The following is a 56,555-nucleotide window of genomic DNA, read 5'->3' as shown; positions in this document are numbered from 1 at the left end:
CAGGACAACATCAACCCAGCGGTTATTCCCATGTGTTCACGACCATTCAAAGTGCATTGAGCCAGAATCTGGTTGAGCAATTTGGGGCCGATTATTGGCGTGTGGTGGTGATCGACGAGTGCCACCACATTGCCGCTAATAGTTTTACTCAGTTTGCCCAGGCTATTCAGCCGCGCTATTTGCTAGGGCTTACTGCTACGCCTGAGCGCTCCGATGATAGAAGCATTTTCACCCATTTTGATATGCGCCCGGACGGCTGGCCTGCCGCACAGTTACGCCTTTGGCATGCGCTCGATCAGCAATTGTTGGCGCCTTTTGAATACTATGCCTGTGCCGACAATACGGATTATCGCGAAGTTCCTTGGCGACAAGCGGGAGAGATTAGTGCGTTAGATGCGGTATTAACCGGCAACCATGTGCGTGCACAAGCCATTGTGAATGCTTGGCAAGGGTTGGTGAGCAATATTGAGGAATGCCGTGCTTTGGCGTTTTGTGTAACCATTGCCCACGCCGAGTTCATGGTGGAAATGTTTAATAACGCGGGTATCAAAGCCGCTTTAATCACCGGCGCAGCAACGGCTACTGAGCGCAAAGAGTTACCCCGGATGCTTGAGCGCCGAGAAATAAACGTGCTGGTAACGGTTGATTTATATAACGAAGGTGTGGATTTGCCTTTTGTTGATACCTTGCTGTTGTTGCGGCCAACCCAAAGCGCCACGCTTTTTCAACAGCAAATTGGCCGTGGGCTCCGTTTGCATGAAGGCAAAGAGAGCTGTTTGGTGATTGATTTTGTGGGTAATTCCACAGGCAACTTCCGCTTCGATGTACTTTACAGTGCCATTACCGGGCTTTCTCGCAAAGGTATTATGGAAGGTGTTGAGAAGGGCTTTGGTAAGCTGCCCATGGGCTGCCACATTCAATTGCAAAGCCACGCCCGTGAACAAGTTCTTGCCTCGTTGCGAGAGGCGGTGAATTTCAGTTGGAATCGATTAGCCCAAGAGCTCGCTCATTGCCGAGCCAGAGGCGGAGCGGATTCACTCAGCCAGTTCTTAAACGAACAACAGCTTGAGCTTGATGATATTTACCGTCGGGCTACCGGAACTGGTAAAACTGGCTGGATCCCACTGAAGCGGGCTGCGAAAATAGCTACCGAGGAAGTAACCGCTCACCAACTTGAAGAAGAGCGCTATTTTAGCCGCCGCTTTGCTGCGCTTTTGCATGTTGATGACGTGGAGCAACTCAATGTAATGAGAGCTTTGGGTGCCAGCCTTGGTGAGCTAGAAGTTACTGCAGAAAATAAAACTCGCTTGCTCATGTTGTGTTATCAGCTAGTTGGTGGCAGTGGTGCACTTACCATTGCAAGTGTGATGGAGCGACTCGCTGCATTACGGGAAGTATGTAATGAGTTAGTAGAGCTTGCTGATTACTTAGATGCCCGCACTAGCAGAGTATATGCGCCGCTTTCTGGTTTAAAAGATACGCCTTTGAGATTGCACAGTGCATATAATGTTCGGGAAATTCTCGCCGCCATCGGTTATTACACGGAAACAACAGCATCGCCGTTTCAAGCAGGGGTGCTGCGATTGACTGAGCAAAAAACTGAATTACTGTTCGTAACGCTCGACAAATCCGACGCACTTCATGAAGGCGTGGCGTACGACGATTATGCCATTAGCCGTTCGTTGTTCCACTGGCAATCGCAAAGCTCTACGCGCCCTAGCACACCTGCAGGTAGGCGATACATTGAGCAGGCTCAAAATGGCTGGCAATTTCAGCTCTTCGTGCGCCTCAACAAACAAAGCCCATATCGCGCCTGCGGGTCGGTTGATTTTGTTAGCTACCACGGCTCACAACCCATGAACATTACCTGGCGGCTCAGTGAACCCCTCACCGACGAGCTCTTCCAAGCATTTTCGGTTATTCGCGGCTAAACCTCAAACACGAAGGTTTGTGCCAACATACCAGTCTTAATGTAACACTATATTGCCACAAGAACGCAACGGGTCTACACTAATGGTAATAAAAGTTACTATTAGTGTGAACCAAGTGAGATGAAGCAACTCGACGCTATTCGAAAATTATCTGATTTCGACAAACAAGGTCGTTACGTTTATGCGTTGTCGGATCTCAGAAAAATTTTTTATGAAGACAGTGAAGCAAATTTGCGCGCTGGTATTAAACGGCTAATTAAAGACGGCATTTTGGTGCGGACGAGTAATGGTGTTTTTGTCTACATGCCGGCACGTTCAAAGGGTAGTAGCACGCTAGAACTGGTGGCGCGTGCTATTCGACGCGGTGAATACAACTATGTCAGCCTTGAGTCTGCGTTGTCAGAATACGGTGCTATTTCACAAATTCCAATTGATCGGTTAACGGTAATGACCACCGGCCGTTCAGGTGAATTTAAAACGCCCTTTGGTACTATCGAATTTACCCATACCAAGCGCGACGTTATCGATATTTTGGATAATTCCGTTGAAGTTGGTCGTCCGCTTCGGCTCGCCACGCAGGCTGCCGCCTATCGTGACTTAAAACAGGTCGGCCGCAATCTGCATTTAGTTGATACTGAGGTATTAAATGACCATGGATAAGCAAAACTTTTTACAGCTTGTTGAGCGCGCCATGGCCGACCAACATGTGAGCCATATGCGGGCCGTAGTTGAGAAAGAACTGCTGCATTACGATATTCTTTATGCACTTGAACAGGCAGGGCTGCTTGACTCTCTCATTTTTCAAGGTGGCACGTCGCTACGCTTATGTTATGGCGGAAACCGTTTCAGTGAAGATCTAGACTTCGCTGGTGGCTATGACTTTAGTTCGTCGCAACTAGCTGAGATGAAGGCTTGTATTGAAACCTACATTGGCAATCGCTACGGCCTTGAAGTAACAGTAAAAGAACCTAACGAACTGAAGGCCGAACCCACCTACGCTGAGTTGCGAATTGAAAAATGGCAGATTGCGGTCGTAACTGCACCCGAAAACAAAAGCTTGCCAAAGCAACGCATTAAACTTGAGGTTGCGAATGTGCCGGCATATACCAAGCAACCTTTAGCGCTGCAGGCAAACTATCAGTTTTTGCCAAGTGGCTATAGCGATTTACTTGTAATGACTGAGTCGCTAGACGAAATTATGGCAGACAAGATTGTGTCCTTAGCTGCTACCAAAAAATATACGCGAAATCGGGATATTTGGGATTTGCCATGGTTACTTCAACAAGGCGCCAAGTTAAATACTGACTTGGTGCAGCAGAAGCTAGTTGACTATAAACTAAATGACTACGAAGCGATGTTGAACGATCTTATTCAACGCCTACCGCAGCTGGTTCAGAGTGATAACTTCGTGAATGAAATGCAACGCTTTTTACCAACCGACGTTTATGACCGTACGTTGGGTAAAAGCAAATTTCAGGCGTATTTAAGCAATACACTTGTGAAACTGTTTACCGAAGTTCGCCGCGCACTGTTCAGTAACGGTGGGGGCAACGAATTTCGGATGTAGCTTAAAGTACTACGTCACTGTGTAATCTCCCAGAAAAATCGTAGCAGTCACCAATCCTTAAGCCGGCAGGGTGCGTCGGCATGCGTCGCATTCAAATGTGTTTAAGCTCCAACTCCTCTTCTAAGCCTTTTCGGTAATACGTGGCTAAACCTCAAACACAAAGGTTTGTGCAAATATGGGTTGCAGTTCCACGCTGTAAGGCGTTTCTACTTCTGGGCTATAACGCCCAGGGGAGGCTTTCGAAAAGCCCCAATACTGCAAGAAGCGCGCGATAAAACGAATCTCGATGATATGGCTGAATGTGCGTTCAACGGTGGTATATTGTGATTGTGGAATTTGAGCAAAAATATCTGGAAACGCGGTGGCGGTTTCTGTGGCTAACTGGTTCAGAGATCGGTGTTTTTGGATGCGCCAAAGCATAAACACCCAAAATAGGCGTATGCTTATGTGTTCACCGTAGCTATCGAAGTACGCCCAGTTGTAGCGACTAACTGTAACCTCCAGCATTGGCATAAAGAAGGCGCCTATCCCATGTTTTAAGAACTGCTTTTGGGCGTCTTTTTTCACATAAAAGTAGCCACCACGGCGGTAAATAATGCCTGCTAACTCTGCGATAATTCGAGTGTAGTGCAGGGCGTTGAACTTGTCTTCGTTTGCACCCGCGAATTCACTGATACTGATATGCGTGGGGTAATCGGATGTAAGCAATTCTGGCCAAAGCTCGGTGGCTTGTTTCACGATAAAAGTGGGTAAATTCCCTTTCGATGTCGCTTTAAATTTACCGTTGTTTTCCATAGCCGCGTTAATCATCAGTTCCAAGTAACGCATTACGGGGCTGGTGCTGAAGTCTGTAGGCGCATTGATTTTAATTCCCTGCAGCGCATTGAACGGCGCATAAAGCCAGTTCTGCATTAGGTTGGGTGAAATACCACAAAAGTCGTTAACAGGATTGTTATTCCGGTCGTTCATCATGCGCTCGGCCACTAAATTAAGCTCATCGATGGACAAATTCGGATTCATTGCAACCGTTTGCTCGAGCGCATCACGAATTTCATTGGTTTGGTTGCCAACGCTATTCATGCAGCATTTTTTGAATTTTTTATCACTACCGCAAGGGCATGGGTCGTTCCTACCGAGCTGAGCCATAGACGTTTTTCCATCATTAATTTCAGGCTGGCATTTTAACAAATAAAGGATAAGGTTGAGAACCGCGACACTTTTTGTCGTGATATTGCATAAAATGGAGCCTCGTTAAAAAAACACGAAGAAAATCAGTTGTGGCGTAGCGATTAAAGATTGTACTAAACGAGCAAGCAACTCAGCGCTATTTGCACAATGAGGCAGTTCCATTCATTATTTGGCTCGTCGCGTGAGCCGAATATATGATTGATCGGCTCACTCTCGAACTGCGCTGAAGGTAAGCAATGGCTTTGAATGAAATCGAATTGAAAAAGTGGCTTTGGCAGCGGCCACATCTGCATTTTGAAGCCCCGCCGGGTTTGTTACATCCAGAACATGAAGTAGCCGCTAGGCTACTCTATACGCCGCGTGGCATGCCAATTGATTGCCTGCCAGCGGCCATCTTGCCATAGCATAACGCCGCTGTTGTAGAACTCTTCTCGGCCATAGCCGGCATTGCTCTCGGTTTCTGATACGAGAACGAAATTGATAACTACCAAATCACCGAACGTTTTATAGCTAAAGTTTTCAGCGCTGTATATTTGCGAATAGCCTTCAACCGGTTCGGTGGGGCCGGCGCTAATAACACCCTCCATCAGTTCTTGCTTGCCAAATCGGTTACCGCTTGAGCTGGTGTAAGTGAGATCTGCGTGCCAGAAGGCGTCGTGTATTTCCGCATCGTTGGCGCTAGCGCCTTCTAAAAAGCGCTCGAGCGTTGGCTCAAGCTGCTCGAAATCGGCTTTAGATTGAGCCAACGCAGGCGTGCACAAACTTAAGCTAAAGAGGGGTAGTAGTAATAGCTTTCGCATTTTTGTTCCTCGATTATTCATTTAGAGCAGGTAAATAACCTCGACGCCTACAAGAGCCTCGAGTAGCCAAATGTCAATGCAACACCCGCGCCAATGCTTCACTGGCAGCGGCGTGGTGTTTGCCTATGATCAGTAATTTATAACACGAACCGCGCATAAATGGGGTTATGGTCAGAAACGGTGGTTGTGTCGATGGCCGTTGCCTCTTTTAGCCCGAGATCGCGATAGAAAATGAAATCGAGTGGGTTTTGTCGGTAGGTTTTAATGTGCTGGGCATCGAACATGTTGGCTTGGCGTAAGCCTACGCTGCGGCAAAACCGGAGCAAGTGTAAACGCCGTTGCCGATTCCACACGTTAAAATCGCCAGCCACGATAAGTGGCCCTTCATGGTGTAAAAGCTCTGCTTTCAGTAGCTCGAGCTCACGCAAAAAATGGTTTGTTCGAACAAAATTAATGGCGTGCACATTCACGATTAAAAGTGATTGTTCATCCGAGATTGGGTGATACGATAGCATGTAGCTTTTATGAGTAGTGAACATGCCTTCCCGATGGTGAGAAAGGAGTGGCTGCGCTTCGGTAAATGCGTATTGGCTGGCGGTTAAAACGCCATAATGTGAACGGTTGGTTTGCATATTCGGTGCTAATGCATACGACCAGTGGGGCAAATGCCAATCTTTGTTGGAGGCTAGTTTTGCTTCTTGCAACAATAAAAATAAGCTTGGGAATTCTTCTAGTAAACGCGAAAGTGCGAGTTGAAATTTTAACGTTTGGGTAAGCTTTTGCGTATTCCAGCACAGCACTCCAAACTCCGCTCCTGGCGTTATCAGTTGCTGATGAAGAAAGCGTTGAGGAACAATGATTTTTGGCTTTAGCACTTCTCCGCCTTTAAATCGATAGTTAACGACTACTGAAGCAATTACGCCTCACTGTTTAGTTATTATACTGCAATCTCTTAGTTTAACCTAATTCAACAATCACAACAAAAGTTCGCCATATAGCAATTAAATAAATAATAGGCTACTATGTTTGCTAATGAGCGAACATTAGGGCGATGAAATGGCAACTCGAATTCAAATAGGCAATGCGATACGCGCAAACAGAAAATCGCTTGGTTATACTCAGCAAGCACTATCAGGGCTTACTGGTATCCACAAATCGACGATCTCTGAAATTGAAAATGGCCGTTTTACGGGGTCGTTCGATATTCTTGAGCGTGTTTTAGATGCGGTTGGTTTGCAGTTGGAGGTGTCAGATAAGAAGCATCGTTTACCGGATTGGGATGAGCTTGATACTCTTTTCACAGAGGACGATGCATGAGCAACACCGAGAGTAAAAAGCTAGAATTGCCTAGTCAAGTTAGCAATATCACTGTGTGTGTTGGTGATATTGAAGCTGGCTTGTTAACACATGGGTCTGCCCATCATTTTCAGCCCACTCAGGAAGCGCTACATGTATCGCTCACCATGACCCGGAAGGGGCTTGACGGATATTCTTCTGGCGCATTGCATCCGATATTTTCACAAAACTTGCCCGAGGGGTTTAATCGCCGTTTTATTGCGGAAAAGCTCGCCCGTTATGCCAAGGTAGATGATATGTATTTGCTCGCGCTGCAAGGTGATCAGGGCATTGGAGCGTTGTCTTACCAAAGTGATATCTGTTTGCCTGAGTTGGAGCCCGTAGCGCTTGATGATATTTTGTCGTACAGCAGCGCTAGCCCTTTATTTCCCCAGCTTTTGGAAAAGTACTATTTACGTAACTCTTTGGCCGGTGTTCAGCCGAAGGTGAGCGTGCCTCATAGCGAGGTTACAACAGAGCGAACGGTTGAACAACGGGATATCATTGTTAAAACCTTTGATGCAGAGTTTCCGTTGTTAACGGTGAATGAGTTTGTTTGCATGGAGGCGGCACGTTGGTGTGGGCTTGAGCCACCAAAAACCTATTTATCTAAAAACTTAGAACATTACGTGGTTGAGCGATTCGATAGCACCGATGCTGGTGTTCGGTTGGGGTATGAAGATTTCACTACGTTGATGAAAAAGCCTAACGACCCAGATGCGAAATACTCGGGAAGTTATGAAGCACTCCTGCAAGCAACGCTCATATATACTAGGAGCCAAATTGAAGTCGAAAAATTGTATTCTTACCTCGTGTTTAATTGCTTAATTGGCAACGGAGATGCGCATTTAAAGAACTTTGCACTGCAATACACTGCCAACATGAACGATATTTTTCTATCGCCGCCGTTCGATATTACTCACACACTCATTTACGATACCATCGACAATAAGATGGCCTTAAAATTGGCAAACGGTAAGGCGTTTCCTGATACTGCAACCTTGCTCCGTTTGGCCGAAGGTAAGGGATATCGAATTCGCAACGCTCGCGAAATTATTGAGCAGTTAGCGGATGGTATTATGGAATATCTTAAACAGTCGAATGAGGTTCAACTATTGCAGGGATTGCGCGAATCCATTGAAAGCTCTGTTGCTCAAGTTACAGCAAAATCAATGGGAATAACAAAGCTCCGCCGTGATCGCAGAAAGAAATATGAATAAATACAGCAAAAGCAGTTCTAAAGCATTGAGTAACCATGCGTAAATCAGACAAGAAAATCGACAATGAAATTATTCGTAAACTAACGATTGTTTGCGAGGAAGCTAAGCATACTGATAGCGGCTTTGTGTGGCTTACTCATGAGGTGAATTATCAACGCTTTCCGCAAAGCTTAAAGGTGATTTTAGTTTTTGATGATGAAGTTACCGAAGCGCAGCTGTTGGCGGAATTTCGCGTTTTGATTCCGAAAATTCAAGATGCGTTAGAGCCAATCCTTGGTAGCGTACTCCCTGCTTCACAAATTGAGGCTCGGCGCGAACACCACGTGCATTAAGCCCTGAGTGTATTAAATGCCTGACCTTGCTTGGTACATGCTTGGTACATGCTTGGTACATGCTTGGTACATGCTTGGCATATCCTTGGCATAAATAGGCGCGCGAACAGCCGGTAGCTCAATATTGGAGTGAGCACTAACTGCCGCGCGTACTTTATCTTAATAAATATCTACTCCCGCTCAAAAGTAAACGCTATGCCGTAGTCTTCCCCGACATATTCTGGACTAAAGCGCCAGTGCTTTAATGCATTTACAGCGGCATCATGAAATATTTCATCCGATCCTGTGATTTCTATCCAGATGTTCGATGTTGTACCCGCATGCGTGATGTCAAAACGCAGCTCAACCGTTCCCTCTAAACCTTGCTCTGTTGCAGCCTCTGGGTATAAAGGAAGAACACGAACAATGGCGGGAGGCGTGGAATGTTCTATGGTGTTCGATTTGCCCTCAAAAAGTTGGTTTGCTGTTGCTGAGTTCATGAGGAACAGCCATGCCGCTGCCGCGACTGCGAATACGGCAAGGAGTGGCACATAGCTGTAGCCATGTTGATTAGTGAGGTATTTTAAACGTTGTTTCATAGGGTGTGCTCCATAGTGATTAAGGTGCGGTGTGCCAAACTGCACGGCAACTTTCCGGTCCTTAGAAAATGCTAAAGAACTTACGAGAAGTGCTTCGGCATAAGTTTTAGTGTCGTGCGGATAGCGTTCAATAACTAAGGCATCGCAAGCCAATTCCTGATCCTGACGATAGCTTCGGTAAGCCAGCCAAGCGATCGGGTTAAACCAATTGATTGCGAGTAAAACATAAGCCAGTAAATTGAATTGGAGGTCGCCTCGATGCCAGTGTGAACGCTCGTGGGCGATGATTAATGCTTGTTGGCGTTCGCTATATCGTTCCTCAAAATCAGTGGGCAGCAATAAGCTCGGCCGAATTAAACCAATAATCGCGGGCGAGTGAATAGCGCTGAAACGGTATGCTTTTAGCGGAAAATCAGAAATCTCTTTAACACACTGAGCACGATCTAAGCTGCGATAAAATGAGAAGGTTGTGATCAGCATCCACACCAGTAAGCTCGCAACGCCAGCCATCCATACCCAAAGCCACAGGTATGATTGCGAGGCGATAAAGGTATCAGCGTTTTGCACGATACCCGGGGTTACGGTGAACTGGGTTGTTATACCGCTCGTTGCGGGCAAACTTGGAAGCCACGGAAGTATTGAAGCCAGAGGAACAGCGAACCACAAGCTATATTGAATACGAGAACCGAGATAACGCAATACGGGGGCGCGTAAAAGGAGTAGTACAGCACAGGTAATAGCCATGAGCCAAAGGCTTGTCGTTAGTGAATTAATCATGCTGGCGATCCTCGAGCTTTTCGATTAACGCTTTCAGCTCGGAAATATCCTTATCGCTCAGCTCACCTTTTTCGGCAAAGTGGGCGACAAGTGGAGTTACGTTTCCGGAAAATAGCCGTTGCACAAAACTCTTACTGGCTTTTTCCTGATATGCTTTTTCAGAGATTGCCGGCGAATATAGGTAGCTCCGCCCCTGCTGTGTGTATGTTAGTGCATTTTTTTGAGTGAGGCGGCTCAGCATGGTTTTGATGGTTTTTTCGTGCCAATCAAAATCTTGCTGTAACTGACCAACGATCTCTTGTGCTGTTTGTGGCGATCGCTGCCACAAAACTTGCATTACACGTAGCTCTGCGTTGCTGACTTCAACCATGACACCAATCTCCGATTACACTTGTAGTTTATATATTGATTACATATGTAATCAAAGGGGTCAAGAGTTTTTTTGCGGGCATCATTATTTTTGCTGAGAAATTTTTGAGGTACTGGTACTACAGGCCGCAACTTCAGGAGGGTAAGCAATGAAATCATCAGAAAAGCAACAGCAGAAATACCTTTGGTTGAGGGCTAAGAGCACTTCATATGAGGTGCTCTGTTAGCCCATACTGATGCTTTATCCGAATTCAGAAAATTAAACGCGAAAAAACTTAATACTCAATGGGTAATGCCAGAGTTCGCCATCTTTTGCTTTAATCGCGCCAACAATTGCAAAGATAATGTGGCAAACCGCTAAGGCAAGTAAAACGCCGAAACCGATAATAACAACCAACAAAATGAAGCCAACAATTGAGTAAATAATTGAGCTGATTAGCCAGTTAGCAACAACGCGGCCGTGCTTATCAATATATTCGTCTTCTCTTCTTACGAGCCAAAGCACAATCGGTATAATTAAACCAATCCAAGGAAAGGCGAGACCGAGCAATAACGATAGGTGGATAAACATCGCGTATTGACGACGATCTTCGTCAGTTGTAAGTGCTTGCGAAGTTGCTCGAGTAGAAGGTTCGTTTAAGAGTTTGTGCTTTTCTGCTTGAAACTCATCTTCACTCAAAACCCCTTCTTCTTTTAATTTGTGCAAGCTACGTAACTTTTCAGTATCCATTAGCCGTAATTCCTTTTGATTGTTTGCTTAATTGCTTATTTATATGCTTCCATCTACGATATGTTACCGGTGCATTATTCCCCGAAAAGCGTGCGCCAATGGCCTAGGAGTTGCGGTATGTCATTAAGTTACGAATCTGAGTTTTCTTGCCCGTATTGTATGGCCCCGAATGCGCTGGAAATCGATGCGGCTAACGATGTTGGGCAAGCGCAAATTGTTGATTGCCAAATCTGTTGCCAACCGATTGAGCTTACCGTTCATGAAACCATGGATGGGGAGTTCGAAGTGATCGCGCGCACTGATGATGAATAATTGCAAACTGAGCTGAATAACAGGCGATACGAGATTAGTTAATCTGTGAGGTTATGTAAAGATCAAGTTAAGATTTATGGAAGAATTAGCATTTACAACTAACTTTATTTAATCTACATTTGAATTTATTAACAGCAAGTCTAGTATTTTAACTAGCAGGGATGCGGCTCAACATTTTTCAACACGAGGTAGTATCTTATGCGTTTCTCAAAACCCCTTATTGTACTCGCGTTATCTGCTGCGCTGAGCGCATGTGGAAGCAGCTCTTCAGATGAAACTTCAATTCCAGATCCCAATGCTGGTGGTGGTGATTCACCAACTACAACAACCACAGTGTCTGAGGGCGTGATCACGGGCTTTGGTAGTGTTTATGTTAATGGTCAGCGCTATCGTTCTGGGAACGCAATTATTTCTATTGGTGGCACTCCAGCGGCCGATGAAGCTCAACTTAAAGTGGGTATGGTTGTACAAGTTTCAGCCTCCAGCTCAGACGACGATGATGATGACCCGGAAGCCTCAGAGATTCGCTATGAAGAGCATCTACAAGGCCCTATTAGTTTTATCGATAAAGCCGCTCAAGTAATTACGGTGCTTGGCCAACGTATTGTTTACAACGATTTAACTAAATTTGATGACACAAATCTAGATACGCTGTCAGTGAATGATTTCATTGAAGTGAGTGGTTACCCAGATGAAAACGGTGATTTTTACGCAACATTAATCGAGCTTGAAGACGATCAAGAAATTAAAGTTAGAGGTGAAGTTGCCTCGCTTGATACAAGTGCCGGAACATTTTCAATCAACGCACTCACCATTGATTATAACAGTGCTGAGTTTGATGATATGAGCATTGATGACCTCATCGACGGCCTGTTTGTAAAGGTAGAAGGTAGTGAATTCGATGCCGATACCCTAACGCTTATTGCTGAGAGTATAGAAAATAAAGACGATAACGACATTGATAACGATATTGATGAAGTGAAAGTTGCAGGTATTGTTAGAGATTACGATGAAGAAGCCGGTAGTTTTTCTTTAAATCGTTTCACAGTAGTTGTGAATGATGAAACTGAATACGATGATGGAACCATTGAAAACTTAGCAAATGGTGTGATTGTTAAGGTTGAAGGTGAATACGTAGATAATCAGTTGATAGCTACTGAGATAGAGTTTAAGGCTCAAAAAACTGAAACAAAAACTGAAGGGCAAGTTACCGATATCAACTATGAAACACGCAACGTTACAGTGAACGGGTTGGTATTTACTGTAAATCAGAACACACAATATGAAGATGATTCTGAGCTCGATGATCGTCAGTTTAACTTTGATAAAATACAAGCTAGCGATTGGCTGAAAGTTTATTCAGCAGAGAACGATGCTGGTGATTTTATCGTGCTGAAAATTGAGCGTATCGATGAAGATGATCTTGAGGGTGAGATTAAAGGCGCTGCGCTAAACGTAACTGAAGCGGGTATGAGTGTTGCCGGTGTTGCTGTAACTTTCACCGACGGAACACACTTTGATACCGAAGAAGATCGTATTACCTTAGCGGAATTTTTAACTTTGGTAGAAGAATCACCCGTTCTTTTGGTTGAAGTTGAAGGCGAATATGAAGCTGGCGTTCTAGTGGCCAAGGAAGTAGAAATTGAAACTTTTGGCGGTAGTAGCGAAGATAGAAATAAGCTCGGTAAAGTAGAGTTCAAAGGAAGTGTTGAATCTATCGAAGGAAACTTTGTTTTTGTGGTTGGCAATGAACTGCGTTTCAATGATCAGAGTGAGCTTGAAATTAACGACCAAGACGTAACGGTTGAAGAATTTATCGCAGCGCTCAGCATCGGAAGTGTTATTGAAGTTGAAGGCGTATGGAGAGAAAGCAGCTTCATTATGGTGTTAGAAGCTGAGCTTGAAACCGAAGATGATAACGATGACGACGACGGTGATGAATAACCGTTAATGAAGATTACATAAAGATAAGCCGCGCAATAGCGCGGCTTTTTTTATACAAGAGCTAAAATGTAGCTACTGGGGTTACTTCATTATAACTCTAGGTTTTTAGGTTACTGCTCCCCGCTGCTGAAACTCGGCACGCTGGTAATGGCGTTCGTGCACGATAACGGCTAACGCTGCCACAGCTTTTTCTATTTCGGCATAGCTGTTGTACAACGGCGAAAAACCGATGCGCAGGTATTTTGGTGCGCGGAAATCGGCAATTACGCCTTCAGCAATCAGTGCTTGGCAAATCGCAAAAGCATGTTCATGCTCAAATGCCAATTGGCTTCCGCGTTCTGCTGCATCACTTGGCGAAATACTTGGCATATGCTCTAGTAGGCCTTCTGCTGCCATGCGTTCGAGCCAATATTTGCTTAAACCAACCGATTTATCCCGCACATCGGCCATATCCACACCCTCGAATATATCTAGTGCTGCATCTACTGCAGCCAGCGCCAATATCGGCGGCGTGCCAGTAATGAACTGGCGAATGCCTTGGGCTGGCGCGTAATCTACCGAAAACGCAAAGGGCTCTGCATGGCCAAGCCACCCAAAAAGCGGCTGAAGTGGCTTGCTGTGCTCTTCCAGGTGGCGCGGGGCAACATACAAAAACGCGGGCGCACCTGGGCCTGCGTTCATGTATTTATAGGTGCAGCCCACGGCGAAATCGATATGGTTTTCGAGTAAAGCTACGGGCATTGCCCCTGCGCTGTGGGCTAAATCAATGATAGAAAGCGCACCCTGTTCGCGCGCTTTTTGGCTCAGCTCAGCAAGCGGTAAGCGGCGGCCGGTGCGAAAATTCACCTCGGTTGCCAACACCACGGCAGTTTCGCTGGTAATTGAATCGAGCAGCTCATTTTCAGGCACTAAGCGCAAAGTACAGCGTTCGCCTAAAAGCTTGTGCAAGCCCTGAACCATATATAAATCGGTAGGGAAATTATCCTCGGTAGAAAGCACTTCAGTGCGGCCATGGTTTATTTGCAAAGCGGCACTTAATACTTTGAAAAGGTTAATTGAGGTTGAATCGCAGCACACCGTGTGGCCGGCTGGCGCTCCAATTAAACGGCCGATTTTATCGCCAACGATAAGGGGCAGGTTGATCCAGTTGTGTTTGTTCCAGCTGGTGATTACATCGTTGCCCCATTCTTGCTGCAAGGTGCGTGCAACACGCTCTTGCACGCCATGGCTTAATAGGCCCAAAGAGTTGCCATCGAGGTAAATAGTATCGGCGGGAATATGAAATTCATTTCGTAGCTTCGCAAGTGGATCGCTTAAATCTAAAGAATGCTTCGCGCTATTTTGGGTAGTTAACATGCTTACCTCTGTTCTCTTATGTGCAACTGCTGCAATACCGAAATGAGTGTTGAAAATGCTTCGGTGCCCGGATGAATTACATCAAAATGGCCCGCGCCTTCAATTGCGATTACCTCGGCGTTCTCAAGCTGCATTTGTTCGCTGCCAACAATAGTATCGGCATCGCCTTGTAGTAAAATAATATTCGAATGGCGTGCTTGTTTCGCAGGGTTCATTGTTTGTTCATCGCCTGGCGAAGTAGCTAAAAACCGGGCAGCTGATTTTTCACAGCCGCTTTCACCCATTGCGTATTGTTCGATATCGGTGATAGCTGCTAAGCCAATTACGGCTCGAATTGGTAAACCTCGTTCGGGCTGGCTAGCTAACAATGCTAGGTGCCCGCCTGCGCTGTGCCCCACAAGCGAAATATTTTCAGCGTTATAATCGGGGTTTGTAGCTTCAGCTAGAACAGTAACGGCATTGGTAATATCGTTCAGCGATCCCGGCCAGCCGCCACCTTCATCATCAAGCCTGCGGTATTCCACGAGCGCCACCGCAAAGCCGGCATTGCGCACACCCTCAGCTAGGCCTCGGCCGTGCTCCACATCAAAGCTGTTCAACCAGCAACCGCCATGCACAAAAACTACCAGAGGTGCTGGCTCTTGAACACCGGCGGGTAGATAAAGTTCAATGAATTGAGGTTCGGCAGCACCATAACGAATAATGGTATCGGGTGAGGCGGTTGAGCGATCGAGAACGTCTTGAAAACTTACCTGATCGGCATTTGCGGAGCTGGGAGCCAAAACACATAAACCGATTAAAAAGCTAACTAAAAAAGTATTAAATCGATGCACTAGGGGTTCTCTCTTATCGTTATTCTCAGTAAAAACGTTTACCGGTTGGAAACCAACAAAACGGCGAATTAGCCGATATAATTCAAGCGCTATCAGATGCCAGCAGTGCTCGCTCTATGGCAAACACATGCTCATCGTGTTCATCAAGCTCACGCAGCGCCGCCGCAAGCTTCAGCAAATATTCACTATTCTGGCCGCTTGGGCCTTCGCTGCGCGCAATATGAGCGGCAATTTCGGTTTCATTGGCTTCACCCAAGAAGGCTTCGTTATCGGGGCCAGCCACATATACTAAGCCTTCTACTGAACCGTTGCCATCGAGCCATTCAAATTCGGTAAAAAACCGCAGATAGCCATTTTTCTCGCGGTGATCTAAGTGTGCAAATACATCGGGTGTTACTTTGTAGGCCATACCGGCACAGCTATGCTCGGGCGTTTCAATTAAGGTGGCCACGCGGCCCGGGTTTTCTGGTGTTCCCCGATGATCGTGTGAACCTTGCCAGAATCGCCGTTGCCACCCATGAATGCGCGCGGGGCGGCGTTGCAAATAAGGGAAATCAGCTTTGTAAATTAACGAGCCATAGCCGAATAACCACACCGACGATAGGTGGTTTAAGGGTTGGGCGCGTTGGTTTTCTTCTATAGTGTTGTGCGACATTGATTACGGTCAACTTTTTATCTGATTGCAGCGCTATACTGAATGAATGCGTTATTAGTTGAATCTAGGAAAAATTACATAGGCATCACCAGTGTACCGAGTTAATGCGGCGCCTTCATCTCAACAATTTTATTCTTTGCTAAACTGAATAGTTCAGGCAAGCAAAAGCGTTTACGAATAGGCCAGCAAAGGGGATCTTCAATGGAAATCGCATTTTTTAGCAGCAAACCTTACGATCAAGCATCCTTTAATCACGCAAACGCAGAGCATAGCCATAATATCACTTTTTTTGCGGTGCCTTTAAGTGTAAACACCGCTGCTTTGGCCGAGGGCTCGGCTGCGGTGTGTGTGTTTGTAAACGATGAAGTAAATCATAAAGTGCTGAAACTTTTAAAAGCCGGAGGCACTCAACTTATTGTGTTGCGTTGCGCAGGCTTCAATAACGTTGATCTCGCAGCGGCTGAAGAGTTGGGTATTCGCATTGCGCGGGTTCCGGCATATTCGCCACATGCGGTTGCAGAGCATGCATTAGCGCTTATTCTTACCTTAAACCGCAAAACCCACCGAGCGTTTAACCGTGTGCGCGAAGGCAATTTTGCACTCGATGGCCTATTGGGTTTTGATCTTGCGGGTAAAACTATAGGTGTGGTGGGTGCTGGTAAAATTGGTGAGATTTTCGCCAAGATTATGCAAGCTATGGGCTGTGAGGTGCTTATTATCGACCCCGAAGCAAACCGTGAGGTGCGCAAAAGTTTCCGCATTGTAGAGTTTGCCGAGCTTATTAAAAATTCAGATATTATTTCGCTGCATTGCCCGCTAACCCCTGAAACACATCATTTGATTAATGCCGAGGTTTTGGCTGCGTGTAAACGCGGGGTAATGTTGATTAATACTAGCCGCGGAAAAATGGTAGATACTAAGGCTGCTATCGAAGCATTAAAAACCGGCCAACTCGGCGCGTTGGGGCTCGATGTGTATGAAGAAGAGGGCGATTTATTCTTTTCGGATTTATCATCAGAAGTAATTCAGGACGATATTTTCATGCGCCTACTTACCTTTCCCAACGTTCTCATTACCGGACACCAAGGTTTCTTCACTCGCGAAGCACTTGCCAACATTGCCGATACAACACTGGGGAATGTAACCGCGTTTGCTACCGGTAAAGGTGAATTATTTGCAGTAACTAGCGAAAAAGTAGTTGGTTGATAGAACCCCAACAGGCTCAGCTTTAGCGCGCAAATGATGCACAAATATCCCGGCACTTAAGGACACATAAATGCAGTTTGATTTGTTTTTATTAAGCGCCCTTAGTGTGCCGTTCCTTATCATCCTAGTAACTATGATCGGGTTGAAATGGAGTGCGTTGAAAGCTGGCAGCGTGGCATTTTTGGTTACGCTTGCAGGGGTGCCTTATGTGCTTGGCATTAATCTCCACCTGCTTACTACTAATATTCTGCCAGGCTCTGTATTAGAGGCAGCAATTACTAGCCTGAGTATTCTGTGGATAATTTTCGGTGCGCTTTGTATCTATTATTTGCAGCTTAATAGCGGTGCTATTGCGAGTATTCAGCTGCAACTTTCTCGGTTACACCCAAACCCAAAAGTAAGTGCGTTGTTCATTGCTTGGTTCTTTTCAATGTTCATGGAGGGCGCCGCAGGTTTTGGAACCTCTGCCGCATTAACAGCGCCATTCTTGGTGGCGGCGGGTTACCGGCCGGTGCTAGCGGTTGTGCTCGCGCTTTGGGGGCATAGTTTAGGCGTTACTTTCGGTGCCGTGGGCACGCCGGTTATCACCCAGGCTTTGCTGGTTGCTGAATCTGAGCTCACGCTAACGCGTGCGGTGTTGCCTTATCTTTTACCCACCACATTTGTATTAGCGATCGGCTTGGCGTGGGGCTGCATGCGTTACTCGCCCAATCATGCGGAAACCGCCACTGCACACCCCGAAACATTCCCGTTTGCGGCCATTAAGATTGGCTCATTAGCAGCATTCAGCTTCGTTCTACCTGCGGCGCTACTGGCCTATTTTTTAGGCCCGGAATTACCCACATTGCTGGGTGCAATTATAGGTGCTGGGGTATTTACGTTAGTTGCTTCATTTAACAAAACTACTGTGCACAAACCATTAAAAAATATCCACGCTAACAGTGCTGATCACAAGGTATCTTTCATGAATGCTATGGCGCCCTACAGCATTTTAATTGTTTTGGTGCTAATCACACGGCTCATACCAGATATCAAAATAGCGTTGCAAACAGCACAATGGCAACTCGAATGGCAGGGCTACCAAGGCGCAATACAATACCTCTATCATCCAGGGACATTATTGTTTGTGAGTTTTATTTTGGGCAGTTTGTGCCAGCGAAAATCAGCATTACCGGTAACTACAGCACTTGTAAAAGCTTTGAAACAAGCATTAGCACGTGTGCTTACCGTGTTGGCAGCGCTGTTTGTAATGCTAATGCTTTCCCGGTTGTTAGTTCACACCGGTGCTATTGCGCAACTGGGGCAAATCGTGGCGGCAATAGCGGGTGGCTGGTGGCCATTCTGGGTTCCTTGGTTTGGTGTGTTAGGCACTTTTATTACCGGCTCAGCTACGGCTTCCAATATTTTGTTTAGCGAATTCCAGCGCTCGGCCGCGCTTGCTTCCGGTGCCAATGCTGCGCCTTTACTTGGGGCGCAAACTTTTGGAGCTGCAGTGGGTAACATGGTGTGCCCGCACAATATTATTGCCGCTGGCGCAACGGTAAATCTTGCCGGTAACGAGGGGAAAGTGATGCGCTACACCTTACCCATGGCAATTATTTTGGCAAGCTTAGCCGGTATTATTGCAGTATTCATGAATACATAATCCGTAACAAAAATGCCCTTTTTATGGACGCATAAAACCCTTATAGTTGTTCACCTCTGTTTTACTAAAAAATACAAACAAGGAAGAGGTTTTTAATGATGATGCGGCAGTTTTTATATCTAGCAGTAGGGGTGGTTTTTCTTTCGGGTTGCCAGAGCACTACAGAAACACAAGCAGAGCCAGAGGCTACAAACCCCCAGCAAAACTTCGCAGAGTTAGTTCGCGATAGTAAACCGCCTGCGGGCCCGTTACACAACGTGCGCGAGGGCGTTATTGATCCGGTGCAAGCTGTGATCTATGCATCTCAAGCTGGGGAAAATGGTTATTCGGGTACTTTCGGTATGACCGTTCGTAATCTGGGCGTTAACCCGCGGCAGGTTTACTTAAACAGCGAGCTAAATTACCGCGAACAACTGAATGTATCAGTACGTATGGATATGGAAGTCGTCCGTTTTTTGCGCCGCACCTATGGCAATGATTGGCTGAACGAAATCGTTGGCAAACAAATTGAAGTAGAAGGTGAAGCGAAGCGTGTAGTGATTTGGTTTAACTGTAACGAAGAGCGCACGAACTCTTATTACTATCAAACGCACATTCATGTTAGCCGGCCAGAACAGTTTAGAATTCTATAAATTAAAACAAACAGGGCGCATGCTATTTGGCTTGCGCCCTTTTGTTCATGAGTCATCTGTTAACGAATAAGGTGCCACTGCGTTTTGCGGCCAGCGAGGTAAATTACCCGTTCGCCATCGAAGTAAGCACTTTGTTCCAGCATAATCTGAATCGTTTGCCCGCCCCATTCAGGAACCGCTTGTTTTATATTTCCTTCAATCGCATAAGCGGTATTCGGATACAGCGGCCAATCACCATTCACCGCCGTTTCACCTTGGTTATCCCACATGCCAATCGTAGGCCCTGGCGCGTGGCCAAAAAAGCCGATGGGGTGCGTGTAGGTGCTGCTGACAATGCCTTGGCGCTCACTTTCCGCACGTGTGGCGGCTAAAATTTCATTGCCGGTGCGGCCAGTAACAAAGTTATAGGTAAGCATATCTTGCCAACGATTGCCCGTGAGTAACGCATCTTTCAGGCCTTGTGGCACATCATCTTCATCGCGTTTCAGCACATACGCCATTTCTTGGGTATCGGTGCACATTTTTAAATAGCAGATACCCACATCGGTATGCACAACATCACCGCGCTGAATTACGCCAGTGCCGCTACTACAAAAAGGTGCTTCGGGCGCACACTCAATACCTTCACGTTGAAAAGTAACGTAAGGCATAAACCAAATCGGCAAGCTTAAATCTTCAAAGCGTTGGCGAATATACCAAGCAACATCATCGGTTGTGGTAGCGCCAGGGGTAACTACTGCTGAGCTAAATGCTTCGGCAATTACACCGCGGGCTAGAGCAACTGCATGCGCAAAGGCATCAAGCTCAGCTTCGCTGCGTGTTTCAAGCCATCGCACAACCAAATCTTCTGCTGGAACCAAGCGATTCTGCAATGCGCTTGGCAATACTTCGGTTAACCTATCGTGCATGCCTTGGGTTAGGCCATCGGCCTCTGGCCAGTGTTTTGAAACGTTAATACCGATACGGTCAGGGTTTTTGGCAACAATTAGCTCGGCTAAAGCGGCCCATTGTTCATCAAGATCACCACCCGACCATGCCGATTCATAGGGCCCACCTAACGGATAAGTATTCACCGAAAGGCGCTCAACACTACCATCGGCTAATTTATTGAATACCAACATGGTGGTGCGCCGCGCCGCAAAAGTAGGCTGCGGAACTAAACTGAAATACACAGGATCTTCGGCATACTCACGGTTAATCACGAGCCACATATCAATGTTGGCGCTTTCCATTAGTTCTGGCAGCAAGGTATCTAAGCGTTCACTCAACATTGCATTTTCTGGCGCTATGCGATCACGGTGTGGCAACACTGCAAATTCGTTAGCCGAGTTGATTACGCGGCCCTGAGTTGGTGTGTACTCACTTTCGTTAAAAGCTTGGCTGGTTGCCGCACAAGCCGTGGCAGTAAATAAACTGCTACCGAGCAGTAAGGCTAGCGCTAAGCGGGTTTTCTTCGATAGTTTGTATTTCAAAGCAGGGCCCTCGTTATTATTTTTTTCTTCCTGTCATACTTTGCAGCACCCCATCGCGTTTCACCAAACCATGATGTAGCGCCGCCGCGATATGCACTAACACTAGCGCAATTAATGCCCATGCAACAAGTGCGTGAACTTCACGAAAGAAACCATACAATGGCAAACTTACCGGCATTATGGCGGGCAAGGTGAACAAATCAAATACCGCAACCGGCCGGCCAGCCGCATTTTGCATAAAGTAGCCACTTAACGGCATAGCGAACATAGCTGCATATAAAAGCCAATGGGAAGCATGAGCAATACGTTTTTGTAATGCTGGAATGCTATCGGGCAGAGCTGGTGTGGTGGTGCGCAGCCGAATAACAAGGCGAACAATAACCGCAATAAGAGCAATAACCCCAAACGATTTATGTAACCCCAACAGGGTTAAATGCCAAGGCTGCAAGCTTTGCACCATGGCAAGGCCGGCAAACAACATTGAAAATAGCAAGAAGGCCATGCCCCAATGCATAATACGTGCACTCAGGCTATATGTAGTTGGCTGGCTCATTGGTTATTCTCCGATTCTTTCTGTGGTGAGGGCTGCAGAGAGCTATTTAAAAAATGCTCGCGAGCACGGCGGCGATACGATTCAGCGTAAGCAGCTGAACGAGCGCGGAGAATAGGGTCGGCGGTAGCCGCCATACCTTTTGGCAACACTAACGGATCGAAGTTAATTTCGTTGCAGTTGCCTTCGCTTTCCGGCATTGCTTGGTGCACCACAATTTGGCCTGCAATCATATTTCTGCGAGTTGAGGGCCAAAGCACGGTTGGATTGGTTTCATCATCTGAATCATTCGCAAAAGTGAAGGTTAAATCAAACGCAACGGGCTGCGCTTCAACGCGTGCAAAAAACTCATCTTGTAGGGCATTGGCATTCGCGGCATCAAGCGTTTCGCCGTTGCTTACTGTAGGCATAGCTGCCCAACGCACGGCTTGGCGATCACCATTCTCATTGATTAAATAGAACGCATTAATACTATGATAAATCTCGCTGGCGAAACTCGAAGAAGGCGTATAGCCCGCTTGCCAATTGCGGAAGGTTTGCGTTTCTGGATGTGCGGCAAAAAAGGCGCTGATCCGTTCAGGGTTACGCTCACCGGTTTCTGGGTCGGGCGAGAGCGCTTGTATCTGCTGATAAAACGCTTCTGGAGTGCCAACCGCCATTACTGGCGGCGTATTCATTGCCGTGAGCCAACGGCTGCTGCCTTCACCGAAGCTAAGCGCTAAGCTACGCACCGGAGCATTCAAATCTGGCGCAGTAGGGTTGCCGCCAGCTATTGAAATACGGCCAACAAAGGGTGTGGAAGTTGCGGTAAACTGCGGCGCAATTGAATAAGGTTGCAGTGAACCATTACTCACAAATTCCCCAGCAACACAGAAACCTTTCGCGTGTGCGCGGCGAAAGCCAAGGTGCGGGTTACCACCTTCTTGTAAGTTCACAAAATCTTGGGCAGTTACCGATGATTGGCCAAGGCCTCCGGCAACTGCAAATACTAAAGCGCCGAGCCCGCCTACAGCACCAATAATAATGGCGTAACGCAAGGGCAGTGCAGATGGTGTTTTCTTCGACATTGGGAATGTAACCTTGTTGGTTTTATGGTTATCCGGATTATACGCCAGCTGGCTTAGTAACGATCAGCAAAAAAATTGGCTCTTGGCCCATTACAAGGAACTTTAATTAGATAACAAGTTGCCCATTAGAGCTTAAAAAAGGCATATATGGACAATATATTATCTAATTCGAAAAGTGGCGAGCACTATGGCGGTGGTGAACAGAGCACCTTCAAGCGCGCCAATCACCATTTGCATTAGTGGCGATAAATGCCCTTTCGGAATGTTACTTGCAGGTAAATTGTGCGCCACCATTTCTAAGCTTCCGGCCAATAGGCTACCACCAGCCAGAACGATGCATGCACCAATAATGGCGCCAATTAAAACAGCAAACAAAGCTGCATGAACATAGGTTTTTGCGCATTGATGCACAAGCGCATAAGTGAAACCAACAGCGGCACCAAGCGCTAGCCCTTCGGCCGCACCTGTTATATCACCGGGATTGTAGCCAAGCAGCAGCATAAAGGTATCGATACCAACGAGTTTTACGAATGCTCCTACGAATAGCCCACCCAGCGCTCCGCCCACAACGCTGCGAAATAATGGGGTATCTTCTTTGAATGGATATTGGCTAATGGCGATGCCAAACGAAACCGCCGCGCCGCCAAGTAATGCCACTAATAATGTTAGGCTCACCATTACAATTAACACCGAGGCTGCACCAAAACTTTGCAGCGCGGGTTGCGAAAGAGCAAGCGCCCCGAACATTACGCCACCAACAAGCCCCGCGGCACCTGCACCTAAAGTGCCGCGGCCACCGAGCATGATGAGTTTATGAATCGGCATTTGCGGGGCGGTTTCATTATTGGTGGCATGCCCAGAAGTGGTATCCAGAGCTCTGTGGTTTGCAGCAAGGCTTGTTGCGGGCGTTTGGGTTATATCGGCAATAAACCGGTACCCATGTTTTGGCACCGTTTCAATAAAACGAGGTGCATTTGCCCGATCGCCAAGGGCGCGGCGAAGCGAACGTATGCATTGCGTAAGGGCTTCATCGGTAACCGGAATACCACCCCAAACCTCGCGCATAAAGCGCTCTTTACTGATCAGTGCGCCGGAATGGGAAACCAATAGCAGTAGAGCATCGAAATAGCGGCTATTTAAATCAACCATGGTTGTAGCATCTGCCGAAGTTCGCGTTAACGAACGTTCGGCAGGGTTAATGGTAAAATCATCAAAATGATATTCAACTGTTGCCATGCGCTACTTAATCTAGGTAGTTATTCTTGTTTTATTGTGGCTTTATCATAGCTATCTGCAGCAACTTTGAATAGCCCGGCCGATACCAGCCACAAAATGGCAAATGCAGAGCTTAAAAAGAAGGCTGGTTTTAAATCTACCGAAAGCGAAAGTGCCAGCGCAATAACGGATATCGAAAGCTGTGCTACCGCGGTTGTTACCATCACCCAACTCATCGCGCTGGCACGGCCACCCACAAATACCGAACTTACCAAAGCAATGCCTATGACACCCAAATACATTAAATTTGCGGGGTGATCTTCACTGCCAATAATGCCTACTGCCAGGTTCATCCATACCAGCAGCAAGCAGGCCAGAATAGCCAGCACCATTCCCATTCGATAGGAACCGTTACTTGATAAGCGCACTGCAAACTCAATAAATAGCCCTGTGCCACCGAGTAAAATCGAGGCTACGATAAAATCAAAAGCATCCCAATCTACCTCAGTGGTAAAACGCATTGCTACTGCGGGCGCAATTAACAACGCCACCACTAAACCCCAACCTGTAATTCGCCAAACGTTCATGACCGTGCTCCTCATATGTAAACGTTGGCGTAAACATAGCGCTGGGGCACATGAAAGTAATGAGGAAAAAGTGAGGAATTTAAGTTTTTCGAGGTATCGATTAGCCGCTAGGCTATGAATACATGACGGGGGATAAAAGTAATATTATTGTTACGGAAGCTAACTACTAATTTAAATCAGACGCAATATAACTTTCAATTGGACGAACTAAAACTTACAATTAGCCGGATTTATTTTTTCAGTTAGACGCATCGGTGTTTGGGAGTAAGACTATAATGAGTTTGATTTATCCACGGCTTGCAGAGCAAAGTATTCGCCTTGCACTGAAAGATACGCCCGTCGTTCTTATTCATGGCTCGAGGCAAAGCGGAAAAACAACACTCGCTAAGTTAATTGGCGAGCCTTCGGGTTATACCTATATTAGCTTTGATGATGTGAGCCAACTTAATGCGGCGAAGTATGATCCGGTTGGCTTTGTTCAAAATTTGCCAGCGTACTGTATTCTTGATGAAATTCAGCGTGTGCCAGAGCTATTTACTTCCATAAAGGCTGTTGTGGATAACCAACGAGACCCGGGGCGCTTTATTTTAACGGGCTCAGCGAATATTTTATTGTTGCCAACGTTAGCTGATTCACTAGCTGGTCGTATGGAAGTGATTAATTTACGTCCTCTCTCGCGTGCAGAAATATCTGGCCGTTGTGAAAAAACGATTTTCGATGAACTAGACAACAATCAGATTATGGCATCATTCGCACCTTCTCGATTATATCGCTTGGGCTCAAGACTTGCTGAGGTTGTCAGTGCAGGGGGTTACCCACCGGCATTAGCTCGAGCGACAGAGAGCCGCAAAGCGACATGGTATAGAGATTATGTGATGACAATTCTGCAGCGCGACGCACAAGATCTTGCCAACATTCAACATTTTCAAGTTTTGCCAAAATTATTAGAGCTTTCTGCAAGCCAAAGCGCACGGCTTTTCAATGTGAGCGACCTTGCGGCACCATTTTCGATTTCTCGCCCAACAATTAGTAACTATCTCGATTTGCTAACGCAGTTATTTATGGTTGAGCTTTTACAGCCGTACCATAACAACCGGTTAAGCCGAGCCGTAAAAACCCCGAAGTTGCATTTACTTGATACTGGTTTAGCGTGTTCGCTCTTGGGTGAAACCGCCAGCTCTCTCGGCCAAAATCGTGCATTGCTCGGGCAACTACTGGAAACATTTGTTTATCAAGAACTGAAAAAGCACTCTGAGGCTACAGAGACATTGATGAAGTTCTACCATTATCGCGATAAAGACAAAGATGAAGTAGATATCGTCGTCGAATGTAACCGAAAGCTATACGGCTTCGAAGTAAAGGCAGCGAGCACCGTTACGTCAGCCGATTTTAAAGGGCTAAGAAAGCTAGAAAGAAGTTTTCAGGAGCCATTTGAACTCGGTATAGTTTTTTACGATGGTGATAAAATCTTGCCCTTCGGGAAAGGGTTTTATGCTTTACCGATTAGTGTATTAATGTAAAAAAAGACTGCGTATACCAAAGCGGGTAAAAGCTTTTACATTGGTGGTCTTAGTATTGGGTAGCAGAGCTTTTTAATCGCCTGCGTTGAGGTATTTTTGCAACGTGGCCAGCAATTCTTCGCCATTCGATTCTAATCCACGCACGATATAGCCGCCGGCTTTATCCTTGCGGCCAATTCTTAAGAAATTTCGGTTCGAAGTTACTGGCGCCCACGGGTTTGGCATTAGCTCAGCGTTTGCGATTTGAACATAGGGAATTTTAGTGTTTCGAAGCGTAGTAATAATTTCGATATGATCATTGTGAAACGTGAGTTGTTTGGGCTTTACCCACGCGCTGTAAATCGTATGAATAGCCAATATTGAGGCAACAATAACTAGCCCAATATTGGTGGAATGCGCGGCATCGAATGAACCCGTTTCTTGATAGTCACGAAAAGCGAAGTAAGTAAAAAGCAAAAGGAACGTACTAGCCCAACCTATAAAATTTGGAATTACATTGGGCTCTTGAAAATACTGCTTTTTCGAAGTTTGCTGTTGTTTTGATGTGATTCGGTTAAGCACAGAAGATACAAGATCATCAAAACGTTCAATATAGTTTGGAATATGAATCTTTCGCGCACCCGATTTATCGAATATATCGAGGCCTTTACCATCATTAATCGAAAGCTCGGCATTTTGTAAATCGCGCCATTTCATTGAGGCAAGTTCTTTACCGTTGTACTCAATAGAAATTGATTCATTGGAAATCTTCACTACATTGCGCTTGACCCTATTTCTTCCAAACCAAGCAATAGCGAGTGCCGCGGGTAAAAGCGCCAACCAAACTTGATTGAATGAAAGTGCTTCAATAAACCTAGAAATAATAATGGAGAAAAACATTAAGTAAATAAAGATAAGAACATTCCAGCCAGAAAATAGCTTCGGTTCACCTTTGTACACTTCCTGTTGTGATTGCATATTAATCCCTTACTAAATATCTCTTTACCGATTGCTCTACCGATCGAATTCTTGCTTAGCGGAGCGATTGTTGGTTTCATTGTAGTATAGCGATTTAGAAATCTCAGCACATTTTTCAATCATCCTTTTAGCTTTTGTAGTGCATCGATTGAACAGAAAAGAAGGAAGCGGCGCGTGAGCAAACAAGAACACAAAGGTTGGCAAAATAAGTTGAGCGCATGGTATTGGCCGATTGTGGCGGCCATCATTACGTTTATTGTGGCCGTTGAATTAATGCGCAGTGTGTTGGGCATTAAATTGGGTACATTGGCGAACTTAGCTTTATATTTCGGGCTTTATTTTGTGTATGCGTGGATATTTAGCGTTCTTGCCGGCGGTAAGAAAGAGAGGGTGCCGCACCCAGCCGAGAATTGGCCGGTTTCTGGGCCTATTCGTTACTGCGGCCGCTATATGATGTTTTTCACGTTCTACCCAACGGTAATGTTATCGGTATTAAACCCGTTTCAATTCGTGCAGCAAATGAAGCAAATTTTTGGCCAAGCAAAAGCCGCAAAGTATCTAAGTAAGCACGAAGAGGAAAACGCCAATTATCAAACGAAAGTGAGTTATCGATTGCCATTTTCAGGCGAATGGTTGGTATTTAATGGTGGGTTAACTAAGGAAACCTCGCATTCTTGGGGCGTATACCCCCAGCGCTATGCTTACGATTTTGTAGTTGCTGATGAAAATTATCGCCGACATCGTAATCAAGGGGCTCGCCTGCACGATTACTTCTGTTACAACCACCCCATATTAGCCGCCGCTGCTGGTGAAGTAGTAGCCGTGCTCGATCGCGTTCGCCCAGCTCCATTGGTAGGTTTCGGTATTGCCGATTTCCTCTGCACGCATTTTGCCGGTAATCATGTGGTTATTCGCCATGCTGAGGGCGAATATGGTTTTTATGCACATTTGATTAAAGGCAGTATCCCTGTAAAAGTGGGCGATCACGTAAGCCAAGGGCAAGTAATTGGCCACTGCGGGCACACCGGGCATTCAAGCGAACCGCACTTACATTTCCATTTACAAAACGGCCCCAGCTTCTATAGCTCCATGGGCCTACCCATTCGCTTCGAAGGCGCTGGTGAAATTACCCGTGGTGAGAAAGTTACAGGGTAGTTTGGCGATATCTTTGAATTTAAACCGATGTGCAGGATAAACCTTCAGAACAGTTAGAGTTCTTAGTTGAATGCGCTATGATGTGGAAAAGCTTAGGAAAAGGCCCTTCATGAGCATCAATTATTACAACGAAAATGCAGCTGAATTTCATGCCGACACTGCCAGTGTAGATATGGCCGCGCTATACGAAGAATTTCTTCTACGCCTTCCCGTGGGCGCGCACATCATTGATGCGGGTTGTGGCTCTGGCCGTGATGCGTTGGCATTTTTAAAGGCTGGTTTTCGAGTTACCGCATTCGATGCCAGCCCAGCTTTGGTAGCAATAGCTCAAGAACGCCTCGGCACTGAAAAGGTAAAGCTAGCTACCTTTGATGAGTTTTCAATAAGTGAACCCTCCGATGCCATTTGGGCTTGCGCTTCTTTGCTGCACGTCCCTTTTGTTGGGCTCCCACACACCTTTTTGCATTTAGCTGAGCAGCTAAAGAGTAAAGGCCTTTTTTATTGTTCATTTAAGTATGGTGATGATGAAGTAGAGCGCGGTGGCCGCCGTTTCACAAACTTAACTGAAGCACGACTAGCGGATGTTATTCAGAATAGCGATTTAGCTATTCAAAAAACGTGGATAACAGGCGATGCAAGACCTGACCGAGAGAATGAGAAATGGTTGAATGCGATTTTGGTGAAAAGTGAAGGTAAGGATTAAATTATGGAATTAGCAAAAGGACACTTGCTCACAACCGGCACAGCAAACGATCCTCTTCTTCCTAAGTTAGTTCATGCAATTAATCACGCTAGTGCAATAGATATCTGCGTTTCGTTTGCCCAACGCTCAGGAGTTTCCTTACTACTTGAACCGTTAATTGATGCCATTAGTGATGGTGCAACAGTGCGCATCATGACATCGGATTATTTGTATATTACTCACCCGCAAGCCTTACGACTGTTGTTTTTACTACAGCAAAGAGGCGCTGAAGTTAAACTTTTTAAGTGTAGTGAGCGCAAAGCCTTTCATCTTAAATCTTATATTTTTGTGCGGGAACGCAATGAACATGGCGTTTCACAGATTGAAGCAGGTACTGCATTTGTTGGTTCTAGTAATTTGAGTGAAAGCGCTCTTACATCTGGTATGGAATGGAATTTGCGATTCGATTTACAGAGCGAATCTAGAGACTCGCTTGCAGAATTTGCGCATATCCGACAGAGCTTTGAATCATTATTTACCACAGCAAACGCTCATCAACTTACTAGCCAAGAAATAACTGCATACATCCAGAAATTTGAAGAGGTTACACGTCAGAATGCGCCTTTAATGCACGTTCTTGGCGTAGAAGATGAGCCTGAACCAGATCGATTTTCTCCAAATGACGCACAAATAGAAGCTTTGTTGGCGTTGCGCGAAAGTAGAAGTGAAGGGTTTAAACGTGGATTGGTGGTGCTAGCCACAGGAATGGGTAAAACGTGGCTGGCTGCTTTTGATGCACAGCAGATTGACGCAGAGCGAGTCCTGTTTGTGGCTCACCGTGAGGAAATATTGTTGCAAGCACAACGCACGTTTAGTTCCTTATTTCCCCAGAAAAGCGTTGGCTTTTATAACGGTTCTCTGAAAGATATAGAAGCTGACTTTTTGTTTGCATCGATCCAATCTATTGGTCGACTCGAGCACTTGAAGAACTTCGAACGTAAGTATTTTGATTATGTGGTGGTAGATGAGTTCCACCATGCTACTTCTCGAACCTACCAAAAGTTATTAAGTTATTTTACGCCTAACTTTCTGCTCGGTTTGACGGCGACACCTGAGCGTACAGATCAATCAGATATTTTAAGCTTATGCGATAACAACCTTATATTTGAACGCACTCTGGTCGATGGAATTGAGCAAAATATTTTAGTGCCATTTCATTATTACGGCATCTATGATGAATTTGTAAACTATCAAGAAATACCTTGGAGGAGTGGCAAGTTCGACCCTTCGGCTCTAGAAAATGCGTTTGCCACTACTCAACGGGCAAGACATATTTTCGGTCATTGGCAAAAACACCAACAAACTCGAACTCTTGGTTTCTGTATCTCTAAACGACACGCTGATTTCATGACGGATTACTTTATCGATCAAGGTATAAAGGCAGTGTCCGTATACAGTGGCTCAGAAGTGCGTAGAAACGAAGCTTTAAAATGGTTGGCAAATGGTGAAGTTGAAGTCGTGTTCTCAGTTGATTTGTTTAATGAGGGAACAGACATTCCCGAAGTTGATACTGTTTTAATGGCAAGACCTACTGAGTCGAAAATTCTATTTTTGCAGCAACTGGGGCGTGGCCTTCGGCAATCGCCAGTAACCGGGAAAACTCATGTTGTTGTATTGGATTTTATTGGTAACCACAAATCGTTTTTGTTAAAGCCCACCAGTCTCCTAGGTACGGTGGGCATAAGGAACATCTTGCAAGTAATTAAGGAGCCTGATGCGAGGTTGGCGGATGGGTGCTATCTTACTTTTGATCTCGAAGTTTTAGATTTTTGGGACGAGTTAGCGAGAGCCGATAGGCCAACATTTGCCGAAGATTATGAATCGTTGAAACTTGAATTGGGTTACCGGCCCACAGCGGCTCAATTTTTTCACGCAGGGTATTACCAAAAAGCGAAAATCCGTCAACAATTTGGAGGTTGGCTCGGTATGATTGCGCAATTAGAAGATACTGAAGAACTGAAAAGCTTATACCGCAGCCACGGCGAGTTTGTGCGCCTTGGCGTAGAGCAAACGGCGATGAGCAAGTGTTTTAAAGCGATTCTACTGCAAGCATTCGTAGACCTTGGTGGTTTTGCTAATACGGCTGGTAGCATGCACGGAGTTCGTTTAGGTGAGTTAGCAGCTCGAAGCTGGGAAATATTACATCGTTACCCCAAGGCTTTAAACCGAGACCTTGGTCCTAATGAACGTTCATTAAATGCTGAGAGCGTTGAGTGGTTGCGATATTGGCAGAAGAACCCAATAGCTGCTTATAGTTCGCAAAACAAAGATAAAAGTGAAGCGTGGTTCAAAACGGAAGGCGATCGTTTCATACCAAATTTTGTAGTAACCGATGATGAGCGTGAATTGTTTGAAACGATTGTGTTCGAGCTTTGTGAGTTAAGAATGGCGGAATATGTTGAACGTCATTGATACGTAGAGCTAGTAAAGAGTTGAATAGTAGTTATTCTATATAAAATTTTTTGGTGAAAATTTCACGGAGTGAGAATGAAGTCACCTTTGAAAGCAAAACCGCTGAATAATCCGGCTCAATCTCTTGAAAAACGATTGGTGGATATTGCATTAGATAGGGTTTTTTTCCCATTGATTGTGTCGATGCTTGTTATTGCTTACACGGTGTATGAGTGGGTGCGTTGGTATTTTGAATTACCTCCAAACCCTGTGATTTGGACGATTCTAGCGATTGTTTTTGCTTCATATTCGGCTTTCAAAATTGTACGCACATTTAAAGAAGTTAAATTACTCGAGCAAGGTATTGCTGGCGAAAAAGCGGTAGGCCAGTTTTTAGAGCGGTTGAGATCTGATGGTGCTGAAGTTTTCCACGATGTTCAAGGAGATAACTTTAACCTCGATCATGTTGTGATTCATCGAAGTGGCATTTATGTTGTGGAAACTAAAACGATGTCGAAGCCCGCAACCGGAAAAACCGAACTAGTTTTTGATGGCCAACAGGTGTTCCGCAACGGGAAGGCTCTGCTGAGGAATCCAGTTATTCAAGTGTCAGCAGCGTCAGCATGGCTACGAGAGCTGTTAGAGGATAGCTCAGGGCGCAAAGTGGCAGTTAAAGGCATCGTTACGTTCCCAGGGTGGTTTATACATTCCAGTCACAACACATCTAAAAACAATATTTGGGTATTAAATCCGAGAGCAATACCTTCATTCATCGGTAAGCAAACCGCGTCATTATCGGCTGAAGATGTTCATCTGTTAAAGTTTCATTTAGGAAAATACGTGCGAGCTAAATATTAAAAAGATCATACACTCACGCGCTTTGAATCGCCCTCGCTTAGGGCTTCTTATATGCACATAATCATACGAATTCATTTGCAAAGGTGCATTGAAAACCCTCATTCCAAACAAGGCACCGAATAATAATCCTTCTGATACTCGCTATCAGCGATAGAGGTTTGCAGTGCGGCAAAAGTTTGCTCAACTGCGGTTATTGCTGAGGCCCGTGCGGAGGTGCGTGGAATATTGCCTTTTGGGTTGGAATTGCCTTGGTAATCTACCTTCACGGTGCCGTTTTCGGTGGCTTGTATGTGCCAGCTGGCGGCAACATCTGTCATGCGGATTACGTTTTTGCTGGGTGGCTTTTCTTCGCTGGCGTTGGTTATTTCAATATGTAGCGCACGTGATTCAGCATCATATTGCCAGATACTTCGCGTAACCATATCGCGATCTGATATTGGCCAATGCGAATCAAACTCGGTGTGAACAATGCGGGTGTATGGGTTCGGTTGTGCGATTAGCTCTGCATCGGTTACAATTTCTATCCAATCTTTTACGCGCTCGGTATCTTCAAACAAATGCATGAAAGCAGCTATGCAGCCTCCGCTATTCCCGTTTAGTTCGGTTCGGGCTCTAATTTGCAGAACATCGTCATCAACGTAGCTATATTCAATTTCAACGTTGCTGTTATTCGCGAAACGTTCCCGCTCACCGGTGGCTATATCGGTTGTTGTATCGGTTGCAGCAGCCGAAGCAACGCTAAGCCCGAAAATTACAGTGAGTGGTAAAGCCATTAAGCATTTCATTTGCATACTCTTTAAAAACTGCATCTCAAACGATTGAGTTGCCTTTAATGATTTTAGCTAACAAATGTTACTTTGCATGTTTCGGGCGAATAAAAAACAAACGATTTCCAATTTAGCCAAAATTGACCACAATATGCACATAAAAATGCTACGTTAATATGAACCTAATGCAGCGAACGAGCGAATTTATCATGTTCAAATTTATTACCTATTTGTGCGTCTTAGTGTTAAGTGGTTTGCTTTTGCAGCCTTCGCAATCAGCGCGTGCAGCCGATTCTCATAGTGTTCATGAGCAAGAGCCGCTCACATTAGCCATGGGAATGTATGAAGGTATCGAAACGTCTACCCGCGAATATATTTTGTTGGGGATTCAAGAGCATGGAACGCACTTTATTCTCGATTATAGAATTTCGAACGGCTTTTACTTGCATCGAGCTTCGTATTTCACCGACGACAACATTTCATGCACTTCGATAAACTGCACCATTACATTTTTTGATGAGATGGGGAACGAACGCCGCCTAACAATGGTGCCTAGTAATTTGGGCTATTGGAATATAACCGATTCTCATCTGAGAAGAGGGTTGGAGCTCCTTTGGGTTGAGAATTACAATTTGAAGCATATTGAGGGTGATTCGGCAGCATATCGGCTAGTAAGTAAACATGGAGAGAAAATACAAAGTTTACTTGAGGGGAATGAGCATGATTTTTACCTTGGCTATTCCTACGGGCCAAGGGCGCACCATCACGAATTGTTAACTTTAGAGCTTCACGATGATAATACAGCAACGTTTGAAGTTTATACTTTGGGCTCGGACCCTTCACTTGGCAGTAAACATACCTTAACGGTATCTCGCGGCGAGCTTGATGAAAACCACTTAGTGTTGCGTTCAGAAGAAAATACGCGATTACGTTTATCTTTGTTTAATAATAATAACGTGCTACTCGAAGGTTTTTTTCTAGTTGGTGAACCCCAAATACCCGGGAAATCTGCTGATAAAGCGGTGTACTTTATGAAGGTTACCCCAATCAATTAACCATATTTGCTTTTTAATTAAATGCACATATACTCTCTATTTGGGCGAGTTATTGTGTACTTAATATGAGTAAATTACGAACTTTAATCGAAGAAACTGTGCGCGCCAAAAATGCTGGGCATTTTGGTATCTTTACGGCTGCCGATTTGGCGCTAATGGTTGATGAAAGGCCAACCCCAAACTTTGTGAAGTTTCTTTCCAAGGCTGTAGGTAATTCTTCGCTCGAGCGCATAGCACGCGGGTTATATATCAACAACGTAGCGCCGCCCAATAGTACAGGAGTGCTGGAAAAAATTGCGAGTTTGCTACACAAAAAGCACTTCATGTATGTGAGCTTAGAAACGGAACTAAGCCGCATTGGGGTGATTTCACAAGTGCCAATTCGGCGATTAACCATGATGACAACGGGCCGCTCGGGCGAGCATAAAACAAAGTACGGTATAATCGAATTTACCCACACTAAGCGCTCGCTTGATTCGCTAAACGATGGTGTTTATTACGATCTTGAAAGCCGTGTATTTCGCGCTACCAAGGAACAAGCCATTATGGATTTGCGCCGAGTTGGCCGCAATATTCACATGATTTCCGAGGAATTCAACGATGCTAAATAAAGTTGTGGCTGAGGTTATTCGTAAGCAGCCTGATTTTGCAGGTATGGAAAATGTTCTCGAAAAAGAAATTTTGCATCTTGATGTACTCGATGTACTGCATAGCCATGGGTTTCTTCAAAAATTAACGTTTATTGGCGGTACGGCATTACGGCTTTGTTATAATTCAAGCCGGCTCTCAGAGGACCTCGATTTTACTGGTGGCTGCCACTTTAAGCCGAGTGATTTCAGTGGGCTAGCCATGGAATTGCAAAAAAGTATTGCTGCAAAATACGGCTTGCGTGTTACTGCTCGTGAGCCGGAACCCGATACTCTGCATAGCGATACATCAACATGGAAGGTTACTTTGGAAACACACCCTGGCAGGCCCGATAGGCCTTCGCAAAAAATGCACGTTGATGTGTGTGCCTATGATTCAGTGCATGTGGTGAAGAGGCCGGTTATGAATCACTATGAGATTGAATCGCCAATTGCAGGTTTGCCCATACCAGTTCAAAGCCTAGAGGAAATTTTAGCTGATAAAATGGTGGCTTTTGCTTTTCGAGAGCGGCGTATAAAGCCTCGTGATGTGTGGGATATTATTTGGTTGAAACAAAAAGGCGTGAAGCAAAATGCTGATTATGTTTCTAAAAAGCTAATGATGCGTTCTAAATCCCTAGAACAATTTCTACAGAATATAGATAGACATGCTCAAGATTTGATTCACTCGGATGAAGTAAAAGTAGATTTTATGCAGGAGATGGGGCGTTTTGTTCCTCCATCTGTAGCTTCTCGAACGCTACATAATAATGACTTTTACCCTTTTGTGGGCCAAGCCATACGTGAAGAATGTAATGTTTTACGTGATCTGTTGTTAGGCAATAGTATTGGCGAGAGCCGCTGGGAGCTTTAATCTGCGCTCGGTGCAGCCACCGAATCACTTCGGTGGCACATACTCTAAAATATCCCCAGGTTGGCAATTTAACGCTTCGCAAATAGCTTCGAGGGTGCTGAAGCGAATGGCTTTTACTTTGCCGGTTTTTAATAGCGATAAATTGGTAAGCGAAACACCCACCCGCTCGGAAAGCTCGGTTAACGGCATTTTGTTTTTGGCAAGCTCCACATCTAAGTTAATTCTAATGTTCATGACGGCCTCTTACACAATATCGATGTGGCGAGTGGGTTGCCAAAAGTGAATGGCAAGTAATGTTAGGCCAACGAAGAAAGCAACAGTGCTAAGGGCAATGCTAACAAGTGCAAGTAATGAACCGGCGGCCAAACATATACCAGTTCCTCGTAATAACCGTGAGTTCAATGAGCGGTTAATTGCTAGCGTTATGCCAAATGCACACATTACGATCATTAAAACCACTACGGCGCTCATAAATAAAATAGCGAGTGTGTGGTAGCTACTAGCAAAAATGTTTGAAGATGCAGAGCCTCCGAAAAGAAACCAAACACACTCGGAAAGCATAATTAGTGCTAACAGCACTAGAAGCAGATTAAGCAAAAGTAGTGCTACCTTGCTTACTAAAAGTGTTTTGAATTCATGCTGCAATGCCATTAGTAAATACAGGCCGATAGCTTGGAATAAACCAATCACAATTACGCGAACAAAAGTGGGCGCCTCAATAATACTCGGCTCACTGGTGAAAGCGGTGGCCATCCAATTCATAATCAGTAGCAATAACAGCGCGGCAATAATTGCTAGGCTGGCCGTTAGCTTGCGTGAGTTGTTCATAACAGCCTCCGGTTACACCAGATCAACAGGTTGAGTTGATTTGTAAAAGTACACAGCGATAAACCCACAACCGATAGTGAGCATGATAGGGGTTACCGGTAACAATACCGCTAGGGTAATCGCTGGCAGCAAAATTGATAGGGCTATAAATAGGCTAGCCATACGAAGGCTCGCGGGTAGCTTCGGCTGGTGAAATTGTATTGCAGTGCAAAATGTTACGAGCCCACTGATTAGCAGTAATACCAGAAGGCTTCCTAAAATAATTAAGGGTGAATCGGGACCAGCAGCTTCTACTTTTCCAAACAGCGCCCATATTACGGAGAACACTGCAATGACAAGGGCAAACCCGACGATAATCCGCTTTAACAGGGTTGCTTCTGCATGGGCTAATGATGCTCGCACGTTTAGTAAGGTAACGATCACTAAAACGTGCATGAACACGGTGAAGATATGACGCCAGTAAAAGGCATTTTCGTCGCTTGGCCACAATAGCTTTTCAAAGAACACACCGAATTGTGAAAGCCAATAAACGGGTATTAATATGGCGAGCAATAGTGCTATACCGGTGGCGAATTTTGCATTGTAATAGGGCATTTGAAATCCTTTTAATGGTTGCTTCACACAACTTCTACTTCGTGGTCACCGCGGAAAAACTGAATCGCGAGCACAATTAATAGCACGGGGAATAAAAAGATATTCACAATGCCCAGCACTACAGTGAATTGGAACACGCAGGCTATGAGTAGGCCCACGGAGAACACTTTGAGTGGCATTGAAAGTTGGGCGAAGCGGATGAGCATGCTGATGGCGAAAATGAAGGCAACAACCGCATACAGAAACAAACAAATAAGGCTAAATATAACCGTAACGTTTATTAACGTATCGCTAAGCGTTGCCAAGCCAAGCGCTAAGGTTATATCAACTAGAACAGTGGCGTGAAATAGGCCTACAACCACGGCCATAATAATGAGTAGCGCGGCGGGTAAGCTGCCATTAAGTTGATTTCGACAAAATAGCGCGAGCACCACATACACGGCAATTTCAAGAACTCCGATAACCACAAATAAGGCATCCCACCCATTTAGGCTGGTTAGATCTTCTTGAAATGCAACTTCAAATGATTCCGCGCTAAGAGTGCCGAATGCGTAGAGCCAGTAAACCGGAAACAGAATTGCCAACGCGATCGCTGCAATGCCGGCAGATTTAAACGCATTTGTGTGCATAGTTATTCTCCGAAAATGCCGAGCCTCTGTGTTTTGGCTACATCGCGGCTGTGTTGATAAATAGGTTTGTATGTATTGCACCGTTGTTTATAAAATAGATCAGCATTTTATGATATGCAAGTATTATTTTACGATAAACATAAAATAGCAAGCGAAAGTAAACCCCGGCTGTGTTTGCGGGAGCTTTGAGGTACGGCTAATTCATTGCCTTTCGAACGGTGGGTGTATAGGCGCTGGTGGTTTTGCATTGCGCGATACCCTTGGGGTTTGCTTTCGCTTTGCGTTTCAAATCAGCCGCCAAGGAGGATACTTCTTGATGAGAGAATATTGAGTTGGGGCCAACTTCCACAATGCCTACGCTGTAATCGAGAATGGGGAAGTTTTGAAACCGGCCATTTCTTGCTCGGGCTAAAATCGTATTTGTTTCTGGGTGTTCTTGTCGGTAAAAGCCCTGAATCTCCTCTAAAAACTTCGCTTTTAGTACATCAAGAAGCTGCTTGTTGAAGTTTTTATCGCAAATCACTATAAAATCGTCGCCGCCAACATGGCCCACGAAGTAATTTTGCTCGGTGAACGTTTCGTGCAGCATTTGTGCGAACCATTGAATAACGGTATCACCCTGATGATAGCCATAAATATCGTTGTAGGGCTTAAAGTTATTCAAATCGAAGTAGAGTACAAAAAATGCTTGTTGATTCGTGATGTGTAAATCAATCTGCTGGTTGATCGGCACATTGCCAGGCAGCAAGGTAAGTGGGTTTGCATAACGCGCATTTTGAATGCGGAATTCGGTAATGCGGCGCAGAAGGCTAGGAACGGCAATCACCCCACAGTATTTACCGTTTTTCTGAATAAGTAGCACGTGTTGATCGAGCGTATCTTCGTGCTCAGTGAGCAATGCGCTTGCTTGCTCTAGCGGTGCATTAATGTCGATGATTAACCCGTTAGTTTGCATAACAAGAGATACCGGCTTATTCGCATATAAAGCCCTACCGAAGTTACTGGACATTAACTCCATGAATTGCCCGCGCCGGATAATGCCTGTGATTTGCTCATTATCCACAACCGGAATAGCCACTAAGCGATTGTTTTGTTGAAAGTAATCTAAGATATCGGAAATTCTTCGAGAGCTTGTTACAACAGTTGTATCTTCTACCAACGCATGTAGAGAGTTATAGCGATCAAGATGATTTTCTTCGGCGAGTAGCGCTTCAAGTAATTCACTATTGAGTGGCTCTAGCGCTGGCCTCCCAATCAGGAAGCCTTGCATGGCAAAAATACCTATTTTTTGTAATTGCCGAAGCTCTTGAATAGTTTCAATGCCTTCGGCAATTACCGTGGCATGCAAATTTTTAGCCAGGGTTACAATATGTTGAACGAACTCTCGCTTATAAGGATTTTTGTGTATCTCGCTAATGAAATAGCGGTCGATTTTTATAAATTCAGGGCGTATTTCGGCCCAAAGCATCATGCTTGAATGCCCAGCGCCGAGATCGTCGATGGCAAACCGGAATCCTAGATTACGTAAGCGATTCGTAGCTTTCTTCAGTTGCAATATATTTTCTACCGGGTGCTGCTCCGATAGCTCTAAAACGATAGCGGTTGAAGAGTTTTTTTGCAGCGCGGTTAATTCCAGGAATACATTTTCTGAGCAGAGGAAGTTTGGGTTGATGTTGATGAACAAGAGGCCCGCAAACTCAGATTTTTGGTAGGAGTTCACCGCACTTCGCACGCAATAACATTCTAAATCTCTGCGTGCTCCAAGTTTATCTGCTTCCGAGAAAATTTCGGCGGGCAGCGCTAACGCACTACCCTCAGGCCCGCGTATCAGGCTTTCATTGCCAATAATAGCACCGCGATAGGTATCAACGATGGGTTGATACACAGAGAACAATAAACCTGCATTTATGGCGTTTTCTAACATATAAAGCGCAGCTGAGTTAATAGAACATGGCGCAATTTTTACCTATTCGTATGACATTCCTGTGAAATAGGAGTGGGTAGTTTTTTCTGTGATAGCCGCAAATTATGAGAATTATTGATGTTGATCATGTGCATAACTATGTACTTGAGCTAGTGTTTAGTGATGGCCATGCGGTAATTGCGCTGGCGCAAGAACAGAAAAATTAATTTCCCCATAATAAAAGCCACGCAACACAAGGAGCAGTAATGCAACAGCACGAGTTTGATATTATTGTTGTGGGTGGCGGTGGAGCTGGCTTGCGGGCGGCAATTGCTGCAGCAGAAGCGGGTGCAAAGGCGGGTAGTAATAAAGCCAAACCACTCAACATTGCGATGCTTTCGAAAGTTTACCCGATGCGCTCGCATACGGTGGCAGCCGAGGGCGGGGCCGCTGCGGTTACGCGGCCCGATGATACCGTGGAAGCGCATTTCGATGATACGGTGGCAGGTGGTGATTGGTTAGCTGAGCAAGGTGTGGTGGATTACTTTGTGCGCCATGCCTATCAAGAATTAGTGCAAATGGAACACTGGGGTTGCCCGTGGTCGCGTAAGCCAAATGGTGATGTGCAGGTGCGCCGTTTTGGCGGCATGAAAACCGAACGTACATGGTTTGCGGCCGATAAAACCGGTTTTCACATGCTGCACACTTTGTTCCAAACCTCGTTAAAATACCCTTCTATTCAGCGTTTCGATGAATATTTTGTACTTGATTTACTGGTGAGTGTTCAGCAGCAAGTGCAAGGCGTGCTGGCGCTGGAAATTAGCACTGGCGAACTACACATGCTGTATGCAAACGCGGTGATTATGGCAACCGGCGGAGCTGGCCGCGTATTCCGTTTCAATACTAATGGCGGCATTGTTACGGGTGATGGTATGGCCATTGCTTATCGCCATGGTGTGCCGCTGCGGGATATGGAATTTGTGCAATATCACCCAACAGGTTTGCCCGGCAGTGGCATTTTGATTACCGAAGCTTGCCGTGGTGAAGGTGGTTTGTTGGTGAACAAAGATGGCTATCGCTACTTGCAAGATTACGGCCTTGGGCCGGAAACGCCGTTGGGTAAACCTGAAAATAAATATATGGAACTAGGCCCGCGCGATAAGCTTTCGCAGGCTTTTTGGCATGAGCAAAAAGCTGGGCGAACCGGAAAGCATCATGGTTCCGATGTGGTGTATCTGGATTTGCGCCATTTAGGAAAAGCCTATTTGTACGAGCGGTTGCCGTTTATTTGTGAATTGGCAAAAGCGTATGTAGATGTTGATCCTGTTCACGAATTAATTCCGATTCGGCCTGCGGTGCATTACACCATGGGCGGTATTGAAACCGATGCCCATTGCGAAACCACATTGAAAGGTTTGTTTGCGGCTGGCGAATGCGCTTCGGTAGGTTTGCATGGCGCTAACCGCTTAGGCTCGAATTCACTTACTGAGTTGCTGGTATTTGGCCGGTTGGCGGGCGAACAGGCGGCGGCGCGTGCGCTGCAAAAGGGTGTGAAGGTTACGGGCCTAGAGCAAGAGAGCCAAAAGCTGCATAAGAAATGGCAAACTAAGTTGCACAAGCTTACCGATACCAGCCAAGAAGCGCGCTCGTGGGTGCCCATCAAACGGGAGCTAGTGGCTACCATGGAAACCGGTTGTGGTATTTATCGTGATGAGCAAGGTTTGCAGCAGGCGCTCGATTCTGTGCGGCGTTTACAAGCGGAATTTCAGCACGTTCGAGTGGGCGATAACAGCAAAGCTTACAACACTGATTTACTGCATTGTTTAGAACTTGAATTCAGTTTAGATGTGGCTGAGGCAATTTGTTTAGCGGCACTGGAGCGGCGTGAATCGCGAGGTGCGCATCAACGTTTAGATGCCGATTGCACCGAGCGTAACGATGCGGAGTTCTTGCGCCACAGCCAAGTGTTTTATGTTCCAGGAAAGGCAGCAAAGCTCAAGTGGCAAGCGGTAGATACGCATATTTCGGCTCCGGGCGAACGCTTGTATGGTTCGGCGGGCTCAGCGCACGCGGGCGCAGCCGCTGAAGTGCAGCGTGAGCCAACAGAGTTCGAGCAAAAACAACGCGGGAAGAAAGAAGGAAGCTCTGATGGCGGCGAATAAAGGAATGCAACAGGCGCTAGTGCGGGTAAAGCGCTATCTTCCTGAAGAACAGCAAAAGACGCAATCAGAACCTTTCTGGCAGGAATTCACCGTGCCCTTCGATGAGAGCACCTCGGTGCTCGATGCCCTAAATTTTATTAAAGAAGAGTTAGATCCTAGCCTTAGTTTTCGGTGGAGTTGCCGCATGGCCATTTGTGGCTCGTGTGGGTTTATGTTGAATGGAATTCCGAAGCTTGGCTGTAAAGAGTTCTTGCGCAATTACTCGGTGCGCACCTCCCCAGCGCAAAAAAATACCGCTACCAATACCAGCATCACTGCAAGTTTAACGGTAGAGCCACTGGCGCACTTTACGGTAGAGCGCGATTTAATCGTGAATATGGATGAATTTTTAATCCACTTAGAAGCGGTAAAGCCGTATTTAATTGCGGAAACGAGCACACAAAAGCAGTTACAACCGAGCCTGCAAACTCCAGCGCAACTTGCAAAGTATAAGCAGTTCGCGAACTGCATTAACTGTGGTTTGTGCTATTCGGCTTGCCCGCAGTTCTGTTTAAACCCAGAGTTTCTTGGGCCAGCAGCCATTGCATTAGCACAGCGCTACAACCTTGATAGCCGCGATACCGGAAAAGCGGTGCGTATGCCCATGCTGAATAGCCACAATGGCGTGTGGAGCTGTACCTTTGTGGGCTTTTGCTCTGATGTATGCCCTAAGCAGGTAGATCCAGCGGCCGCCGTGAACCAAGGTAAAGTTGAATCGGCGAAAAGTATGTTGATTCAGATGTTTAAGGGGAGCACCGCGCATGAGCTATAAACCAACATTAACGCGCACATGGTGGCTTAAGCATCGGTTTTTTATGTTGTATATGCTTCGCGAAGGCACGGTGTTGCCATTGGTCTTCTTACTATGCTCACTTAGCGCTGGCGCTTTTGCATTGCAAAGCGTTGAGCAGTTTGCGAGCTGGCAGCGGTTTATGGCTAACCCTTGGGTTGTAGCGATACACACAGTGGCGCTTATCGCCGCCCTTTATCATGCCTTTACCTTTTTTAAATTATTTCCGCGGGTAATGCCGATTCGCGTGGGTACTAAGCTTGTGCCCCCAGCGATAATGGTGGTGGGCCAATGGCTCGCGGTGGTTGCGGTAATCACTGTATTTTTATGGTTGTTCGTTTTTTCGGGGGCTGCTCACGGCATAGTGGCAGGCCCGGGAGGTGGTGTATGAATGCAAATAAAACTGGCAGCCGCTGGCAAGGCCTGCATTTAGAACCGCTATGGTGGGGCTTATTCAGCGCCGGGGGTGTATGTTTTGCTGTGTTTATACCCGCTGTGGTTCTGATATTCGGAATTATGGCACCCCTTGGTATTATCGATATTAGTTATCAGCAAGTGCGGGGTTACTACGCGAGTATTTGGGGCTTAATGTTTACGGGCGCGGTTATTTGCCTGCCCGCATTTCATGCTGCGCACAGAATTCGGCATGGTTTACACGATGTAAAGCTCGGTGGTGGCCTTGTAAGCATAATTATTTGTTATGGTTTAGCCGCTACATTATCGGCTACAACCCTAGCTGCATGGTATTTGTTGCGCTAATAAAAAAAATAAAAGAAAACATATATTTAATTCTTTTCGAAACAAACGTTGACTCTCACTCAGATAGGAGTAACCTAGCCGGCGTTGGATAGTAAATATTATTTAGATCTTCACTGCGTTGCCGTATTATTCGTAATTACCTCCGTCCTGTAGTATTTAATTTTTGTTTTTATTTTCTCTCCGAATTATCGCCTCGAAAGGGCACTTTTATTTTATAAATTTCAGGATGTTAATTATGTCTAATACTGTAACTGGTACTGTTAAATGGTTTAACGAAGCTAAAGGTTTTGGTTTTCTAGAACAACAAGGCGGCGCTGATGTGTTCGCTCACTTTAGTGCAATCGTTAGTAGCGGTTTTAAAACTTTGACTGAAGGTCAAACTGTAGAATTTACTGTTACTCAGGGCCCTAAAGGTCCTCAAGCAGAAAATATCGTAGCTGTGTAATTTACATAGCTCATAAAAAACGCGCCTTCGGGCGCGTTTTTTTATGCCTAAAATTAATATTTATTTTTATTACCAGGGAAGCCTGCCGGTAAGCACATCTTTTAGCATTACCCAATCGCCCATTAGGCTGTAAAGCGGGTGTTTAAAAGTAGCTGGCTTATTCTTTTCAAAGAAAAAATGCCCTACCCAAGCAAATCCATATCCTACGAATGGCACCAACCACAACAACATCCAGGAACCCGTGATAATAGCTGTTGCGATAATTGCCAATACCAATAGGCTGCCAACTACATGTAAACGCCGGCTTGTACGGTTTTTATGTTCTTTTAAGTAATAAGGGTAAAACTCTTTAAAACTCGAAAATTTATCTGGCATGGCGCTAAGCATAATTTGAACCCTCCTCGCTAATTGATCAAAAAGTAGCTCTATTTCGGCTAGGTTACAAGCTGTCTATCAAAAGCACCTTCCCGCGTGCTTTTTGTTTGCACTGTTTTGCCCTTAATACTTGAGTGATTTAGTCGGGAAATGTATAATTGCGGTATTCTAGATGGTTTGAACAACATGGTCTGAACAAGAGGTAACAGGATGAGTGAACAAATCGATAAAGCCCTAGCGCGTAAATACGATGCTGGCTTCGTTTCTGAGATTGAATCAGATACTTTCCCCATCGGTTTGGATGAATCTGTTATTCGCCGTATTTCTGCGATGAAAGAAGAACCAGAGTGGATGCTTGATTGGCGTTTGCAGGCGTTTCGTTCATGGCAGAAAATGAAAGAGCCAGATTGGGCGCACTTGGGTTATGAGAAGGTTGATTACCAATCAATCTCTTACTATTCAGCACCCAAAAGCATGAAAGATAAGCCACAATCGCTGGCCGAAGTTGATCCTGAGTTACTGCGTACCTATGAAAAACTAGGCATTCCACTGCATGAGCAGGAAATGTTGGCGGGCGTTGCGGTAGATGCTGTATTCGATTCAGTATCAGTGGTAACCACGTTTAGAGCTAAACTTGAAGAAGCGGGCGTTATTTTCTGCCCTATTTCTGAAGCCATTAAAAAATATCCTGATTTAGTTAAGAAATATATCGGTAGCGTGGTGCCGCGTAGCGATAACTTCTTCGCCGCGCTAAACAGCGCTGTGTTTACCGATGGTTCATTCGTTTATATTCCGAAGGGCGTGCGGTGCCCAATGGAGCTTTCTACCTATTTCCGTATTAACGAATTAAATACTGGCCAGTTTGAACGTACCTTGATTATTGCCGAGGAAGGCAGCCACGTAAGTTACCTTGAAGGGTGTACTGCGCCGCAGCGTGATGAAAACCAGCTACATGCTGCAGTGGTTGAGTTGGTAGCGCAGGATAACGCCGAAATCAAATATAGCACGGTGCAAAATTGGTATCCGGGCGATGAGAACGGTAAAGGCGGTATTTATAACTTTGTTACCAAGCGTGGTATTTGTGAAACCAACGCAAAAATTTCGTGGACTCAGGTTGAAACCGGTTCGGCGATTACTTGGAAATATCCAAGCTGTATTTTGCGCGGTGATAACAGCGTAGGTGAATTCTACTCAGTTGCTCTAACTCGTGGCCGCCAGCAAGCCGATACCGGCACGAAAATGATTCACCTAGGTAAAAACACAAAATCGACGATTATTTCGAAAGGTATTTCTGCGGGTAACAGCAGTAATGCTTACCGTGGTTTGGTGAAAATGGGCCCGAAAGCTGATGGCGCACGTAACTTTACCGAGTGTGATTCGTTGTTGATCGGTGATAAATCAGCAGCACACACGTTCCCATATATTGAAAGCTCGAACCCTTCCGCCATTGTTGAGCACGAGGCTACCACTTCGAAAGTAAGTGATGATCAGCTGTTCCTTTGCCAACAACGTGGCTTAGATACTGAAAAAGCGGTATCGATGATTGTGAATGGGTTCTGTAAAGAAGTATTTAAAGAATTACCGATGGAGTTCGCAGTAGAAGCGGGCAAATTACTTGAAATTAGTCTTGAAGGTTCAGTGGGGTAAATGATGTTAACCATTAAAGATTTGCAGGCCAGCGTTGAAGAGACAACCATTCTTAAAGGGCTTAATCTCACTATCAACCCGGGTGAAGTACATGCGATCATGGGCCCCAACGGTGCCGGTAAAAGTACCCTAGGTTATGTGCTATCAGGCCGTGAAGATTACGAAGTGCAAGGCGGAACAGTTGAATTTGAGAACCAAAATTTATTGGATATGGAAGTAGATGAGCGTGCACGTGCCGGTATCTTCTTGGCGTTCCAGTATCCGGTAGAAATTCCTGGCGTAAGCAACATGGAATTCATGAAAGAGAGCGTAAATGCAGCACGGAAAGAACGTGGTGAAGAGCCGTTAACGGCTGCTGAGTTCTTGAAAACAGCGAAAGCGGCTTGTAAACAGGTAAATTTACCACTCGAATTCTTGAAGCGTGGCGTGAACGAAGGCTTTTCTGGTGGTGAGAAAAAACGTAACGAAATTATGCAGATGATTTTGTTACAGCCGAAGCTTTGTATTCTTGATGAATCTGATTCTGGCCTTGATATCGATGCGCTCAAAGTAGTGGCAGATGGCGTGAATAGCCAACGCGATGGCAAACGCAGCTTTATTGTTGTAACCCATTATCAACGCTTGCTTGATTATATTCAGCCTGATTATGTTCACATTCTTGCCGATGGCAAAATTGTGAAAAGTGGCGGCCCGGAGCTTGCGAAAGAAGTGGAAGCTTCTGGTTATGCGTGGCTTGAAGGCCATGAGGAGGCAAGTGCATGAGCCAGTGGTTAGCAAACGTTCTTGATCGTGCCAGCACGGTTAACGATTGGCTGAGCCCTGTTCGGCAAACTGCACTAGCAACTCTGCGTGAGCAAGCCTGGCCTACGCGCCGCACTGAAGCGTGGCGGTATACATCGCTGCATGAAGTGGCGGAATTAGAACTCGCTCAAGCGAATAGCGCCCAAAGTACTGTAAATGCCGAAGCACCGGCTATTGAAGGCTTAAATAGCTTAGATTTGGTATTTGTTGATGCCCAGCCGGTTACTGATTTTAGCAAGTTAATTTTGCCTGAAGGGGTAACTGTTACTTCATTGCACGGCGTGAATGCCGATCAGCAAGCGCGTATTAGTAAAATATTTAACCAAGCAAAGCCTACTCACCATTTATTCGGCTTGGTGAACGATGTATTAGCTGAGCAAGGCGTGGTGATCGATGTTGCCGCTGGTGCTGAAATTGAACAGCCAATTCGTATTGTAAACTTTGTTACTGATGGTGTTGAATCGCATCACCGGGTATTAGTGAACGTAGGCGATAACGCGAAGGTTACCGTTATTGAGCACGGCGCGGGCAACGGCCATAGCATGAACACAGCGTATGCTGAATATGTGCTTGGCAGTGAAACCAAGCTTGAACATTATCGCTTTGCGATGCATGGGCAAGAAGCGATTCACATGGGTGGTAGCCATTTTAAATTGGGTGAACACTCGCGCTTAAATAGCACAATTGTGGGCTATGGTAGCCGCCTTACCCGTATTGATACTGATGTGATTCATGCTGCTGAGCATGCGTTCGCGAAAATGAACTGCATTTATTTGCTGGCACCAAAAGAACACTTTGATTTACACACTACCATTGAGCACGCGAAGCCAAATGGCACCAGCGAAGAAAATGCCCGTGGTATTGTGGGCGATAAAGCCAAAGCTATATTTAATGGCCGTATTCATATTCACCGTGATGCGCAAAAAACCTTGGCTGAATTGAATAATCGCAACTTGTTGTTATCTCGTGGTGGGCAAATTAACACTAAGCCTGAACTCGAGATTTATGCTGATGATGTGCAATGCGCACACGGTGCAACCGTGGCGGAAATTGCCGAAGAAGAACTGTATTACTTGCAAACTCGCGGCATTCCGCGCAGCCAAGCATTAGTGATGTTGAACTTTGGTTTTGTGCAGGAACTTGTTAACCAAATGCCAAACAAAGCTTTATCTACATGGCTGCAACCGCTGTTACGTGAGCGATTCAGTGCCATGGAGACAAAATGAGCTTAGATGTTCAAGCGTTACGCCAAGAGTTCCCCATTTTAAGCCGTGAAGTTCACGGCAAGCCTTTGGTGTATTTGGATAACGCGGCTACCACGCAGAAGCCGCAAGTGGTAATTGATGCTTTGGTGAATTATTACAGCCAGAGCAATTCCAACGTGCATCGTGGTGCGCACTTTTTAAGTGATGAAGCTACGCGGCTGTATGAAGATTCGCGCACTGTGGTGGCGAATTTTATTAACGCCAACGCCCGTGAAGAAGTGATTTGGACAAGCGGCACTACCGAAGGCATTAATATTGTTAGCAAAGGTATGGCGCAGCGCTTAAAAGCTGGCGATCAAGTGGTGGTTACCGAGCTTGAACACCATGCGAATTTAGTAACCTGGCAGCAGGCCTGCAAACATAGTGGTGCAACGCTGCACGTGGCGCCTATTGATGATAACGGCACGTTAGATCGTGAAGCCTTTACTGAGTTGCTGAACAAGAACACTGTATTTGTTGCCATGCCGCATGTTTCGAATGCGCTGGGAACCGTGAACCCGATTGTTGATTTGATTCGGCAAGTACGCACGCATGCGCCAAAAGCGTTAGTGCTTATTGATGGCGCTCAAGGTATTGCTCACGGTAATGTGGATGTTCGCGCTATTGGCTGCGATTTCTATGTGTTTTCTGGCCATAAACTGTTTGGGCCAACCGGCGTGGGCGTGCTTTGGGGCAAACAAGCGGTGCTAGAAGATTGGCCAGTATGGTTAACCGGTGGTGAAATGATAGCTTCAGTAAGCTACCAAGATGCTACTTGGGGTGCATTGCCAAATCGTTTAGAAGCGGGCACGCCGAACATTGCTGGTGTTATCGGTTTGGCTGCGGCCGTTCGTTGGTTCCAGCAACTTGATATGCAAGCTGTGCAAGCACATGAAAAGGCATTATTAGAGCGCGCTATTGAGCTTGGCGCTGAGATTGAAGGCCTGCGTTTGATAGGCAACGCCAAAGATAAAATTGGTGTGTATAGCTTTATTCTCGAAGGCTCGCACCCAGCAGATGTAGGCTTTTTGCTCGATCGCCAAGGCATTGCCATTCGTACCGGTGATCACTGTGCCCAGCCGTTAATGGAACGGCTTGGTGTGCCAGGTACTGCGCGTGCTTCATTTAGTATTTATAATACACTCGAAGAAGTTGAGCAGTTGTTTGTTGGGTTGAAAAAAGCCCAAACGATGCTGGCTTAAAGGAGTAGCTATGTCGGTTGAAACTTTTGTTCCAGAAACTAGCGTAATTACCGTAACCCCAAGTGCTGCGAAGCACTTTGCGGCCAAGCTAGCGGCTACGCCGGGTAAAATTATTCGCTTATCTACCAAGCCTAGTGGCTGCACAGGTTACGCCTATGTGATTGATTTTGCCGATTCACCAGAAGAAGGTGATGTGGTGATTGAGGTTAATGAAACATTGAAGCTTTCTGTGGCTCAATCTGCTGTTCCTATGTTGCGTAATACTGAACTGGATTATGTGAAAGAGGGCGTGAATGGCATCTTGAAATTCAATAACCCAAATGTTGTTGATGCCTGCGGCTGTGGCGAAAGCTTCAGCGTGAGTTAAAGCGCATTTGTTAAGGTGCATTGGTTAAGGTAAATATGCAAAAGATTGTATCTATAACTCGCGATTGCAAAGCGCGGCGGGTTCCTACGGGTGAAGTGAAAATTATTCCTGCCGGAGAGTTCGTAAACATTACGCAAGATCTCGGTGGCAACTACACCGTTACTTGGGGCGGCAATATGTTGCGAATTGATGGCACCGATGCCGATGCCATTGGCCGTAAACCTACTGTATTGAATTTCCCTGAACCGGAAGATGGCAAGGTTTCTGAAGCGCAAGTTTGGGAAGCTCTAGAAACGGTTTATGATCCTGAAATTCCTATTAATCTTGTATCACTTGGCTTGATTTACAAAGTAGTGGTTGATGCTGAGCAGGGCGTTGTTACTATCGATATGACACTAACCGCACCGGGCTGTGGCATGGGCCCTGTATTAGTAGGTGATGTGGAATACCGTGTAGGTATGGTGCCGCATGTGAAAGAAGTAAAGGTTGATCTCGTGTTTGATCCACCTTGGTCGCGCGATATGATGAGCGAAGAAGCACAACTTGAAGCGGGCGTGTTTTTTTAAACGTTAGCGCAGAATGCTAATCCTGAACGTGAGAATTACATGAACTTACCAAGCACTACCGAAATTATTGAAGATATCGAGTTTCTTGATGATTGGGAATCACGGTATCAGTACATTATCGATCTTGGTAAGGCATTGCCGAAATTACCTGAAGAAGAACGCGCGCCGGAATTGAAAGTGAAAGGCTGCCAGAGCGATGTTTGGATGCTGGCGCAACAAGATAATGGTGCGCTTACCTTCCGTGTTGATAGCGATGCCATGATTGTTCGTGGCTTACTGGCCATAGTAATGGCGGCTTACAATAACAAGCAGCCCAAAGATATTACCGAATTTGATATAGATGGCTATTTTCAGGCGATTGATTTAGAAAACCACTTATCACCTACCCGCGGTAATGGCTTGCGCGCAATCGTAGGCAAAATTAAGGCGATAGCTGCAGAAGCGGCCTAAGTTAGAGCCTGCAGTTGAAAGCCAAAAGATTAAGAAAAACGCGCCTCTTGGCGCGTTTTTCATGCCTAGCTTTTAAGGCCTAATCGGCAGTAGAAAATAGCGCAGGCGCATGTGGTTTAGGCTACATTAAAAGATAGATGAATTGCTTTATGGAACCTTATTATAATTTCAATACCTAATAGTATAGTTATTATAAAAAGTGTTAACTTAAGAATAGTTAGCCTAAAGCTTCATTTTGGATATAAAGTGTAGGTTTGGTGAACGCGAATGTTTCGGTGTGAATGATAGAACGTTATTGGCGGAATCGATATGAAAATATTAAAGCAGAAAGTTAAGCAAAACACGCTGGCAACTACAGCGTTTGTTTTGGGTGCCTTGTTTGTTGCTTTATCTACTTTTTCAGCGGCGCACGCCGAAGAAGAAAAGCCAAGAACTGAAAATGCTGTGGCCGCGGCGCCTATGGCACCGGTAAGTTCAGTGTTTTACCTAGATTGTTCACATTTAGTTTTTGATAACTTTTTTGATCAAGAGCTTACGCGGGGAGAGCGAGTTACCCTGCTAAACGCGAATATTGAAGCCAATGTTGGTAATTACGAAGCCTGCAGATCGGCTGCTAATGAATCAGCACAAGAACGTATGGTAAATGCTGGTAGCGTTGGCTTAGTAAATGGTGGTTTTGGAATAGATGGTACGAATGAATTACCGGAAGAACTTGATCAACAAGATATGAACACCGATACGGCGCCGCCGGCATCAGCTTCTCGAGAGCACCGTGGCTCTGCCGGAGCAGGTGGAACATCAACAGTTTGTGATGCTATTAAGCAGGGCTTAGCTGGGGCAAAAACGGATTCAGAAAAAGCTCATTTTGAAAAACTTAAAAACGACTACGGGTGCCAGTAGTGGCGACGGACATAAAAAATAGGGAACGAGTATGCACTTTTCACAATCTATAATTCAGGTATTTCGCAAGCTGTTCATGCTTGGTGTAGCTGCACTGGTGTTAAGTGCTTGCCAAACAGGGCCAGATGTTCGCCACGTAGGCCCAACCATGACAGGCCCTTCTGGTGCGAACACGCTGGGAAACTTGCAGCGTAATTACACCTATAACTCGGATATCTATTTAAATGTTGCAGTGCCTGTATTCGACCCAGGCTTGCCGCTTGATAGAAATGGCAATGTTGATTACGACCAGCTGGTAAAAGATGATATTTGGCCACAGATTCGTAGGCTTGAAGCTAACCGTTTTGCGCTTGATACAAAGAACGCACTAAGCAAAACCAACTCTTTTGGTTCAATTGATGTAACACCTGATACCAATGCTTCGGCTGATATCTATGTGTTAGGAAAAATTAATCATTCTGATACTGAAACTATTAATATTAGTGTTCGGGTAATGGATGGCACCAATGCACTTTGGGGTACTGAAACCTTCGAATATCGGGTGAGTGAAGGTTTCTACCGTGATGCTTTTAACAGTGGCAACAACCCTTATGAGCCTATTTTCACAAGCATTGCGAACTATGTTTACGATTTGCTTCGCGAAAAAAGCGAAGCGCAGAAAGCCAACATTCAGGCCGTATCTGAACTTCGTTACGCAGCTATGTATAGCCCCGAAACTATGGGTTCGTATTTAGAGCAAAAATCTACGCGTAATGGCGTAGTTTATAGCTTAAACGGTTTCCCTGCCGATGAAGATCCAATGCTACAACGCATTCGCATGATTCAGGCGGAAGAGCAAAGCTTTATTTCGGATCTACAGAACAACTATGCGGCATTTTATGAGCAAAGTGATTCAAGCTACAGCGATTATCACCGAGAAACATTGCCGGTTGCCGCCACTATTCGCCGTGAAAAAGCCCAGCGTGGGCGGCAGCAAGCTACTGCACTTTTAGCGGCAGTGGGTGCCGGTTTGTTACTTCGCAACTCTGGTTCAGCTGCGGGCGAAATCGGTGCGATAGTGCTTGGCGCAACTTCGTTGTATAACATTGGTGGTGCGATTCAAACCAACCAAAATCTTAATAACCAACGCCAATTGCTCACAGAAATGGGCCAAAACTTAGATATCGAAGTAACGCCGCAAGTAATTGAATATCGTGATCAAACGATTGAATTGCAGGGTAGTGCGCGAGAGCAATACACGCAATTGCGCGCTCAGCTATTTGAGATTTATAAAATAGAGGCGACACCGGACCAGAATCTGTAGCGCAGCTTAATGCTCAAAAAGCAGAAGGGAAAGATAAGAGGTAAGTTGTGTCTAATATTGATGATTCGATATCCGAAGTAAAAGCCGAGAGGCTCAGATTGTTCAAAAAGGCTGCGAAGGTGCTAGTGGTATCACTGCTCATCGTTGCCTTTGCTGCGCTTTTGTATTTTCTAATTACGAGCTTAACCAAATCGTTTGGCTCAGAGCCTGAGAAAAAAAGTGCGCAAACATCGGTAGTAAAAGACCAGAACCAAGTTAACCAAGCGCCCGTTGATACTGCCGAGCGAGCGGCTATTCAACAGCGGCTCTCTGATACTCGCCAGCGCTTGCAACGCGCAAGCAATAATACAGCCTTTAACGAATGGCGCCCGGAACAATTCACTTTGCTAGAACAGGCATTGGAGAACGCTTATGCGCTGTATACGGCAACTGATTATGCTGGGGCTCGTGCAACACTGAGTGAAATTAACAGTAGCCTCAGTAGCCTTGAAAGTGATTACGAATCAGCTTACACCGATACCTATGAACAGGCTCTGGCGGCCTTCTCTGATAATGAAATTTCCCGTGCGCGTTTGCTTAACGCCGAGTCACTTCGCATAAACCCTAGTTTCGGCCCTGCCCTTGAGTTGCAGCCGCGTTTAGATGCCTATGAAGAGGTGCAAGCGTTATGGTTGCAAAGCCAAACAGCACAAGCAGAAAATAACTTACCTCGGGAGATAGAGCTTCTTGAAAGGTTGCTATCTTTAGATAATGCGCATCAACGCGCAGCGGAGCGAGCACGGGTAGTTCGTGCTGAGCTTGCTGAACGTGCCTTTTTAAATGCATTAAACATAGCGCTTGAAGCTTTAGATAGCGGTGATCTCGATAGAGCTGAAACGGCCATTAATCGAGCTGCGCAAATTGATAGCGGCCGTGCAGAAATAGCTAATGTGCGTGTGCGGTTAGCAACAGCCCGAACCGAACGGGAGTTAGCACAAATTGAGCAGCAGTTAGCTTTATTTCAAGAAATTGATGAATGGGCTACGGTGGCAATGGTAGCGAACAATGCCTTGCAGCAATATCCTTCACACAGTGTTTCTCGCAATGCGTTAACGCAAGCGAGTGCAATTGTGCAAACTCAAGCGCAGCTGCAAGGTTACATTGATCGGCCGCAGCGGCTCGCCGATTTAACCGTGCTGCAAAACGCGCAGCAAGCGGTTGCCACGGCAGAGCGTTATGCGCAAATGAGCGCCCGCTTGAGCGGGGCTATTAGCGAATTAGAGCAACTTATCGACGTTGCCAATCAGCCCGTAACGGTTGTGCTTACCAGTGATAACCGCACCCATGTTCGTGTTCTGGGTGAAGGGGTAGTGGGTACGCATGCTGAGTATTCCTTTTCGTTAAAACCGGGTACTTATCAGTTTGAAGGGCGGCGCGAAGGATATCGCTCAAAAATTATCACCGTAGTGGTGGAGCAATCGGCAGCACCGATTGCAGTTACATTGATGTGTGATGAGCGGATTTAAGGGAGTGAAGGGTTGAACGCATTGGATAGCGCCATTGATTCTGGCGTACGTAAACACCGGGTATTGGCAATATTAAGCGGCAGTGCTTTGGTAATTGTGCTTGCTGTATATATGTTTTGGTTATTTTTGTTACAAGGTTTTACCGTAACTGTTGCTCCGAATGAAGCTCGTGAACAAGCTCAATTCCGCACGGTTTCTGGCGCTGGATTCATGCTCGGTAATAAGCTGTATTTGTTGGGTAGCAATGCCACCATTGAGGTGAGCGCTCACTTATACATAGCTAAAGAAGTTAATATTGATGCCACTACACCAAGCAATATTAACGTTACCTTGGAGCCACAGCCGGCAATACTCAACGCTAGCCTTGCAACTGCGTTGAACGATGCCAGTTGGCAAATTGATGGCGTAACATTGGGCGAGGGTAGTGAATTTCGTATTGAATTGCCCGAAGGTGAATTTAATTTGGCGGTTTCGCACCCGTTTTATCAACCGCAAAACACCATTATTACCGCCAGCAAAGGGCAGCACTTAAGCCACGAGTTTCACTTAGAGCCCGCTGTGGGTGAAATGCGTTTGAGTTCAGTGCCCTTGGGGGCAGAAGTAAAGATAGATGGCGAAATTGTAGGTAACACACCGTTACAATTAACCCGCAATGGCGGCAGCTATCAGGTTCAGATTCAAGCTGAGGGCTATGAGCCCATACTCGATACTGTTCGGTTGAGTGTGAACAACTTAGTTGCTGAGCGGAACTATCAGCTTGAACTATTGAAGGCAACGTTGCGTGCTGAGGTGCAACCGAGCGGTGGCATTCTTAGCGTAAACGAGCAGCCGGTGGCAAATCCGGCACGAGTAAATGCCAACCAGCCTTTGTTGGTGCGGTATGAAAAAGAGGGCTACTGGCCGGCTTCAGAACGTATTGAATTAACCCCAGGTGAAGATAACGAAGTGCAATTTAATTTGCGTGCGCAAATGGGTACAGTAAATGTTGCTGCTAATGTGCCGGCAAACGTTTTTATCAACGGCGTTGCTCAGGGGCAAGTGCCGTTGCAGTTAAGTTTACAAACAGTGGTGCAAACGCTGGAGTTTCGGGCGCCAGGATATCGAACTCGGCAGCTCGAGGTTCGCCCTTCGGCTTCGGTAGCACGCAATGTGAACGCTGAGCTTTTAACTGAATTTGATGCCCGCCGAGCTGAAGGCCGGCCACTATTTGCCAATACTATTGGTATAAATTTGCTACCGGTAAGCTTGCAGGCTTTTACCATGGGTTCGCCATTAAGTGAAAATGGCCGCAACCGCAACGAGGTGGAACGCCCAGTAACCTTTACCCGCAATATTTGGCTCTCTACGCATGAAATATCCGAGGGCCAATATGCGCGCTTCACGGGGCAAGGCGATACCTCAAGCGAATTACCAGTAACCAACGTGAGTTGGCTTGATGCGGCACGGTTTACCAATTGGCTGAGTGAGCAAGAGGGCTTATTGCCGTTTTATATTATTCGTGGCGATACCTTGGTTGATGTGCGCATTGGTTCACGTGGGTATCGCTTGCCGAGCGAAGCAGAGTGGGAGTTTGTAGCCAAGCATTTTCGGAGGGCGGCACGCACCCAGTATGTTTGGGGTAACCAAGCCGTGCTTCGCGATAATCAAGCAAACTTTGCTGATGAATCGTTACGCGGTGAACAAACCTTTGTGCTGCGCGATTATGAAGATGAGCACAAGGGTAAAGCACCGGTAGGTAGTTACCCTGCCGATAGAAACGGCTTTTATGATCTTGCTGGCAATGTTCGCGAATGGGTGCATGATTATTATCAACTGCAATCTGCGGGCCCTAGCAATATGGCGCCTGCGGCAGAAAACTATTTAGGCCCTGATAATGGCAATGGCCGGGTGGTAAAGGGTTCTTCTTACCTTACCGGGCAAATGCAATTATTGCGCGCTAGTGCTCGGGCTCAGGGCACCGAGCCTGCAGCTGATATTGGTTTTCGTATTGCGCGCTACCACAACTAATGGTTGTTGGCGGTTGTAGGTGCTCTTGATAGGTATTCTTCATAGGTATTTTTCATAGGTGAGAACGTGAAAAAACGATTAATTATTATAGTGTCGATATTCATTCTGGCGCTCGCGGGTGCTAGTGCAATGGCGTACTTTGTATCGCTCGATGCGCCGCAAGATTTTCCTACGAATATTTAACCATCAGCTCAAACATTACAATTAGGCTAAGTATATGAAAATTCATAATCCAAATGCATCAATGAACCCAGGCGTGCTGGTGAGTTTTATTGTAGTGGCTATTTCATTTACCGTGGTGCAGCTGTTTTACGCGGGCATGGTTAGGCCAGCAGCTGAGCAGCTAGTAAATGCTGAGGGAACCTTTGCGTTATCGTCTTTGTGGGTGGTGCTCAATGGCGTAGAACAACAAATTTGTATTTCGCTAATGTTCGTTTGTATTTTTTTAATGGCCTATAAAATTTGGCGTTTAGTAGATGAAGAAGCGATTTATAGCCAAGATTTCCTTGCTGATCACGATAAATCAGAACCGCTGAATGTGAATTTAGCACTAAGCCAACTTGAAGGTTCGAAGTATCGTGAAAACCCAGCGTTGGCTACTTGGATAAGCTGCATTCGGCGCTTCAAGCATACCAAAAACGTACAGCATGCCGCCGATGCTATTGAATCGTCGGTGGATAATGTTTCTGCACAGCTGGAAAGTGGCAACAACATGGTGCGCTTTTTGATTTGGGCTATTCCAAGCTTGGGCTTTGTGGGCACCGTGCGCGGAATCGGGCAAGCGTTGGCACAG

General features: G+C 45.7%; 59 protein-coding genes (2 of these 59 only partly in view). 37 read left to right on the top strand and 22 right to left on the bottom strand.

Going from position 1 to position 56,555, the window contains the following annotated elements; genetic code table 11:
* The 3 genes from A28LD_RS05650 to A28LD_RS05640 all read left to right on the top strand — a co-directional run.
* A protein-coding gene (locus A28LD_RS05650; RefSeq protein WP_007420108.1) for a DUF3427 domain-containing protein crosses the window boundary here: on the top strand, positions 1–1,931 show its 3' portion. 1,222 nt of this gene lie to the left of the window's left edge; only the last 1,931 of its 3,153 coding nucleotides appear in the window; its start codon lies off the left edge, out of view; it ends in the stop codon at positions 1,929–1,931.
* 120 nt (positions 1,932–2,051) lie between these two features.
* Positions 2,052–2,591: a type IV toxin-antitoxin system AbiEi family antitoxin gene (gene abiEi, locus A28LD_RS05645; RefSeq protein WP_007420107.1), complete on the top strand. Its 540-nt coding sequence runs from the start codon at positions 2,052–2,054 to the stop codon at positions 2,589–2,591.
* Positions 2,584–3,498 (top strand): nucleotidyl transferase AbiEii/AbiGii toxin family protein, encoded by a 915-nt coding sequence (locus A28LD_RS05640; protein WP_202796074.1) that lies wholly within the window; start codon positions 2,584–2,586, stop codon positions 3,496–3,498. Before abiEi (A28LD_RS05645) ends, A28LD_RS05640 begins: the two co-directional genes overlap by 8 nt.
* Positions 3,499–3,642: 144 nt before the next feature.
* Here A28LD_RS05640 and A28LD_RS05635 read toward each other — a convergent pair whose 3' ends face one another.
* The 3 genes from A28LD_RS05635 to A28LD_RS05620 form a co-directional block, all read right to left on the bottom strand.
* A complete protein-coding gene (locus tag A28LD_RS05635; protein WP_007420105.1) occupies positions 3,643–4,644 on the bottom strand; it encodes an SEC-C metal-binding domain-containing protein in 1,002 nt (333 codons plus the stop codon).
* Between the two features lie 386 nt (positions 4,645–5,030).
* The gene (locus A28LD_RS05625) at positions 5,031–5,486 is read right to left on the bottom strand and encodes a nuclear transport factor 2 family protein (protein WP_007420104.1); all 456 of its coding nucleotides are present in this window, start codon (positions 5,484–5,486) and stop codon (positions 5,031–5,033) included.
* 137 nt (positions 5,487–5,623) lie between these two features.
* Entirely contained in the window at positions 5,624–6,361 is a 738-nt protein-coding gene (locus A28LD_RS05620; protein WP_040487044.1) for an endonuclease/exonuclease/phosphatase family protein, read from the bottom strand.
* 181 nt (positions 6,362–6,542) lie between these two features.
* On the opposite strand from A28LD_RS05620, the gene A28LD_RS05615 reads away from it, so the two are divergent.
* From A28LD_RS05615 to A28LD_RS05605, 3 genes are read left to right on the top strand one after another with little or no spacing between them, the layout of a single operon-like run.
* The gene (locus A28LD_RS05615; protein WP_007420102.1) at positions 6,543–6,803 is read left to right on the top strand and encodes a helix-turn-helix domain-containing protein; all 261 of its coding nucleotides are present in this window, start codon (positions 6,543–6,545) and stop codon (positions 6,801–6,803) included.
* A complete protein-coding gene (locus A28LD_RS05610; protein WP_007420101.1) occupies positions 6,800–8,041 on the top strand; it encodes a type II toxin-antitoxin system HipA family toxin in 1,242 nt (413 codons plus the stop codon). The genes A28LD_RS05615 and A28LD_RS05610 overlap by 4 nt, the downstream gene beginning before the upstream one ends.
* Before the next feature lie 35 nt (positions 8,042–8,076).
* Positions 8,077–8,373 (top strand): hypothetical protein, encoded by a 297-nt coding sequence (locus tag A28LD_RS05605; RefSeq protein ID WP_007420100.1) that lies wholly within the window; start codon positions 8,077–8,079, stop codon positions 8,371–8,373.
* A 170-nt stretch (positions 8,374–8,543) separates the two neighbouring features.
* On the opposite strand, the gene A28LD_RS11930 is transcribed toward A28LD_RS05605, so the two are convergent.
* The 3 genes from A28LD_RS11930 to A28LD_RS05590 all read right to left on the bottom strand — a co-directional run bounded on the left by A28LD_RS11930 (position 8,544) and on the right by A28LD_RS05590 (position 10,827).
* Positions 8,544–9,695 (bottom strand): TonB family protein, encoded by a 1,152-nt coding sequence (locus A28LD_RS11930; RefSeq protein WP_237704249.1) that lies wholly within the window; start codon positions 9,693–9,695, stop codon positions 8,544–8,546.
* A 25-nt stretch (positions 9,696–9,720) separates the two neighbouring features.
* Positions 9,721–10,098 (bottom strand): BlaI/MecI/CopY family transcriptional regulator, encoded by a 378-nt coding sequence (locus A28LD_RS05595; RefSeq protein ID WP_007420098.1) that lies wholly within the window; start codon positions 10,096–10,098, stop codon positions 9,721–9,723.
* 258 nt (positions 10,099–10,356) lie between these two features.
* Positions 10,357–10,827 carry a DUF4870 domain-containing protein gene (locus tag A28LD_RS05590; protein ID WP_007420097.1) on the bottom strand — a complete coding sequence of 157 codons (471 nt, stop codon included), beginning with the start codon at positions 10,825–10,827 and terminating at the stop codon, positions 10,357–10,359.
* 117 nt (positions 10,828–10,944) lie between these two features.
* Between A28LD_RS05590 and A28LD_RS05585 the strand changes: the two genes are divergently transcribed.
* Together A28LD_RS05585 and A28LD_RS05580 are read left to right on the top strand one after the other, a co-directional pair.
* On the top strand, positions 10,945–11,139 hold the full coding sequence (locus tag A28LD_RS05585) for a CPXCG motif-containing cysteine-rich protein (protein WP_007420096.1): 195 nt from the start codon (positions 10,945–10,947) through the stop codon (positions 11,137–11,139).
* A gap of 198 nt (positions 11,140–11,337) precedes the next feature.
* Positions 11,338–13,083: a DUF5666 domain-containing protein gene (locus A28LD_RS05580; RefSeq protein ID WP_007420095.1), complete on the top strand. Its 1,746-nt coding sequence runs from the start codon at positions 11,338–11,340 to the stop codon at positions 13,081–13,083.
* A gap of 105 nt (positions 13,084–13,188) precedes the next feature.
* On the opposite strand, the gene kynU is transcribed toward A28LD_RS05580, so the two are convergent.
* The 3 genes from kynU to A28LD_RS05565 form a co-directional block, all read right to left on the bottom strand.
* A complete protein-coding gene (gene kynU / locus A28LD_RS05575) occupies positions 13,189–14,439 on the bottom strand; it encodes a kynureninase (protein ID WP_007420094.1) in 1,251 nt (416 codons plus the stop codon).
* 2 nt (positions 14,440–14,441) lie between these two features.
* Entirely contained in the window at positions 14,442–15,221 is a 780-nt protein-coding gene (locus A28LD_RS05570) for an alpha/beta hydrolase (RefSeq protein WP_158091783.1), read from the bottom strand.
* A gap of 133 nt (positions 15,222–15,354) precedes the next feature.
* Positions 15,355–15,927, bottom strand: coding sequence for a gamma-glutamylcyclotransferase (locus A28LD_RS05565; RefSeq protein WP_007420092.1), 573 nt, complete (start codon positions 15,925–15,927; stop codon positions 15,355–15,357).
* A 201-nt stretch (positions 15,928–16,128) separates the two neighbouring features.
* Between A28LD_RS05565 and A28LD_RS05560 the strand changes: the two genes are divergently transcribed.
* From A28LD_RS05560 to A28LD_RS11925, 3 genes are all read left to right on the top strand, one after another.
* The gene (locus A28LD_RS05560; RefSeq protein ID WP_007420091.1) at positions 16,129–17,133 is read left to right on the top strand and encodes a 2-hydroxyacid dehydrogenase; all 1,005 of its coding nucleotides are present in this window, start codon (positions 16,129–16,131) and stop codon (positions 17,131–17,133) included.
* 70 nt (positions 17,134–17,203) lie between these two features.
* The gene (locus A28LD_RS05555) at positions 17,204–18,778 is read left to right on the top strand and encodes an L-lactate permease (protein ID WP_007420090.1); all 1,575 of its coding nucleotides are present in this window, start codon (positions 17,204–17,206) and stop codon (positions 18,776–18,778) included.
* Between the two features lie 95 nt (positions 18,779–18,873).
* Positions 18,874–19,410, top strand: coding sequence for a hypothetical protein (locus tag A28LD_RS11925; protein ID WP_007420089.1), 537 nt, complete (start codon positions 18,874–18,876; stop codon positions 19,408–19,410).
* A gap of 59 nt (positions 19,411–19,469) precedes the next feature.
* On the opposite strand, the gene A28LD_RS05545 is transcribed toward A28LD_RS11925, so the two are convergent.
* The 5 genes from A28LD_RS05545 to A28LD_RS05525 all read right to left on the bottom strand — a co-directional run bounded on the left by A28LD_RS05545 (position 19,470) and on the right by A28LD_RS05525 (position 24,301).
* Positions 19,470–20,882: a M24 family metallopeptidase gene (locus A28LD_RS05545; protein ID WP_007420088.1), complete on the bottom strand. Its 1,413-nt coding sequence runs from the start codon at positions 20,880–20,882 to the stop codon at positions 19,470–19,472.
* 16 nt (positions 20,883–20,898) lie between these two features.
* Positions 20,899–21,435: a cytochrome b gene (locus tag A28LD_RS05540; RefSeq protein ID WP_007420087.1), complete on the bottom strand. Its 537-nt coding sequence runs from the start codon at positions 21,433–21,435 to the stop codon at positions 20,899–20,901.
* Positions 21,432–22,499: a catalase family peroxidase gene (locus tag A28LD_RS05535; RefSeq protein ID WP_007420086.1), complete on the bottom strand. Its 1,068-nt coding sequence runs from the start codon at positions 22,497–22,499 to the stop codon at positions 21,432–21,434. Before A28LD_RS05535 ends, A28LD_RS05540 begins: the two co-directional genes overlap by 4 nt.
* 159 nt (positions 22,500–22,658) lie before the next feature.
* Positions 22,659–23,735: a winged helix-turn-helix domain-containing protein gene (locus A28LD_RS05530; protein WP_007420085.1), complete on the bottom strand. Its 1,077-nt coding sequence runs from the start codon at positions 23,733–23,735 to the stop codon at positions 22,659–22,661.
* 20 nt (positions 23,736–23,755) lie between these two features.
* Positions 23,756–24,301, bottom strand: a complete 546-nt coding sequence (locus A28LD_RS05525; protein ID WP_007420084.1) for a hypothetical protein — start codon at positions 24,299–24,301, stop codon at positions 23,756–23,758.
* Between the two features lie 275 nt (positions 24,302–24,576).
* Here A28LD_RS05525 and A28LD_RS05520 point away from each other — a divergent pair, with 275 nt between their 5' ends.
* Positions 24,577–25,821 (top strand): ATP-binding protein, encoded by a 1,245-nt coding sequence (locus tag A28LD_RS05520; protein WP_007420083.1) that lies wholly within the window; start codon positions 24,577–24,579, stop codon positions 25,819–25,821.
* A 72-nt stretch (positions 25,822–25,893) separates the two neighbouring features.
* Here the strand turns inward: A28LD_RS05520 and A28LD_RS05515 are convergent, their stop codons facing one another.
* Positions 25,894–26,778, bottom strand: coding sequence for a hypothetical protein (locus tag A28LD_RS05515; RefSeq protein WP_007420082.1), 885 nt, complete (start codon positions 26,776–26,778; stop codon positions 25,894–25,896).
* Positions 26,779–26,952: 174 nt separating this feature from the next.
* Here A28LD_RS05515 and A28LD_RS05510 point away from each other — a divergent pair, with 174 nt between their 5' ends.
* The 4 genes from A28LD_RS05510 to A28LD_RS05495 all read left to right on the top strand — a co-directional run bounded on the left by A28LD_RS05510 (position 26,953) and on the right by A28LD_RS05495 (position 31,924).
* The gene (locus tag A28LD_RS05510) at positions 26,953–27,933 is read left to right on the top strand and encodes a M23 family metallopeptidase (RefSeq protein WP_007420081.1); all 981 of its coding nucleotides are present in this window, start codon (positions 26,953–26,955) and stop codon (positions 27,931–27,933) included.
* Between the two features lie 109 nt (positions 27,934–28,042).
* Positions 28,043–28,636: a class I SAM-dependent methyltransferase gene (locus A28LD_RS05505; RefSeq protein WP_007420080.1), complete on the top strand. Its 594-nt coding sequence runs from the start codon at positions 28,043–28,045 to the stop codon at positions 28,634–28,636.
* Positions 28,637–28,639: 3 nt separating this feature from the next.
* Positions 28,640–31,087 (top strand): DEAD/DEAH box helicase family protein, encoded by a 2,448-nt coding sequence (locus A28LD_RS05500; RefSeq protein WP_007420079.1) that lies wholly within the window; start codon positions 28,640–28,642, stop codon positions 31,085–31,087.
* Between the two features lie 87 nt (positions 31,088–31,174).
* Positions 31,175–31,924 (top strand): nuclease-related domain-containing protein, encoded by a 750-nt coding sequence (locus A28LD_RS05495; protein ID WP_158091782.1) that lies wholly within the window; start codon positions 31,175–31,177, stop codon positions 31,922–31,924.
* 98 nt (positions 31,925–32,022) lie between these two features.
* On the opposite strand, the gene A28LD_RS05490 is transcribed toward A28LD_RS05495, so the two are convergent.
* Positions 32,023–32,709 carry an START domain-containing protein gene (locus A28LD_RS05490; RefSeq protein ID WP_007420077.1) on the bottom strand — a complete coding sequence of 229 codons (687 nt, stop codon included), beginning with the start codon at positions 32,707–32,709 and terminating at the stop codon, positions 32,023–32,025.
* 191 nt (positions 32,710–32,900) lie between these two features.
* Between A28LD_RS05490 and A28LD_RS05485 the strand changes: the two genes are divergently transcribed.
* The 3 genes from A28LD_RS05485 to A28LD_RS05475 all read left to right on the top strand — a co-directional run bounded on the left by A28LD_RS05485 (position 32,901) and on the right by A28LD_RS05475 (position 35,246).
* A complete protein-coding gene (locus A28LD_RS05485) occupies positions 32,901–33,746 on the top strand; it encodes a hypothetical protein (RefSeq protein ID WP_007420076.1) in 846 nt (281 codons plus the stop codon).
* A gap of 65 nt (positions 33,747–33,811) precedes the next feature.
* A complete protein-coding gene (gene abiEi / locus A28LD_RS05480; RefSeq protein WP_007420075.1) occupies positions 33,812–34,357 on the top strand; it encodes a type IV toxin-antitoxin system AbiEi family antitoxin in 546 nt (181 codons plus the stop codon).
* Positions 34,347–35,246: a nucleotidyl transferase AbiEii/AbiGii toxin family protein gene (locus tag A28LD_RS05475; protein ID WP_007420074.1), complete on the top strand. Its 900-nt coding sequence runs from the start codon at positions 34,347–34,349 to the stop codon at positions 35,244–35,246. The genes abiEi (A28LD_RS05480) and A28LD_RS05475 overlap by 11 nt, the downstream gene beginning before the upstream one ends.
* A gap of 24 nt (positions 35,247–35,270) precedes the next feature.
* Here A28LD_RS05475 and A28LD_RS05470 read toward each other — a convergent pair whose 3' ends face one another.
* The 5 genes from A28LD_RS05470 to A28LD_RS05450 form a co-directional block, all read right to left on the bottom strand.
* Positions 35,271–35,480 carry a helix-turn-helix domain-containing protein gene (locus tag A28LD_RS05470; RefSeq protein WP_007420073.1) on the bottom strand — a complete coding sequence of 70 codons (210 nt, stop codon included), beginning with the start codon at positions 35,478–35,480 and terminating at the stop codon, positions 35,271–35,273.
* 9 nt (positions 35,481–35,489) lie between these two features.
* On the bottom strand, positions 35,490–36,074 hold the full coding sequence (locus A28LD_RS05465; protein ID WP_007420072.1) for a hypothetical protein: 585 nt from the start codon (positions 36,072–36,074) through the stop codon (positions 35,490–35,492).
* Positions 36,075–36,086: 12 nt separating this feature from the next.
* Positions 36,087–36,668, bottom strand: a complete 582-nt coding sequence (locus A28LD_RS05460; RefSeq protein ID WP_007420071.1) for a hypothetical protein — start codon at positions 36,666–36,668, stop codon at positions 36,087–36,089.
* 23 nt (positions 36,669–36,691) lie between these two features.
* Positions 36,692–37,297, bottom strand: coding sequence for a hypothetical protein (locus A28LD_RS05455; RefSeq protein ID WP_007420070.1), 606 nt, complete (start codon positions 37,295–37,297; stop codon positions 36,692–36,694).
* Positions 37,298–37,493: 196 nt separating this feature from the next.
* On the bottom strand, positions 37,494–39,221 hold the full coding sequence (locus tag A28LD_RS05450; protein ID WP_007420069.1) for a GGDEF domain-containing protein: 1,728 nt from the start codon (positions 39,219–39,221) through the stop codon (positions 37,494–37,496).
* Between the two features lie 104 nt (positions 39,222–39,325).
* On the opposite strand from A28LD_RS05450, the gene A28LD_RS12365 reads away from it, so the two are divergent.
* From A28LD_RS12365 to A28LD_RS05425, 6 genes are all read left to right on the top strand, one after another.
* On the top strand, positions 39,326–39,427 hold the full coding sequence (locus A28LD_RS12365; RefSeq protein WP_139043524.1) for a DUF971 domain-containing protein: 102 nt from the start codon (positions 39,326–39,328) through the stop codon (positions 39,425–39,427).
* A gap of 39 nt (positions 39,428–39,466) precedes the next feature.
* Positions 39,467–41,362 carry a fumarate reductase (quinol) flavoprotein subunit gene (gene frdA / locus A28LD_RS05445; protein WP_007420068.1) on the top strand — a complete coding sequence of 632 codons (1,896 nt, stop codon included), beginning with the start codon at positions 39,467–39,469 and terminating at the stop codon, positions 41,360–41,362.
* Positions 41,349–42,173, top strand: a complete 825-nt coding sequence (locus tag A28LD_RS05440) for a succinate dehydrogenase/fumarate reductase iron-sulfur subunit (RefSeq protein WP_007420067.1) — start codon at positions 41,349–41,351, stop codon at positions 42,171–42,173. The genes frdA and A28LD_RS05440 overlap by 14 nt, the downstream gene beginning before the upstream one ends.
* Positions 42,163–42,582 carry a fumarate reductase gene (locus A28LD_RS05435; RefSeq protein ID WP_007420066.1) on the top strand — a complete coding sequence of 140 codons (420 nt, stop codon included), beginning with the start codon at positions 42,163–42,165 and terminating at the stop codon, positions 42,580–42,582. Before A28LD_RS05440 ends, A28LD_RS05435 begins: the two co-directional genes overlap by 11 nt.
* A complete protein-coding gene (frdD, locus tag A28LD_RS05430; RefSeq protein ID WP_007420065.1) occupies positions 42,579–42,950 on the top strand; it encodes a fumarate reductase subunit FrdD in 372 nt (123 codons plus the stop codon). Before A28LD_RS05435 ends, frdD begins: the two co-directional genes overlap by 4 nt.
* A 235-nt stretch (positions 42,951–43,185) precedes the next feature.
* Positions 43,186–43,395: a cold-shock protein gene (locus A28LD_RS05425; protein WP_007420064.1), complete on the top strand. Its 210-nt coding sequence runs from the start codon at positions 43,186–43,188 to the stop codon at positions 43,393–43,395.
* A gap of 69 nt (positions 43,396–43,464) precedes the next feature.
* Here A28LD_RS05425 and A28LD_RS05420 read toward each other — a convergent pair whose 3' ends face one another.
* Complete coding sequence (locus A28LD_RS05420; RefSeq protein WP_007420063.1) at positions 43,465–43,782, bottom strand: DUF962 domain-containing protein; 318 nt, start codon at positions 43,780–43,782, stop codon at positions 43,465–43,467.
* Positions 43,783–43,980: 198 nt separating this feature from the next.
* Between A28LD_RS05420 and sufB the strand changes: the two genes are divergently transcribed.
* From sufB to A28LD_RS05360, 12 genes are all read left to right on the top strand, one after another.
* On the top strand, positions 43,981–45,417 hold the full coding sequence (gene sufB / locus A28LD_RS05415) for a Fe-S cluster assembly protein SufB (protein ID WP_007420062.1): 1,437 nt from the start codon (positions 43,981–43,983) through the stop codon (positions 45,415–45,417).
* Between the two features lie 3 nt (positions 45,418–45,420).
* Positions 45,421–46,179, top strand: a complete 759-nt coding sequence (gene sufC, locus A28LD_RS05410) for a Fe-S cluster assembly ATPase SufC (RefSeq protein ID WP_040487083.1) — start codon at positions 45,421–45,423, stop codon at positions 46,177–46,179.
* Positions 46,176–47,444 (top strand): Fe-S cluster assembly protein SufD, encoded by a 1,269-nt coding sequence (gene sufD, locus A28LD_RS05405; RefSeq protein ID WP_007420060.1) that lies wholly within the window; start codon positions 46,176–46,178, stop codon positions 47,442–47,444. Before sufC ends, sufD begins: the two co-directional genes overlap by 4 nt.
* Positions 47,441–48,664, top strand: a complete 1,224-nt coding sequence (locus A28LD_RS05400) for an aminotransferase class V-fold PLP-dependent enzyme (RefSeq protein WP_007420059.1) — start codon at positions 47,441–47,443, stop codon at positions 48,662–48,664. Before sufD ends, A28LD_RS05400 begins: the two co-directional genes overlap by 4 nt.
* Before the next feature lie 10 nt (positions 48,665–48,674).
* Entirely contained in the window at positions 48,675–49,031 is a 357-nt protein-coding gene (locus A28LD_RS05395) for a HesB/IscA family protein (RefSeq protein WP_007420058.1), read from the top strand.
* Between the two features lie 35 nt (positions 49,032–49,066).
* A complete protein-coding gene (sufT, locus tag A28LD_RS05390) occupies positions 49,067–49,597 on the top strand; it encodes a putative Fe-S cluster assembly protein SufT (protein ID WP_007420057.1) in 531 nt (176 codons plus the stop codon).
* A 39-nt stretch (positions 49,598–49,636) separates the two neighbouring features.
* Positions 49,637–50,047: a SufE family protein gene (locus A28LD_RS05385; RefSeq protein WP_007420056.1), complete on the top strand. Its 411-nt coding sequence runs from the start codon at positions 49,637–49,639 to the stop codon at positions 50,045–50,047.
* 309 nt (positions 50,048–50,356) lie between these two features.
* A complete protein-coding gene (locus tag A28LD_RS11920) occupies positions 50,357–50,947 on the top strand; it encodes a hypothetical protein (RefSeq protein WP_007420055.1) in 591 nt (196 codons plus the stop codon).
* Positions 50,948–50,978: 31 nt separating this feature from the next.
* The gene (locus tag A28LD_RS05375) at positions 50,979–52,250 is read left to right on the top strand and encodes a hypothetical protein (RefSeq protein WP_007420054.1); all 1,272 of its coding nucleotides are present in this window, start codon (positions 50,979–50,981) and stop codon (positions 52,248–52,250) included.
* Between the two features lie 47 nt (positions 52,251–52,297).
* Positions 52,298–53,755 carry a hypothetical protein gene (locus A28LD_RS05370; RefSeq protein ID WP_007420053.1) on the top strand — a complete coding sequence of 486 codons (1,458 nt, stop codon included), beginning with the start codon at positions 52,298–52,300 and terminating at the stop codon, positions 53,753–53,755.
* 12 nt (positions 53,756–53,767) lie between these two features.
* Complete coding sequence (locus tag A28LD_RS05365) at positions 53,768–55,762, top strand: SUMF1/EgtB/PvdO family nonheme iron enzyme (protein WP_007420052.1); 1,995 nt, start codon at positions 53,768–53,770, stop codon at positions 55,760–55,762.
* 217 nt (positions 55,763–55,979) lie between these two features.
* Positions 55,980–56,555: the 5' portion of a MotA/TolQ/ExbB proton channel family protein gene (locus A28LD_RS05360; protein WP_007420051.1), read on the top strand. The gene runs 198 nt beyond the window's last position; the window shows 576 of its 774 coding nt (coding positions 1–576); it begins with the start codon at positions 55,980–55,982; the stop codon falls past the right edge of the window.

The sequence above is a fragment of the Idiomarina sp. A28L genome, from assembly GCF_000218785.1.
Taxonomy (GTDB): Bacteria; Pseudomonadota; Gammaproteobacteria; order Enterobacterales; family Alteromonadaceae; genus Aliidiomarina.
The sequence above is the reverse complement of the archived record's forward strand: the minus strand, read 5'-3'. Positions and strand labels throughout refer to the sequence as shown.

What these genes read in the sequence shown, in the direction of transcription:
- abiEi (WP_007420107.1), top strand. Translation starts at nt 2,052, where the DNA reads ATGAAGCAACTCGACGCTATTCGAAAATTATCTGATTTCGACAAACAA.
- A28LD_RS05640 (WP_202796074.1), top strand. Translation starts at nt 2,584, where the DNA reads ATGGATAAGCAAAACTTTTTACAGCTTGTTGAGCGCGCCATGGCCGAC.
- A28LD_RS05635 (WP_007420105.1), bottom strand. Translation starts at nt 4,644, where the DNA reads ATGGCTCAGCTCGGTAGGAACGACCCATGCCCTTGCGGTAGTGATAAA.
- A28LD_RS05625 (WP_007420104.1), bottom strand. Translation starts at nt 5,486, where the DNA reads ATGCGAAAGCTATTACTACTACCCCTCTTTAGCTTAAGTTTGTGCACG.
- A28LD_RS05615 (WP_007420102.1), top strand. Translation starts at nt 6,543, where the DNA reads ATGGCAACTCGAATTCAAATAGGCAATGCGATACGCGCAAACAGAAAA.
- A28LD_RS05610 (WP_007420101.1), top strand. Translation starts at nt 6,800, where the DNA reads ATGAGCAACACCGAGAGTAAAAAGCTAGAATTGCCTAGTCAAGTTAGC.
- A28LD_RS05605 (WP_007420100.1), top strand. Translation starts at nt 8,077, where the DNA reads ATGCGTAAATCAGACAAGAAAATCGACAATGAAATTATTCGTAAACTA.
- A28LD_RS11930 (WP_237704249.1), bottom strand. Translation starts at nt 9,695, where the DNA reads ATGGCTATTACCTGTGCTGTACTACTCCTTTTACGCGCCCCCGTATTG.
- A28LD_RS05595 (WP_007420098.1), bottom strand. Translation starts at nt 10,098, where the DNA reads ATGGTTGAAGTCAGCAACGCAGAGCTACGTGTAATGCAAGTTTTGTGG.
- A28LD_RS05590 (WP_007420097.1), bottom strand. Translation starts at nt 10,827, where the DNA reads ATGGATACTGAAAAGTTACGTAGCTTGCACAAATTAAAAGAAGAAGGG.
- A28LD_RS05585 (WP_007420096.1), top strand. Translation starts at nt 10,945, where the DNA reads ATGTCATTAAGTTACGAATCTGAGTTTTCTTGCCCGTATTGTATGGCC.
- A28LD_RS05580 (WP_007420095.1), top strand. Translation starts at nt 11,338, where the DNA reads ATGCGTTTCTCAAAACCCCTTATTGTACTCGCGTTATCTGCTGCGCTG.
- kynU (WP_007420094.1), bottom strand. Translation starts at nt 14,439, where the DNA reads ATGTTAACTACCCAAAATAGCGCGAAGCATTCTTTAGATTTAAGCGAT.
- A28LD_RS05565 (WP_007420092.1), bottom strand. Translation starts at nt 15,927, where the DNA reads ATGTCGCACAACACTATAGAAGAAAACCAACGCGCCCAACCCTTAAAC.
- A28LD_RS05560 (WP_007420091.1), top strand. Translation starts at nt 16,129, where the DNA reads ATGGAAATCGCATTTTTTAGCAGCAAACCTTACGATCAAGCATCCTTT.
- A28LD_RS05555 (WP_007420090.1), top strand. Translation starts at nt 17,204, where the DNA reads ATGCAGTTTGATTTGTTTTTATTAAGCGCCCTTAGTGTGCCGTTCCTT.
- A28LD_RS11925 (WP_007420089.1), top strand. Translation starts at nt 18,874, where the DNA reads ATGATGATGCGGCAGTTTTTATATCTAGCAGTAGGGGTGGTTTTTCTT.
- A28LD_RS05540 (WP_007420087.1), bottom strand. Translation starts at nt 21,435, where the DNA reads ATGAGCCAGCCAACTACATATAGCCTGAGTGCACGTATTATGCATTGG.
- A28LD_RS05535 (WP_007420086.1), bottom strand. Translation starts at nt 22,499, where the DNA reads ATGTCGAAGAAAACACCATCTGCACTGCCCTTGCGTTACGCCATTATT.
- A28LD_RS05530 (WP_007420085.1), bottom strand. Translation starts at nt 23,735, where the DNA reads ATGGCAACAGTTGAATATCATTTTGATGATTTTACCATTAACCCTGCC.
- A28LD_RS05525 (WP_007420084.1), bottom strand. Translation starts at nt 24,301, where the DNA reads ATGAACGTTTGGCGAATTACAGGTTGGGGTTTAGTGGTGGCGTTGTTA.
- A28LD_RS05520 (WP_007420083.1), top strand. Translation starts at nt 24,577, where the DNA reads ATGAGTTTGATTTATCCACGGCTTGCAGAGCAAAGTATTCGCCTTGCA.
- A28LD_RS05515 (WP_007420082.1), bottom strand. Translation starts at nt 26,778, where the DNA reads ATGCAATCACAACAGGAAGTGTACAAAGGTGAACCGAAGCTATTTTCT.
- A28LD_RS05505 (WP_007420080.1), top strand. Translation starts at nt 28,043, where the DNA reads ATGAGCATCAATTATTACAACGAAAATGCAGCTGAATTTCATGCCGAC.
- A28LD_RS05500 (WP_007420079.1), top strand. Translation starts at nt 28,640, where the DNA reads ATGGAATTAGCAAAAGGACACTTGCTCACAACCGGCACAGCAAACGAT.
- A28LD_RS05490 (WP_007420077.1), bottom strand. Translation starts at nt 32,709, where the DNA reads ATGAAATGCTTAATGGCTTTACCACTCACTGTAATTTTCGGGCTTAGC.
- A28LD_RS05485 (WP_007420076.1), top strand. Translation starts at nt 32,901, where the DNA reads ATGTTCAAATTTATTACCTATTTGTGCGTCTTAGTGTTAAGTGGTTTG.
- abiEi (WP_007420075.1), top strand. Translation starts at nt 33,812, where the DNA reads ATGAGTAAATTACGAACTTTAATCGAAGAAACTGTGCGCGCCAAAAAT.
- A28LD_RS05475 (WP_007420074.1), top strand. Translation starts at nt 34,347, where the DNA reads ATGCTAAATAAAGTTGTGGCTGAGGTTATTCGTAAGCAGCCTGATTTT.
- A28LD_RS05470 (WP_007420073.1), bottom strand. Translation starts at nt 35,480, where the DNA reads ATGAACATTAGAATTAACTTAGATGTGGAGCTTGCCAAAAACAAAATG.
- A28LD_RS05465 (WP_007420072.1), bottom strand. Translation starts at nt 36,074, where the DNA reads ATGAACAACTCACGCAAGCTAACGGCCAGCCTAGCAATTATTGCCGCG.
- A28LD_RS05460 (WP_007420071.1), bottom strand. Translation starts at nt 36,668, where the DNA reads ATGCCCTATTACAATGCAAAATTCGCCACCGGTATAGCACTATTGCTC.
- A28LD_RS05455 (WP_007420070.1), bottom strand. Translation starts at nt 37,297, where the DNA reads ATGCACACAAATGCGTTTAAATCTGCCGGCATTGCAGCGATCGCGTTG.
- A28LD_RS05450 (WP_007420069.1), bottom strand. Translation starts at nt 39,221, where the DNA reads ATGTTAGAAAACGCCATAAATGCAGGTTTATTGTTCTCTGTGTATCAA.
- A28LD_RS12365 (WP_139043524.1), top strand. Translation starts at nt 39,326, where the DNA reads ATGAGAATTATTGATGTTGATCATGTGCATAACTATGTACTTGAGCTA.
- frdA (WP_007420068.1), top strand. Translation starts at nt 39,467, where the DNA reads ATGCAACAGCACGAGTTTGATATTATTGTTGTGGGTGGCGGTGGAGCT.
- A28LD_RS05440 (WP_007420067.1), top strand. Translation starts at nt 41,349, where the DNA reads ATGGCGGCGAATAAAGGAATGCAACAGGCGCTAGTGCGGGTAAAGCGC.
- A28LD_RS05435 (WP_007420066.1), top strand. Translation starts at nt 42,163, where the DNA reads ATGAGCTATAAACCAACATTAACGCGCACATGGTGGCTTAAGCATCGG.
- frdD (WP_007420065.1), top strand. Translation starts at nt 42,579, where the DNA reads ATGAATGCAAATAAAACTGGCAGCCGCTGGCAAGGCCTGCATTTAGAA.
- A28LD_RS05425 (WP_007420064.1), top strand. Translation starts at nt 43,186, where the DNA reads ATGTCTAATACTGTAACTGGTACTGTTAAATGGTTTAACGAAGCTAAA.
- A28LD_RS05420 (WP_007420063.1), bottom strand. Translation starts at nt 43,782, where the DNA reads ATGCTTAGCGCCATGCCAGATAAATTTTCGAGTTTTAAAGAGTTTTAC.
- sufB (WP_007420062.1), top strand. Translation starts at nt 43,981, where the DNA reads ATGAGTGAACAAATCGATAAAGCCCTAGCGCGTAAATACGATGCTGGC.
- sufC (WP_040487083.1), top strand. Translation starts at nt 45,421, where the DNA reads ATGTTAACCATTAAAGATTTGCAGGCCAGCGTTGAAGAGACAACCATT.
- sufD (WP_007420060.1), top strand. Translation starts at nt 46,176, where the DNA reads ATGAGCCAGTGGTTAGCAAACGTTCTTGATCGTGCCAGCACGGTTAAC.
- A28LD_RS05400 (WP_007420059.1), top strand. Translation starts at nt 47,441, where the DNA reads ATGAGCTTAGATGTTCAAGCGTTACGCCAAGAGTTCCCCATTTTAAGC.
- A28LD_RS05395 (WP_007420058.1), top strand. Translation starts at nt 48,675, where the DNA reads ATGTCGGTTGAAACTTTTGTTCCAGAAACTAGCGTAATTACCGTAACC.
- sufT (WP_007420057.1), top strand. Translation starts at nt 49,067, where the DNA reads ATGCAAAAGATTGTATCTATAACTCGCGATTGCAAAGCGCGGCGGGTT.
- A28LD_RS05385 (WP_007420056.1), top strand. Translation starts at nt 49,637, where the DNA reads ATGAACTTACCAAGCACTACCGAAATTATTGAAGATATCGAGTTTCTT.
- A28LD_RS11920 (WP_007420055.1), top strand. Translation starts at nt 50,357, where the DNA reads ATGAAAATATTAAAGCAGAAAGTTAAGCAAAACACGCTGGCAACTACA.
- A28LD_RS05375 (WP_007420054.1), top strand. Translation starts at nt 50,979, where the DNA reads ATGCACTTTTCACAATCTATAATTCAGGTATTTCGCAAGCTGTTCATG.